52 protein-coding genes (2 of these 52 running past the window's edge) are annotated in these 57,447 nt (G+C 61.4%); 28 read left to right on the top strand and 24 right to left on the bottom strand.

What is annotated here, in order from left to right:
* On the top strand, positions 1-552 hold the 3' end of the coding sequence (locus tag KHP07_RS10170) for a hypothetical protein (RefSeq protein ID WP_214497146.1). Its footprint begins 5,109 nt before the window's first position; the window shows 552 of its 5,661 coding nt (coding positions 5,110-5,661); its start codon lies beyond the left edge, outside the window; its stop codon occupies positions 550-552.
* Between the two features lie 45 nt (positions 553-597).
* Here KHP07_RS10170 and KHP07_RS10165 read toward each other — a convergent pair whose 3' ends face one another.
* The 5 genes from KHP07_RS10165 to KHP07_RS10145 form a co-directional block, all read right to left on the bottom strand.
* Positions 598-1,134: a DUF3299 domain-containing protein gene (locus KHP07_RS10165; RefSeq protein WP_078050776.1), complete on the bottom strand. Its 537-nt coding sequence runs from the start codon at positions 1,132-1,134 to the stop codon at positions 598-600.
* Positions 1,135-1,212: 78 nt separating this feature from the next.
* A complete protein-coding gene (locus tag KHP07_RS10160) occupies positions 1,213-1,458 on the bottom strand; it encodes a GlsB/YeaQ/YmgE family stress response membrane protein (protein ID WP_015886585.1) in 246 nt (81 codons plus the stop codon).
* A gap of 106 nt (positions 1,459-1,564) precedes the next feature.
* On the bottom strand, positions 1,565-2,650 hold the full coding sequence (locus KHP07_RS10155) for a 5-(carboxyamino)imidazole ribonucleotide synthase (protein WP_078050777.1): 1,086 nt from the start codon (positions 2,648-2,650) through the stop codon (positions 1,565-1,567).
* Positions 2,651-2,661: 11 nt separating this feature from the next.
* Positions 2,662-3,153: a 5-(carboxyamino)imidazole ribonucleotide mutase gene (gene purE, locus KHP07_RS10150; RefSeq protein WP_003176980.1), complete on the bottom strand. Its 492-nt coding sequence runs from the start codon at positions 3,151-3,153 to the stop codon at positions 2,662-2,664.
* 256 nt (positions 3,154-3,409) lie between these two features.
* Entirely contained in the window at positions 3,410-4,321 is a 912-nt protein-coding gene (locus KHP07_RS10145; protein WP_078050778.1) for a LysR substrate-binding domain-containing protein, read from the bottom strand.
* A 182-nt stretch (positions 4,322-4,503) separates the two neighbouring features.
* On the opposite strand from KHP07_RS10145, the gene aspA reads away from it, so the two are divergent.
* From aspA to KHP07_RS10105, 8 genes are all read left to right on the top strand, one after another.
* The gene (aspA, locus tag KHP07_RS10140) at positions 4,504-5,928 is read left to right on the top strand and encodes an aspartate ammonia-lyase (protein ID WP_017135792.1); all 1,425 of its coding nucleotides are present in this window, start codon (positions 4,504-4,506) and stop codon (positions 5,926-5,928) included.
* A gap of 392 nt (positions 5,929-6,320) precedes the next feature.
* The gene (locus KHP07_RS10135) at positions 6,321-7,772 is read left to right on the top strand and encodes an alanine/glycine:cation symporter family protein (RefSeq protein ID WP_078050779.1); all 1,452 of its coding nucleotides are present in this window, start codon (positions 6,321-6,323) and stop codon (positions 7,770-7,772) included.
* 83 nt (positions 7,773-7,855) lie between these two features.
* On the top strand, positions 7,856-8,833 hold the full coding sequence (locus tag KHP07_RS10130; RefSeq protein WP_214497145.1) for an asparaginase: 978 nt from the start codon (positions 7,856-7,858) through the stop codon (positions 8,831-8,833).
* 106 nt (positions 8,834-8,939) lie between these two features.
* On the top strand, positions 8,940-13,538 hold the full coding sequence (locus KHP07_RS10125) for a coiled-coil domain-containing protein (RefSeq protein ID WP_214497144.1): 4,599 nt from the start codon (positions 8,940-8,942) through the stop codon (positions 13,536-13,538).
* A 129-nt stretch (positions 13,539-13,667) separates the two neighbouring features.
* A complete protein-coding gene (locus tag KHP07_RS10120) occupies positions 13,668-13,850 on the top strand; it encodes a hypothetical protein (RefSeq protein ID WP_214497143.1) in 183 nt (60 codons plus the stop codon).
* Between the two features lie 72 nt (positions 13,851-13,922).
* The gene (locus KHP07_RS10115) at positions 13,923-14,915 is read left to right on the top strand and encodes an AraC family transcriptional regulator (RefSeq protein ID WP_078050783.1); all 993 of its coding nucleotides are present in this window, start codon (positions 13,923-13,925) and stop codon (positions 14,913-14,915) included.
* Positions 14,916-15,104: 189 nt separating this feature from the next.
* Positions 15,105-16,145: a histone deacetylase family protein gene (locus KHP07_RS10110; protein WP_214497142.1), complete on the top strand. Its 1,041-nt coding sequence runs from the start codon at positions 15,105-15,107 to the stop codon at positions 16,143-16,145.
* A complete protein-coding gene (locus tag KHP07_RS10105) occupies positions 16,142-17,233 on the top strand; it encodes a polyamine ABC transporter substrate-binding protein (protein ID WP_214497141.1) in 1,092 nt (363 codons plus the stop codon). Before KHP07_RS10110 ends, KHP07_RS10105 begins: the two co-directional genes overlap by 4 nt.
* A 9-nt stretch (positions 17,234-17,242) precedes the next feature.
* Here the strand turns inward: KHP07_RS10105 and KHP07_RS10100 are convergent, their stop codons facing one another.
* Together KHP07_RS10100 and pdxR are read right to left on the bottom strand one after the other, a co-directional pair.
* Complete coding sequence (locus KHP07_RS10100) at positions 17,243-19,519, bottom strand: hypothetical protein (RefSeq protein ID WP_214497140.1); 2,277 nt, start codon at positions 19,517-19,519, stop codon at positions 17,243-17,245.
* Between the two features lie 59 nt (positions 19,520-19,578).
* Positions 19,579-21,126 (bottom strand): MocR-like pyridoxine biosynthesis transcription factor PdxR, encoded by a 1,548-nt coding sequence (gene pdxR, locus KHP07_RS10095; protein WP_100491863.1) that lies wholly within the window; start codon positions 21,124-21,126, stop codon positions 19,579-19,581.
* A gap of 87 nt (positions 21,127-21,213) precedes the next feature.
* Between pdxR and KHP07_RS10090 the strand changes: the two genes are divergently transcribed.
* Genes KHP07_RS10090 through KHP07_RS10080 form a run of 3 tightly spaced genes read left to right on the top strand, consistent with a single transcriptional unit; the run spans position 21,214 to position 22,977 of the window.
* Positions 21,214-21,852 (top strand): FMN-binding negative transcriptional regulator, encoded by a 639-nt coding sequence (locus KHP07_RS10090; protein WP_100491862.1) that lies wholly within the window; start codon positions 21,214-21,216, stop codon positions 21,850-21,852.
* Positions 21,849-22,295 (top strand): GNAT family N-acetyltransferase, encoded by a 447-nt coding sequence (locus KHP07_RS10085; protein ID WP_078050789.1) that lies wholly within the window; start codon positions 21,849-21,851, stop codon positions 22,293-22,295. The genes KHP07_RS10090 and KHP07_RS10085 overlap by 4 nt, the downstream gene beginning before the upstream one ends.
* A 10-nt stretch (positions 22,296-22,305) precedes the next feature.
* A complete protein-coding gene (locus tag KHP07_RS10080) occupies positions 22,306-22,977 on the top strand; it encodes a GNAT family N-acetyltransferase (RefSeq protein WP_214497139.1) in 672 nt (223 codons plus the stop codon).
* 212 nt (positions 22,978-23,189) lie between these two features.
* Here KHP07_RS10080 and KHP07_RS10075 read toward each other — a convergent pair whose 3' ends face one another.
* The gene (locus tag KHP07_RS10075; RefSeq protein WP_371857045.1) at positions 23,190-23,447 is read right to left on the bottom strand and encodes a helix-turn-helix domain-containing protein; all 258 of its coding nucleotides are present in this window, start codon (positions 23,445-23,447) and stop codon (positions 23,190-23,192) included.
* A gap of 8 nt (positions 23,448-23,455) precedes the next feature.
* A complete protein-coding gene (locus KHP07_RS10070) occupies positions 23,456-24,730 on the bottom strand; it encodes a type II toxin-antitoxin system HipA family toxin (RefSeq protein ID WP_099493337.1) in 1,275 nt (424 codons plus the stop codon).
* Positions 24,731-25,081: 351 nt separating this feature from the next.
* Between KHP07_RS10070 and KHP07_RS10065 the strand changes: the two genes are divergently transcribed.
* Positions 25,082-26,356 (top strand): autotransporter outer membrane beta-barrel domain-containing protein, encoded by a 1,275-nt coding sequence (locus tag KHP07_RS10065; protein WP_214497138.1) that lies wholly within the window; start codon positions 25,082-25,084, stop codon positions 26,354-26,356.
* 89 nt (positions 26,357-26,445) lie between these two features.
* Here the strand turns inward: KHP07_RS10065 and oadA are convergent, their stop codons facing one another.
* On the bottom strand, positions 26,446-28,254 hold the full coding sequence (oadA, locus tag KHP07_RS10060; protein ID WP_078050793.1) for a sodium-extruding oxaloacetate decarboxylase subunit alpha: 1,809 nt from the start codon (positions 28,252-28,254) through the stop codon (positions 26,446-26,448).
* Positions 28,255-28,265: 11 nt separating this feature from the next.
* A complete protein-coding gene (locus KHP07_RS10055; RefSeq protein ID WP_003195732.1) occupies positions 28,266-29,681 on the bottom strand; it encodes an acetyl-CoA carboxylase biotin carboxylase subunit in 1,416 nt (471 codons plus the stop codon).
* A 196-nt stretch (positions 29,682-29,877) separates the two neighbouring features.
* On the opposite strand from KHP07_RS10055, the gene KHP07_RS10050 reads away from it, so the two are divergent.
* Positions 29,878-30,852: a LysR family transcriptional regulator gene (locus KHP07_RS10050; RefSeq protein ID WP_099493256.1), complete on the top strand. Its 975-nt coding sequence runs from the start codon at positions 29,878-29,880 to the stop codon at positions 30,850-30,852.
* On the opposite strand, the gene KHP07_RS29540 is transcribed toward KHP07_RS10050, so the two are convergent.
* From KHP07_RS29540 to KHP07_RS10040, 3 genes are all read right to left on the bottom strand, one after another.
* On the bottom strand, positions 30,782-30,979 hold the full coding sequence (locus tag KHP07_RS29540) for a PA3496 family putative envelope integrity protein (protein WP_078050795.1): 198 nt from the start codon (positions 30,977-30,979) through the stop codon (positions 30,782-30,784). The two genes, KHP07_RS10050 and KHP07_RS29540, sit on opposite strands and share 71 nt — an antisense overlap.
* Positions 30,980-31,126: 147 nt before the next feature.
* A complete protein-coding gene (hexR, locus tag KHP07_RS10045; protein ID WP_003177007.1) occupies positions 31,127-31,993 on the bottom strand; it encodes a transcriptional regulator HexR in 867 nt (288 codons plus the stop codon).
* A 158-nt stretch (positions 31,994-32,151) separates the two neighbouring features.
* On the bottom strand, positions 32,152-35,028 hold the full coding sequence (locus KHP07_RS10040) for an EAL domain-containing protein (RefSeq protein ID WP_099493257.1): 2,877 nt from the start codon (positions 35,026-35,028) through the stop codon (positions 32,152-32,154).
* A 247-nt stretch (positions 35,029-35,275) separates the two neighbouring features.
* On the opposite strand from KHP07_RS10040, the gene uvrD reads away from it, so the two are divergent.
* From uvrD to KHP07_RS10025, 3 genes are all read left to right on the top strand, one after another.
* A complete protein-coding gene (uvrD, locus tag KHP07_RS10035) occupies positions 35,276-37,459 on the top strand; it encodes a DNA helicase II (protein WP_214497137.1) in 2,184 nt (727 codons plus the stop codon).
* A gap of 260 nt (positions 37,460-37,719) precedes the next feature.
* Positions 37,720-38,580, top strand: coding sequence for a Tim44 domain-containing protein (locus KHP07_RS10030; protein WP_214497136.1), 861 nt, complete (start codon positions 37,720-37,722; stop codon positions 38,578-38,580).
* 135 nt (positions 38,581-38,715) lie between these two features.
* A complete protein-coding gene (locus KHP07_RS10025; protein ID WP_010207624.1) occupies positions 38,716-39,123 on the top strand; it encodes an SMI1/KNR4 family protein in 408 nt (135 codons plus the stop codon).
* Positions 39,124-39,320: 197 nt separating this feature from the next.
* Here the strand turns inward: KHP07_RS10025 and KHP07_RS10020 are convergent, their stop codons facing one another.
* Positions 39,321-41,084 (bottom strand): cation:proton antiporter, encoded by a 1,764-nt coding sequence (locus tag KHP07_RS10020; protein ID WP_078050798.1) that lies wholly within the window; start codon positions 41,082-41,084, stop codon positions 39,321-39,323.
* Between the two features lie 291 nt (positions 41,085-41,375).
* On the opposite strand from KHP07_RS10020, the gene KHP07_RS10015 reads away from it, so the two are divergent.
* Positions 41,376-41,861: an acyl-CoA thioesterase gene (locus KHP07_RS10015; protein ID WP_034110411.1), complete on the top strand. Its 486-nt coding sequence runs from the start codon at positions 41,376-41,378 to the stop codon at positions 41,859-41,861.
* Between the two features lie 36 nt (positions 41,862-41,897).
* On the opposite strand, the gene KHP07_RS10010 is transcribed toward KHP07_RS10015, so the two are convergent.
* Together KHP07_RS10010 and pdxY are read right to left on the bottom strand one after the other, a co-directional pair.
* Entirely contained in the window at positions 41,898-42,926 is a 1,029-nt protein-coding gene (locus KHP07_RS10010) for a hypothetical protein (protein WP_078050799.1), read from the bottom strand.
* A gap of 81 nt (positions 42,927-43,007) precedes the next feature.
* Complete coding sequence (pdxY, locus tag KHP07_RS10005; protein ID WP_034110415.1) at positions 43,008-43,880, bottom strand: pyridoxal kinase PdxY; 873 nt, start codon at positions 43,878-43,880, stop codon at positions 43,008-43,010.
* A 117-nt stretch (positions 43,881-43,997) separates the two neighbouring features.
* Between pdxY and KHP07_RS10000 the strand changes: the two genes are divergently transcribed.
* Positions 43,998-44,393 carry a DUF3301 domain-containing protein gene (locus KHP07_RS10000; RefSeq protein ID WP_015886608.1) on the top strand — a complete coding sequence of 132 codons (396 nt, stop codon included), beginning with the start codon at positions 43,998-44,000 and terminating at the stop codon, positions 44,391-44,393.
* On the opposite strand, the gene KHP07_RS09995 is transcribed toward KHP07_RS10000, so the two are convergent.
* From KHP07_RS09995 to dksA, 4 genes are read right to left on the bottom strand one after another with little or no spacing between them, the layout of a single operon-like run.
* Positions 44,387-45,349: a CobW family GTP-binding protein gene (locus KHP07_RS09995; RefSeq protein WP_214497135.1), complete on the bottom strand. Its 963-nt coding sequence runs from the start codon at positions 45,347-45,349 to the stop codon at positions 44,387-44,389. The two genes, KHP07_RS10000 and KHP07_RS09995, sit on opposite strands and share 7 nt — an antisense overlap.
* Before the next feature lie 44 nt (positions 45,350-45,393).
* A complete protein-coding gene (locus tag KHP07_RS09990; protein ID WP_214497134.1) occupies positions 45,394-46,038 on the bottom strand; it encodes a DUF1826 domain-containing protein in 645 nt (214 codons plus the stop codon).
* Positions 46,038-47,246, bottom strand: a complete 1,209-nt coding sequence (gene zigA, locus KHP07_RS09985) for a zinc metallochaperone GTPase ZigA (protein WP_078050803.1) — start codon at positions 47,244-47,246, stop codon at positions 46,038-46,040. Before zigA ends, KHP07_RS09990 begins: the two co-directional genes overlap by 1 nt.
* 27 nt (positions 47,247-47,273) lie before the next feature.
* A complete protein-coding gene (dksA, locus tag KHP07_RS09980) occupies positions 47,274-47,678 on the bottom strand; it encodes an RNA polymerase-binding protein DksA (RefSeq protein ID WP_078050804.1) in 405 nt (134 codons plus the stop codon).
* Positions 47,679-47,805: 127 nt separating this feature from the next.
* Between dksA and KHP07_RS09975 the strand changes: the two genes are divergently transcribed.
* Positions 47,806-48,174 carry a glutamine synthetase gene (locus KHP07_RS09975; protein WP_078050805.1) on the top strand — a complete coding sequence of 123 codons (369 nt, stop codon included), beginning with the start codon at positions 47,806-47,808 and terminating at the stop codon, positions 48,172-48,174.
* Here KHP07_RS09975 and KHP07_RS09970 read toward each other — a convergent pair.
* Positions 48,171-49,373 carry an N-acetylmuramoyl-L-alanine amidase gene (locus KHP07_RS09970; protein WP_078050806.1) on the bottom strand — a complete coding sequence of 401 codons (1,203 nt, stop codon included), beginning with the start codon at positions 49,371-49,373 and terminating at the stop codon, positions 48,171-48,173. The genes KHP07_RS09975 and KHP07_RS09970 overlap by 4 nt on opposite strands.
* 128 nt (positions 49,374-49,501) lie before the next feature.
* Between KHP07_RS09970 and folE2 the strand changes: the two genes are divergently transcribed.
* The 7 genes from folE2 to KHP07_RS09935 are packed head-to-tail and all read left to right on the top strand — an operon-like array spanning position 49,502 to position 55,127.
* Positions 49,502-50,398 (top strand): GTP cyclohydrolase FolE2, encoded by an 897-nt coding sequence (folE2, locus tag KHP07_RS09965; protein WP_099493263.1) that lies wholly within the window; start codon positions 49,502-49,504, stop codon positions 50,396-50,398.
* Complete coding sequence (locus tag KHP07_RS09960) at positions 50,395-51,063, top strand: metal ABC transporter ATP-binding protein (protein WP_078050808.1); 669 nt, start codon at positions 50,395-50,397, stop codon at positions 51,061-51,063. The genes folE2 and KHP07_RS09960 overlap by 4 nt, the downstream gene beginning before the upstream one ends.
* Positions 51,063-51,929, top strand: coding sequence for a metal ABC transporter permease (locus tag KHP07_RS09955; protein WP_078050809.1), 867 nt, complete (start codon positions 51,063-51,065; stop codon positions 51,927-51,929). Before KHP07_RS09960 ends, KHP07_RS09955 begins: the two co-directional genes overlap by 1 nt.
* Positions 51,930-51,940: 11 nt before the next feature.
* Positions 51,941-52,819, top strand: a complete 879-nt coding sequence (locus KHP07_RS09950; protein WP_078050810.1) for a metal ABC transporter substrate-binding protein — start codon at positions 51,941-51,943, stop codon at positions 52,817-52,819.
* Entirely contained in the window at positions 52,816-53,229 is a 414-nt protein-coding gene (gene hisI / locus KHP07_RS09945; RefSeq protein ID WP_214497133.1) for a phosphoribosyl-AMP cyclohydrolase, read from the top strand. The genes KHP07_RS09950 and hisI overlap by 4 nt, the downstream gene beginning before the upstream one ends.
* Positions 53,226-53,786, top strand: coding sequence for a gamma carbonic anhydrase family protein (locus KHP07_RS09940; RefSeq protein WP_005792581.1), 561 nt, complete (start codon positions 53,226-53,228; stop codon positions 53,784-53,786). The genes hisI and KHP07_RS09940 overlap by 4 nt, the downstream gene beginning before the upstream one ends.
* 3 nt (positions 53,787-53,789) lie before the next feature.
* Entirely contained in the window at positions 53,790-55,127 is a 1,338-nt protein-coding gene (locus tag KHP07_RS09935) for a dihydroorotase (protein ID WP_214497132.1), read from the top strand.
* Here KHP07_RS09935 and KHP07_RS09930 read toward each other — a convergent pair.
* Positions 55,124-55,645, bottom strand: coding sequence for a DUF3617 domain-containing protein (locus tag KHP07_RS09930; protein WP_078050813.1), 522 nt, complete (start codon positions 55,643-55,645; stop codon positions 55,124-55,126). The two genes, KHP07_RS09935 and KHP07_RS09930, sit on opposite strands and share 4 nt — an antisense overlap.
* 130 nt (positions 55,646-55,775) lie before the next feature.
* Between KHP07_RS09930 and cls the strand changes: the two genes are divergently transcribed.
* On the top strand, positions 55,776-57,215 hold the full coding sequence (gene cls / locus KHP07_RS09925) for a cardiolipin synthase (protein WP_214497131.1): 1,440 nt from the start codon (positions 55,776-55,778) through the stop codon (positions 57,213-57,215).
* Between the two features lie 58 nt (positions 57,216-57,273).
* On the opposite strand, the gene cfaB is transcribed toward cls, so the two are convergent.
* Positions 57,274-57,447, bottom strand: partial view of a C17 cyclopropane fatty acid synthase CfaB gene (cfaB, locus tag KHP07_RS09920; RefSeq protein ID WP_078050815.1) — the 3' portion only. Its footprint extends 1,011 nt past the window's final position; 174 of the gene's 1,185 nt are visible here — the last part of the coding sequence; its start codon lies off the right edge, out of view — the gene reads right to left on this strand; the stop codon is at positions 57,274-57,276.

Below are 57,447 nucleotides of genomic sequence, written 5' to 3'. Positions count from 1 at the left end.
AGGTCCGGCGCGACCAAGCTGAATCAGGGAGCCGATGACCTTCAGGCAGCCTGCATTGACATCACCGATGAGGCAACCAAACAAGGTCTGCTGGCGCAAGTGGCCCACTTCAGGGAGCACGCAGCCCGTTTCAATCTTATGGCGAAACTCTTGCGCGTGGATCTGATTTCCAAGCAAGCCCCCAATGCCAATGCTCTCGAGTTTTTGCACGGCCAGCGGGGTGTTCTGGATATCCGCAAAACTCAGAACCGAGCTGCAGGTACCCGCGAAATCCAAACGCCTGGCAGCCAAAAAGTGACAAAAGTCCCAAACTTCCTGGACGAGTTCGAGATTAAGGTCAAAGGCAAACCGTGGGCCTATGCTCACATGCACTTTGAACAGGCCGCGCACACCGTCCCCGCCAAATGCCAGCTTAGAACACCGGCACAGCAATCGCAGGGGGCGGGCGCTCAAGCCCTTGCTGCTCGCGAAAGCTCGCGCTTGGACCTTTACCGCGCAGAAATGGATTGGCCACAGGCCAGGAGGATATTTTACCCAGCGTTGCCAGAATGAATCGACGCGCTCGTCATCCGCATCGGTACGTGGGGCGACAACCGGTTAAAGATCCGACTCTTTGACCACCCGCACTTTCCCGGCATCCAGGGCATAGGCAGCATCGGCCAAGTCGTTGTTGACCTTCTCGACCTTGAGGGTGCCGGTGACCCACAGCGGCGTGTAGATATCATCCAGCTTCAGCCCCTTGGGATAACGCACCAGCACCAACTGGTTAGGCGGCGGTGGCGGCACGTGGATGCAGGCGCCTGGGTACGGCACCAGGAAAAACAGCGTGCTGCGCCCCTTGGCGTCGGTTTCCAGTGGCACGGGATAACCGCCGATACGGATGTTCTTGCCATTCATGGCGGCCACGGTCTTGGTGGAATACATCACCGCCGGCAAGCCTTTGCTCTGTTTCAAGCCACCTTTGTCGGTGAACGTGCCTTGGGCTTCGGGAGAGTTGTGGTCGATCTCGGGCATGGCTTCGAGGGCTTTTTGATCCGACAGCGGCATCAGGTCGAGCCAGTCGGTTTCCGGCAGTTCGCCGGCGTGGACAAGGCCAGAGCCCAGTAGCAGGAGGGTAAACAGAAGACGGCGCATGGAGAGGCTCGACAAGGTTAACAGTGTCGGCATTCTAGCCCTCTGCGCCTGCGCAGCGCAGAGGGCCGTGACGCTAAATCATTTTTTTCGCAGCAGACCGTAGATCACCAGCAGCACGATGGCGCCGATCAGCGCGCCAAGGAAGCCGGCGCCCTGGCCTGCCTGGTAGATGCCCAGGGCCTGACCACCGTAGGTGGCGACCAGGGAACCTGCGATACCCAGCAGGATGGTCATGATCCAGCCCATGCTGTCGTCGCCAGGCTTGAGGAAACGCGCGAGCAGACCGACGATCAAGCCGATGAAGATGGTTCCGATGATACCCATGGCATTTCCCTCTGATTGAATGTGAGTCATGGCAAAGCCTAGTCAGGCTTTGCCATCCTGCAATCAGAGAGACGGCGGCAACCAATGGTTCCCGCCGATCCTTGGGTTATTGCTCGGCGATCAGCGCCTCGACCTTGAGGATCTGCGCCTCGAGGGTCGCACGGTCATTGCAACGCAGGTTGGCGTGGCCGACCTTGCGCCCGGCCTTGAAGGCCTTGCCGTAGTGATGCAGATGGCAGTCGTCGATGGCGATGACTTTTTCCACCGGCGGAACCACACCGATGAAATTGAGCATGGCGCTCTCACCGACCTTGGCGGTGGAACCCAGCGGCAAGCCCGCGACCGCCCGCAGGTGGTTCTCGAACTGACTGCACTCGGCGCCTTCGGTGGTCCAGTGCCCGGAATTGTGCACACGTGGGGCGATTTCATTGGCCTTGAGGCCACCGTCGACTTCAAAGAACTCGAACGCCATCACGCCGACGTAATCCAGTTGCTTGAGCACACGGCTGGAATAGTCTTCGGCCAGGGCTTGCAGCGGGTGATCGGTGCTGGCCACGGACAGCTTGAGGATCCCGCTGTCGTGGGTGTTGTGCACCAACGGGTAGAAGCGGGTTTCGCCATCGCGGGCACGCACGGCGATCAGCGAGACTTCGCCGGTGAACGGTACGAAGCCTTCGAGCAGGCAGGCTACGCTGCCCAGTTCGGCGAAGGTGCCGACCACGTCGGCAGCCGTGCGCAGGACTTTCTGGCCCTTGCCGTCGTAACCCAGGGTGCGGGTTTTCAGCACGGCTGGCAGGCCGATGCTGGCGACTGCAGCGTCCAGGTCTGCCTGGGACTGGATATCGGCGAAGGCCGGGGTCGGGATGCCCAGGTCCTTGAACATGCTCTTCTCGAACCAGCGGTCGCGGGCGATGCGCAGGGCTTCGGCGCTCGGGTATACCGGCACGAACTGCGACAGGAAGGCGACGGTTTCAGCCGGGACACTTTCGAACTCGAAGGTCACCAGATCGACTTCGTCGGCCAGTTGGCGCAGGTGGTCCGGGTCGCTGTAGTCAGCGCGCAGGTGTTCACCCAGGGCAGCCGCACAGGCGTCCGGCGCCGGGTCCAGGAAAGCGAAGTTCATCCCCAGCGGGGTTCCCGCCAGGGCCAGCATGCGGCCCAGTTGGCCGCCACCGATTACACCGATTTTCATCGTCAACAACCTCAGGCGATGCGTGGGTCTGGATTGTCCAGCACGCTGTCTGTCTGCTCAGCACGGAATTTTTTCAGCACCGCATGGAACTGCGGGTGCTTGGCGCCCAGGATGCTGGCGGACAGCAACGCAGCGTTGATCGCGCCCGCTTTGCCGATCGCCAGGGTGGCCACCGGGATACCGGCCGGCATCTGCACGATGGACAACAGCGAGTCCACGCCCGAGAGCATCGCCGACTGCACCGGCACACCGAGCACGGGCAGGTGGGTCTTGGCCGCGCACATGCCTGGCAGGTGCGCTGCACCGCCGGCACCGGCGATGATCACCTCGATGCCACGGGATTCTGCTTCATCGGCATACTGGAACAGCAAATCCGGAGTGCGGTGGGCGGAGACCACTTTCACTTCGTAGGGAATGCCGAGTTTTTCCAGCATATCGGCGGTGTGGCTAAGGGTGGACCAATCGGACTTGGAGCCCATGATCACGCCAACCAATGCACTCATCGTCGTGCCTCTTCTCTCTGGGCGCCCGCAGGCGCGTCAAAAAACAACAAGCCACGCGGGAAATCCGGCGTGGCTTGGTGTACGAATTAAGGCCGGTTGGACCGGCCGAAGGCCGCGCAGTATACCGTAATAATGCAGATAAACAGCCCCTTGAATGACCATCTGTCCAGTGACGCAAAGCGGCGGTTTTATTGACTTTCAGGTCAGTGAAAGCCCCCCCCATTCCTTGTAGGAGCCGGCTTGCCGGCTCCTACAGTCAGGCGCGTTCGGCAGCGGCCCCACCTTCCAACTTGCGCCACAACAACCGCACATTCGCCTTGCGCACCAACGCACAGCGGTACAGGCGAATCTCCAGCGGCACATGCCACTGCGGCCCGCCACACACCACCAACTCGCCGCGGGCCAATTCCGCCCGCACGCTCAGTTGCGGCACCCAAGCAATGCCCAGGCCTTCCAAGGCCATACTCTTGAGGCTGTCGGCCATGGCGGTTTCGTACACGGTGGTGAAGCGCAACGCACGCTGGCGCAGCAGCAAATGCACCGAACGCCCCAGAAACGCACCGGCGCTGTAGGCCAGCAACGGCACGCTGCCTTCGCCTTCCAGGTCGAACAGCGGCTTGCCGTCAGCATCAGCCGCGCACACCGGGAGCATTTCGGTGTTGCCCAGGTGCAGCGATGGGAAGATTTCCGCGTCCATCTGCATCGCGGCGTCCGGGTCGTAGAACGCCAGCATGAGGTCGCACCCCCCTTCGCGCAGCGCGTGCACCGCGTCGCCGACGTTGGTCGCTACCAGCCGCGTGGCAATGTTCAAGCCTTCGTTGCGCAATTGCGCGATCCAACGCGGGAAGAAGCCCAGGGCCAGGGAGTGGGCCGCCGCCACTTGCATGACCTCGCCCTGCCCGCCTTCCAGGTGATGCAAATGGCGCAGCACTTCACCGAGCTGTTCGACCACCGTACGCGCAGTCACCAGGAACAACTGCCCCGCTGCCGTCAGCTCAACCGGTGTGCGCGAACGGTTGACCAGGGTCAGGCCCAACGCGGCTTCCAGGCTGCGGATACGGCGGCTGAACGCCGGCTGGGTGACAAAGCGCCGCTCTGCCGCCTGGGAAAAGCTGCGGGTTGCCGCCAGGGCGCTGAAGTCTTCCAGCCATTTGCTTTCAAGGTTCATTGCTGCCTCCCGTGGGTACGCACCATTTTGGCACACACGCCCGCCATGATAACCGGGTCACACCGACATTATGCCGTTTGTGCATAGGCCAGTGTTTAACAGCATTGGCCCAAAAAGTTCTACAAGCCTAGCATTCGCAGCGTTCCGGCCAGTTCCGGGTCCATATCGAGATGATTTCCGTCATGTCCTCCGCTGCATCTTTCCGCACAGAAAAAGACCTGCTTGGCGTACTCGAAGTACCCGCCCAAGCGTATTACGGCATCCAGACCCTGCGAGCGGTGAATAACTTCCGCCTCTCGGGCGTACCGATTTCGCATTACCCGAAATTGGTGGTCGGCCTGGCAATGGTCAAGCAAGCGGCGGCTGACGCCAACCGCGAGCTGGGCCAGCTCAGCGAAGCCAAGCACGCTGCCATCAGCGAAGCCTGTGCCCGTCTGATCCGCGGCGATTTCCACGAAGAGTTCGTGGTGGACATGATTCAAGGCGGCGCTGGCACTTCAACCAACATGAATGCCAACGAAGTCATCGCCAACATCGCGTTGGAGGCCATGGGCCACAACAAGGGCGAATACCAGTACCTGCACCCCAACAACGACGTGAACATGGCGCAGTCGACCAACGACGCCTACCCAACCGCGATCCGCCTGGGTCTGCTGCTGGGCCATGACGCGCTGCTGGCCAGCCTCGACAGCCTGATCCAGGCGTTCGCCGCCAAGGGCGTCGAGTTCGGCCACGTGCTGAAAATGGGCCGCACCCAACTGCAAGACGCTGTGCCGATGACCCTCGGCCAGGAATTCCGCGCCTTCGCCACCACCCTCGGTGAAGACCTGGCCCGCCTGAAAACCCTGGCGCCAGAGCTGCTGACCGAAGTGAACCTGGGCGGCACCGCCATCGGTACCGGCATCAACGCCGATCCGCGTTACCAGGCCCTCGCCGTACAGCGCTTGGCCCTGATCAGCGGCCAGCCACTCGTCCCTGCGGCCGACCTGATCGAAGCCACTTCCGACATGGGCGCCTTCGTCCTGTTCTCCGGCATGCTCAAGCGCACCGCCGTGAAGCTGTCGAAGATCTGCAACGACCTGCGCCTGCTGTCCAGCGGCCCGCGTACCGGCATCAACGAGATCAACCTGCCGGCCCGCCAGCCAGGCAGCTCGATCATGCCCGGCAAGGTCAACCCGGTGATCCCGGAAGCCGTGAACCAAGTGGCGTTCCAGGTCATCGGTAACGACCTGGCCCTGACCATGGCAGCCGAAGGCGGCCAACTGCAGTTGAACGTGATGGAGCCACTGATCGCTTTCAAGATCTTCGACTCGATCCGCTTGCTGCAACGCGCCATGGACATGCTGCGCGAGCACTGCATCGTCGGCATCACCGCCAACGAAGCGCGCTGCCGCGAACTGGTGGAACACTCCATCGGCCTGGTCACCGCGCTGAACCCCTACATCGGCTATGAAAACGCCACCCGCATCGCGCGTATCGCCCTCGAAAGCGGCCGCGGCGTGCTGGAACTGGTGCGCGAAGAAGGCTTGCTCGACGACGCCATGCTCGACGACATCCTGCGCCCCGAGAACATGATTGCCCCACGCTTGGTCCCGTTGAAGGCCTAAGCGTTTGTTGCACCGCTCACCAGGCTGAGGGACTAGACACCTCTCACCTTTTGAGGGCCTGAAGGCTCGTTCTTCAGGCCCTTTTTTTTGCCTCAAGGTTGTGAAATGACGCCCATAAAAAATCCAATATCGCCCCGCAAACCCTCCTTGCCCGACGCCAGCGTGCTGAAACCTTTAATCGGCCTGTGCAGACGGATCACGCGCTCCTAGGTATAGTGCCGCCCCTCTTCGCGTCAGAGATCGTCGGTAACGAGATCCTGGACAGCGCGAAACCGCATGAATAACAACACCCGCAAAAGGATTGGGGTCGAAGCGTCGTGCACTGCCTGGTGCCATACGACGTGTCGGACCGTCCTGCGTTTGCCATTAGAAAAATCAGCGAGGAACACTCCATGCTCGAAGTCATCAACGACTTCCTCTCAGGGAAAGTACTGATCGTGCTCATTGTCGGGCTCGGCGGTTATTTCACGATTCGCTCGCGTTTCGTTCAGTTGCGCCACTTTTTCCACATGTTCTCGGTGTTCAAAGACAGCCTGAAGAGCAGTTCCGGCCAACTCAGTTCGTTCCAGGCGCTGATGCTCAGCCTGGCCGGCCGCGTCGGTGCCGGCAACATCGCCGGTGTCGGTATCGCCGTGACCCTGGGCGGCCCCGGTGCCGTGTTCTGGATGTGGGTCACTGCGCTGGTGGGCATGTCCTCAAGCTTTATCGAATGCTCCCTCGGCCAGCTGTACAAGCGCACCGACGCGGAAGGCACTTACCGTGGCGGCCCGGCCTACTACATCCAGCACGGCCTGCAGAAGCGCTGGCTGGGTATGGTCATGGCGTTCCTGCTGCTGGTGACCTTCGGCTTCGCCTTCAACGGCCTGCAAGCCCACGCTGTGACGCACTCGCTGAACAACGCCTTCGGCCTGGACACCACCTACACCGGCCTGGCCCTGGCGGTACTGCTGGGCCTGGTATTCATCGGCGGGATCAAGCGCATCGCCTCGATCGCCGACTTGCTGGTACCGGTCAAGACCCTGGTCTACATCGCCGTGACCCTGTACGTGATCGTGCTGCAATTCGACCACGTACCGGCCATGCTCGCGACCATCGTCAAGAGCGCTTTTGGCCTCGACCAAGCCTTCGGCGGCCTGGTAGGCAGCGCAATCATCATGGGTGTGAAGCGCGGCGTGTTCGCCAACGAAGCGGGTTTGGGCAGTGCGCCTAACGTGGCGGCGGTGGCTTCGGTAGAACACCCGATCGCCCAGGGCGTGGTGCAGGCGTTCAGCGTGTTCCTCGACACCTTCGTGATCTGCACCTGCACCGCGTTGCTGATCCTGCTATCCGGCTTCTACACCCCAGGCTTCGAAGGCGACGGCATCGCCCTGACCCAGAACTCCCTGGCGGCGGTGGTCGGCGACTGGGGCCGCATGTTCATCTCGGTGGCCCTGGCGTTGTTCGTGTTCACCTCGATCATGTACAACTACTACCTGGGCGAGAGCAACCTGCGCTTCCTGGTGGGCAACAACCGCAAAGTGCTGATGGGCTACCGCGCACTGGTGCTGGTGCTGATTTTCTGGGGTTCCATCGAGAACCTGAGCACCGTGTTCGCCTTCGCCGACATCACCATGACCATGCTGGCGTTCGTCAACCTGTTCGCCCTGGCGTTCCTGTTCAAGATCGCCATGCGCATCCTGAACGACTACGACAACCAGCGCGCAGCGGGTATCAAGACCCCGGTATTCGACTCCAGTCAGTTCCCTGACCTGGACCTGGATCGCAAGGCCTGGCCGGCGAACCCGGTGAAGCCTGAGCCAACGGCTCAAGCATCGGCAGAACTGAACGCCCAAGCGCAACGCTAAGCCCAGTCAGCCTAGAGAGATGACACGCCGCCCGGCCTTGGGCATGCTCTGGGCCCGGCGGCGTTTTTCGTTCAGGAGATTTTATGCAACCAGCTAACAACGTGATGGTGCTCTACACCGGCGGCACCATCGGCATGCAGGCCAGCGCCAATGGCCTGGCACCCGCATCCGGTTTCGAAGCGCGCATGCGCGAGCAACTGGCCAGCCAGCCTGTGCCCGCCTGGCGCTTTCGCGAAATGTCGCCGCTGATCGACAGCGCCAACATGACTCCCGCCTACTGGCAGCAGCTGCGCACTGCCGTGGTCGAGGCCATTGATGAGGGCTGCGACGCCGTACTCGTTCTGCACGGTACCGACACCCTGGCGTACAGCGCCGCCGCCATGAGCTTTCAATTGCTGGGCCTGCCGGCGCCGGTGGTGTTCACCGGCTCCATGCTGCCTGCCGGCGTACCCGATAGCGATGCCTGGGAAAACGTCAGTGGCGCGCTGGCAGCCTTGGGGGAAGGCTTGGCGCCAGGCGTGCACCTGTTCTTCCACGGCGTGCTGATGGCGCCGACCCGCTGCGCGAAGATCCGCAGCTTCGGCCGCAATCCGTTCGCCGCCTTGCAGCGTCAGGGCGATGTGGCGCGTGCCGAATCCCTGCCGGCCGCGCTGGATTACCGCCAACCCAAGGCCCTGGCGACAGTCGGCGTATTGCCCTTGGTACCGGGTATCGGCGCGGCACAGTTGGACAGCCTGATCGGCAGCGGCATTCAGGCGCTGGTGCTGGAATGCTACGGCAGCGGCACCGGCCCCAGCGACAACCCCGAATTCCTCGCCAGCCTGCGCAAAGCACGGGATCACGGCATTGTGGTCGTCGCCATCACTCAATGCCATGAGGGCGGGGTGGAGCTGGATGTCTATGAAGCCGGCAGCCGCCTGCGCGAAGCAGGTGTGGTGTCGGGCGGCGGGATGACCCGGGAAACCGCGTTCGGCAAACTCCAGGCCTTGATCGGTGCGGGTCTGCCCTTCGAGCGTATCGGGCCATTGCTCGAGGCCAACTTGTGCGGCGAGCTGGATTGAACGCCGAGACATAAGCACCGCCTGCCTGGCTGAGCGCTTTCTAGCATGGACCCCCCCGAGGCTTTGCCTCGGGGCGTTTCCATCCTAATGCTCGCCAGGACTCTGTATGACCACCCCCCCTACAATCCCAACACCGCAAAACGGCTACAGCCCCAACCCTACTGTCGCCCTGCTCACGCAACTGGCCATCGGCCCTGACTTTCGCGAAGTCGCCACCGTGTTGTTGCGCCAGCAGCTGCGCGAACGCTACCCCAACCTGGATATCGACCCCGACACCGCTATGGTGGTCTACCCGGTCTGGCAGGTTGTCGAGGACCAGGTGCTCGCCGCCGAGCCCCGCTACCACTCCCTGACCGGCATCCTGGCCCGGCAGGCCATCACGAAAGAACCCTGCCTGTTTATTGAAGGCGAGCATTTCCTGACCCAACAGCCGCTCACCGTGTCCCCCGCCCACTTGCCCGTGCGTATCGGCGACATCGCGTACATGCTCAATCTCCTGGCGCCGGTGATGCTGCGGGGTTACCAGGCACAACAGCTGGTGTTCTGGAACCAGTCCAGTGCCGCAGGTAACGGTCCCCACTGGCACAAGCTGTCGAGCGTGTTGCGCGAATTCTGGAATGTGCAGCAGGTGCCCGGCTGGAGCGCAGAGGATTGCCGCCTGGCGCGCCAGCTGTTCCACGCCCCGGACCCGGCCAGTCGCCCCGGCCTGCGCGCCTGCGTGGTCGACATCGACTGGGTGCAGGACGACGGCAGCCTCAGCCATTACGACGGGGACCTGGTCGCCGTATTGATTGGCAAGGAGGCCGGACGCGATGTCATCCTGACCCATTCGCTGCCACCGATGTACGATAAATACGCCTCCCTCGAGCAGTTGGGCCAGGCCTTGCCAGCGAAGCTGGGCAGCCCGATGCACGGCAAGAAAATCCAATGGCGGTTGCTGGAGCCTGAGGGCAATTTCTTCGACCAGTTGGCCTGTGCCCTGATTGCCCTGCAGATCAAGGCCATCGGCAGTATCGACTTTTCCAACGGCGTGACCGTCAGCAATGACCATGCCGCCCTGGCCGCCCCACCCAGCGACGGCCAGGAGACAGACGCCAACCTCGAATGGTTCGAGCAGCAACTCCCTGATTGGCTAAGCCAGGCCTCCACCTCGGACCTGAATGCTTACTCACGCCACTTGAAGGACCTGGCGGCCCTGCACAACCAGAATGCCGGTAAGTTGTACCAAGACGGTATCGCGCCCATTCGCCAGTACGCCCTCGACGCCTTGAAAGCTGAAATGCTCAAGGCCCATCCCGACGCCGCCAACCTGATGCTGGACAAGCTGGAGATCGTGGTCCAGAGCCTGGTGGTCTGGGGTACCTTCACCGTCCCGGGCCAAGTCGAAACCAGCGTCTTCGACCTCGCTGACCTGGCCCTTCAGAACCTGATCGCGCTGCCTCTGGGCACCAAGACCCTGCGCGAAAAGAACGGTCGCGCGCTGCCCGCCTGGTTGACTGTCACCTACCTCGAAAGCCTGATCACGCGCGTCAATATCGGCAGCACCTACCCGGCGCTGATCAAGCGCACCTTGCTGGACGACGCTGAGGAGTCGACGCGCCGCCAGCAGCTCTACACTGCCCACCTTCGGGTTCAGTTGCCGTTGCTGGCCCTGCAATGCAAGATCCGCCGCGAGGCCGGGATTGACGAGCGCGGTTATCGCTACCTATCGGCGCTGATGGAAACCGACAGCAGCAAGCGCCAAGTGGAAGGCCAACCGATTGTCCTGCGCCAACTGGCATTCGTTCCCAAGCGCCGCACCGAGGCGACCCAGGACCCGGTAGACAATATGTTCGTCATCGGCCCCCAGGATCGGCACGCCGGACCGTGCCTGCTCTATCGCCCGCTGCTCGACCAGCCATTGACCCAATACCCCACGCCCACCAACCTGCTCTACGCCATCGCACAATCCGCCAGCCTGCGCGACTCGGTGCTGGCCTGGCTTCCCGACACCGTGCGCAACGACTACAACCAGTACGTGTTCCCCGGCGCACTGCCCTCGCCCTGGACGGTTGCCGAGTTCCTGGTCGACCCGGACAAACTGTGGGTCATGAGCGGCCCTATCGCGTTGGGCGAGCAGGTGGTGAATGACGACATTTTTGCCACGCTGTTCAAGGCCAACGCTACGGCGCTGGTGACGTTGGCGGATCGACAATCGGTCTCGAATGCCGAAGCCCGCTGGGCCACGTTCAAGCACGCTGGCTGGCTCATCCTCAACGCAGCGCTGCCCTTTCTCGGTCGTGGCCTCTCCACTGCCGCCTGGATATGGCAAGTCATGGATCAATTGCAGCAGGTGGTCGAATCAGTCGAGCATCCCGAGCAACAGTCTCCCGGCACCGCAATCGCCGACCTGCTGCTCAACCTGGGTATGGCGGTCGCACTTCACGCAGTGACCCGCAGCGCGGCGCAGCGCCAGGCTCTACAAGGCGCCCGTCTCAAGCCCCAGCTTCCCTCCGTTAAGCCCTCCGCGCCTGTCGCCCTGACGGTCGAGAAACTCACCGACCTCACCACCGACGAATTGCCGGCAAGCGCCGCCAGCCCTTTGTACGCCAGTGGCGCGATCAATCGCACAGCACCCCGCCTGGGCACGGTGCTCGACCGGTTCAAAGTGGCCAAGCCCGCCGACCTGGGCGACGCCATCAGCACCGAGGGCCTGCACCTGCATCTTTACCCGCAGGGCGAGCACTACTACGCACCGGTCGGGCCACGCTGGTTCAAGGTGCGGGTAGATGAAGACGGTACTGTGATGATTGTCGACCCCACTCTGCCTGATCGTATTGGCCCCCTGCTGATCAGCAACCGTCGCGGCGAGTGGTTTGTCGATACCCGCCTGCGTCTGCGCGGTGGCGGGCCGAAACACCTGATCCGCAGGGCCGAAGGCCTGGCCAAGAAACGCGCGGAACAATTACGCAAGCAGTTGAGCGAATTCGAAGAAGCCAAAAAAACCGGCCAGACCAGCCTGCGCCTTGCCCGAGAGGCCATGGATACCGGCCCTTCCAGCTCGCTGGATGCTAACCGGACGGCCTACCTGCAGGCGTTGGAGGCACATCGCGACCAATACGAGACCGCGTTGCAACAGCTCAAGGAATTGAACGTGCATGCGCCACTGCCGGACTACCCGCAAAAGGCCCTCAGTTACCTCAAGGCTCAAGTCGAACTGACCAGTGCGGGGATCCGCGAAGCCTTGACCCGGTTCACGCCGAAACTGCGCACGGTGCTGGTGCAAATCGAACAACAGGCCGCCTCTGCCCATGAGCGCAACATCGAAGACGCCCGGCAGATGAGCGCGTTAAACCGCGACATGATCCAACGCCTGGAATATATGCACACCCGCTTCGGTGAGCTGCACAAATTGTCCAAGGACGGCACACGCCTGATCAGCACGACCAAAGGCTCGCTGCCAGCCTATCAACGCGACGATCTCAAGGCCCTGCAAGTAACCCTGGCGCGCAACCTCTGTCTGACGGAAACCACCCAGACCACGGAACCCGCAGCCTGGGCCGGCATCGATCAACTGGTCGACACCGCCGACGTGTCCATCCAGTGCCTGCGCGATACCCTGAATGAAAGCGGTGGACTGCGCCTCGACGAACGCATCGATACCCTGAGTAGCCTGATCGAACAGTTCCAGATTCTCGATGAGCGCCTGCAGGACTTCCCCGATGACTTCTCCGAGCATGTCATCACCGACCAAATCCAGGCCTTGCGCCGCCACCTTGCCGAGTTCGGCACACGGGCCTTGAGCAACCTTGGGTTGCTCAGCGCGGAGCGGGATAGGGTGCGCTCGCGTCCCTCTCCGCCACCCACGCCGCCCAAGCCGCAAAAAAAATTCATCAGGACCCGCTACAACGGCATGCTCATTGGCGAGCCGCGCCTATCTGCCACAGGCGACGACACCGGGCTGGTGGATATCCGCTCGCCCTTGACCCACAAGATCGTCGCCACTTATCACGAAAAATCACCGGGAATCTGGGTGGAAAGGCTGCGAACGCCGACGTCCACGCCCACACCGACGCCAGTGGATATGCAGGCCAGCGTCAATCAGGGCCAGGTGCTGCTCGATGGGTTGCCCACCTTTCTCGAACGCATGACCAAACTGGCCAGCCAGGTGGAGCGAACCCCGATCGGCATCGAATACTTGTTTCACCAGCACATTGCCCAGCTGGAAGTGATTGGCGCAAAGATCGAGGAGGGCCTCACTCAGAGCAACGAAACCGAAAGCCATCCTTTTTCGGCCAGCAAGGTCAATAAAGCCCTCGGTGACGCCGTGACAGACCTTTACCAGCGTAGCAACAACCAAGTGTTGCTCATGCTCAAACAACGCCCACCCACCGTACAGGCGCTCGATTGGCTGAAAAAACACAACGCGGTCAAGATTAAGAAAACCGTCTCACGGCGCCGCCTCAAAAGCGCCATGCCGGCGTACCTCGATGAATACACCATCAGCCAGAGCGAGACGCATGAGGTGCTCTGGTACGCCCACTTTCACTACAGCGCCACTTGGACCCACCCCCGGGCCTACCAGTATGGTCGCCTCAAAACCGTGGCGGAGCATGCCCTGGGCGCCGCAGCTGATACGCCCAAAGGCTTGAGCGACACGCAGAAAATCGCCTACTACCGCAGCGAGGTCAGCCAGGAGTCGGCTCGGCTACTGTTTTTCACCTGAGCACCTGCCGGCGGTTGAGCGGACCGCCGGCCCGCTATCTATCTACCGTCCCCGCCAACACCACGCTGACTACCTTGACGCTTTCGATGCCTGCTCTTCAAAGGCCAGACACTTGCCAAGGAATTGCCAATGTCAAACAACGTGCCCACTGATTCTCGTCCCACCAGCGCGTCTGAACTGCTCACTCAGCTCACCACCGGGCCCACCCTGCAGGAAGTCGCGGCCAGCACGCTGCGCAAGGCGCTCAGGGAGCAATACCCCACACTGGAGATCGACCCGGACCTGGCGACGGTCGTCACCTTCGCCGGTTGATTTTGCAGCAGTCGGTACCCTGTGAACGGCATGCAACTTGCTCGTCCAGTCCCACACTCTGGCGACGTGCTTATGCTGCATTCACACCTGACCACCCTCAATGCCGTGTCACTGGTGCTGGCGACCTTCCAGGACCAGGGCCTGGCGAACGATGTCTTGTTGGCCGGCAGCGGCATTGGCCTGGCCGATCTACGCCACGCCGACACGCGCATCACCACCTGCCAGGAAATGCGCGTATGCGCCAACGCCGTGGCCTTGCGCGAGGATATCGGCCTGGACCTGGGCCAGCGCATGCACGTGTCTTGCTACGGATTGCTCGGTTATGCGCTGCTCACCAGTGCCACCTTAGGTGACGCTTTGCGCCTGGCGTTGCGCTACCCGGCGCTGTTGGGAACACTTTTTGAGCTCAAGCTGGTGGAGGACGGCCAGCAGGTCTGGCTGACTGCCGGCGACTATCGGGAAAACCCGGCGCTGGCGGCGTTCAATGTGGAGTTTTGCCTGGTGTCGATGAAAGTCATCTGCGATGACCTGCTCGGCCGCGCCTTGCCTTTGCGTGAGGCACGCTTTGACTACGCGGCGCCGGATTATCACGCCCGCTATGCCGAGCGTTTTGACTGCCCGGTGCAATTCGAGGCCGTCTTCAACGGGTTTGCCTTCGACCTGGAGTGGCTGCAGCAGCCGCTCCTCCTGGCCGACCCCATCACCCACCGCGCCATGGCCGAACGCTGCCGCAAACAGAACTCCGAGTTCACCGGGCGCCAAGCCTGGCTCAGCCGCGTACGCCAGTTGTTGGCCGAACAACTGCACGCCGCGCCAGGCCTCGACGGCCTGGCCGCACAGATGAACTGCTCGCCCCGCACCCTACGTCGGCACCTGCAGGCACTGGGTTGCAGCTACCAGCAAATGCTCGACGAGCTACGCTTCGAGCAGGCCAAGCAGTGGCTGGCGGAAGACCAGTTGCCGATTTATCGCATCGCCGAACGGCTGGGATTCAGCGAAACCGCGAGTTTTCGCCACGCGTTCGTGCGCTGGAGCGGGGTGGCGCCGAAGCGGTTTCGCGCCTGAGTACCTTGGTGATAAAGCGCCGTTGGAACAGGGCTGCACCACGCTGATGCCTTCGCGCGCCTTGAGGGGGCGAATTGCGGTCACAGCCTTTGGCCATATCTATCCCCTTTTGGCCGCTCCCGCCGTTCTCTTGAAGGGCGCACCCCGCAACACTGCAAGGCACAACAAAGAGCCTGCGGGGAACCACACATGCTGACGATCTACTCGGACGATCACCACCTGCACCACGGACGCTGCGAATTGATGGACGGGCAACTGATGCCCTGCTTCGAAATGCCGTCCCGTGCCGACCATGTGTTGCAACGGGTCAGGGACCGTGAGCTGGGCCCGGTAGAGGCGCCACAGGATTTCGGCCTGGCGCCGCTGCAACGCATTCACAGCCGCGACTACCTCGACTTTTTCAAAGGCGCCTGGGACCGCTGGACCGAATTCGGCCAGGACGGCGACCTGTTGCCCTACACGTGGCCGGCCCGCACCCTGCGCCGGGTGTTGCCGACCAGCTTGCATGGGCAATTGGGCTACTACAGTTTCGACGGCGGCGCGCCGATCACCGCTGGCACCTGGCAAGCGGCATACAGTGCGGCGCAAGTGGCGCTCACCGCGCAACAGGCGATCCAGCAAGGCGCCCACAGCGCATTTGCCCTGTGCCGCCCACCGGGGCATCACGCTGCCGGCGACTTGATGGGCGGTTATTGCTACCTCAACAACGCCGCCATCGCCACCCAGGCCTTTCTCGACCAAGGCCATGAAAAGGTCGCGATCATCGACGTGGACTACCACCACGGCAACGGCACGCAATCGATCTTCTATGACCGCAGCGATGTGCTGTTCACCTCGATTCATGGCCACCCGGAGGCCGAGTTTCCGTTCTTCCTCGGTTACGCCGATGAGCTGGGCGAAGGCGCCGGCGAAGGTTTCAACTTCAACTACCCACTGCCAGCCGGCTCGGGCTGGGCGCAATGGAGCGCAGCACTCGAAGCGGCGTGCGCGCAAACCGAACGTTACGGCGCCGACGTCATTGTGATCTCCCTTGGCGTGGACACCTTCAAGGACGACCCGATCTCCCAATTCAAGCTCGACAGCCCGGATTACCTGGCCATGGGCCGACGTATCGCGCGCCTCGGCAAGCCGACCCTGTTCGTGATGGAAGGCGGCTACGCAGTGGAAGAAATCGGCATCAACGCCGTCAACGTTCTCGAAGGTTTCGAATTAGAAGGAGCCACCCGATGAAGATGCTCACCTCCCTCGCCTTGTGCGCCGCTATGTTGAGCAGCGCGGTACAGGCCGACGAGAAAACCCTCAAGGTCTACAACTGGTTCGACTACATCACCCCCAAGGCGCTGGAAGATTTCAAGGCGCAGAACCCGAGCATCAAGTTGGTCTACGACATCTTCGACACCAACGAAGCCCTGGAAGCCAAGCTGCTCACCGGCAACTCTGGCTATGACGTGGTGGTGCCGTCCAACGTGTTCCTGGCCAAGCAGATCGAAGCCGGGGTATTCCAGCCCCTGGACCGCAGCCAGTTGCCCAACTGGAACCACCTCGACCCCAAGCTGATGAAGCTGATCGAAGCCAACGACCCCGGCAATAAATTCGCGGTGCCCTACATGTACGGCACCATCTTGATCGGCTTCAACCCGGACAAGGTCAAGGCAGTGCTGGGGCCCAACGCACCGGTAGACAGCTGGGACCTGATCTTCAAGGAAGAGAACATCAGCAAGCTCAAGCAGTGCGGCGTGGCGTTGCTCGATTCGCCGTCGGAAATCCTGCCCCTGGCGTTGCAGCACCTGGGCCTGGACCCCAACAGCAGCAACCCCAAGGATTACGTCAAGGCCGAAGCGCTGTTGATGAAAATCCGCCCGTACATCACCTACTTCCACTCGTCCAAGTACATGGCCGATATCGCCAATGGCGACATCTGCGTGGCCGTCGGTTACTCGGGCAGCTTTTCCCAGGCGGCCAACCGTGCCAAGGAAGCCAAGAACGGTGTGACGGTGGACATGCGCCTGCCCAAAGAAGGCGCGCCAATCTGGTTTGACATGCTCGCCATCCCCAAGGGCGCACAGAACCCGCAGGACGCCTACACCTTCATCAACTACCTGCTGCAACCGCAGGTGATTGCACCGATAAGCGACTTTGTCGGCTACCCCAACCCGAACAAGGATGCCACCCTGCAAGTCGACCCAGCGATTCGTAACAACCCCAACCTGTACCCGACCGACGCGGCGATGGCCACGCTGTACACCCTGAAGCCGCTGGGCCGCGATGCAGAACGTGCCAGGACGCGGGCGTGGACCAAGATCAAGTCGGGGACCTGAACCGGCCCATCACCGGGGCGCGCTCAGAAAGGGCTGGCGCGCCGCAGCATTGCTGATCGGGCCGCGATGTACCTTGATGCCTGCCTGGCGTTCATACTCACGGCCCAGTCGGCGCTGGGCCACGGTTTTCAGATGCGCGGCGCTGGGGTAGTCGTCGCCGGTGTCCAAGGCCGGGTAGTGAAAGTGGGCATACCACAGCGGTGTTTCGCCGTTGCTCAAGTCCAGCACCTCAAACTCCTGGAGGTAGTCACACGCTCCGTCAATGGTCTCTTCCACACGACCATTGAGGCGGCGGATACGGATGAGGTTCTGCCCCAGCAGGTAGGTCAAATCGCCCATGTTCGGTGTGCACGTGAGACGGATCATCTCGATGCGCAATGCCTGGCCCCTGACGCGCAGTTGGCTCGCCTCTTCGCGCAATTGGCGCACCAATGCAATGGACGCTTCGGTATGACGAGTTTGGGTGTAGCGCTCAAGCGTCGCCGCTGCCTCCTCGAATTGCTGCGCACTTCGCTCCAGGCTCTCTTCGACGAGCACAGGCAGCATGCCCGTGGCTTGGGCGTCCCGGTTCGCGTGTGCCAGGATCGCCGGCTGTGTCGCGGCAAGCGCAGTACCGGTGTTCATTGCTTTGCGCGCCGTGACGCTCAGGCCCTCAAGATCGCGCCGCAGCCTGGGGCGGCGCTCGGTCTCCCATTGACCGTGCGCATCACGGGTGAGGTACGGCCCTCGGTTGACCGGCCGTTGCGGGTCATCCACCACCTGATATTCCACCACGTCGACGTTGAGCAACGGACCGAGGCGGATATTCGACAGGACGTTGAAGTGGTTTTCGTCCTTGTTGTAGATCAGCCCGCCGTCCACACGATGCAGTCCTGCTTCGACCTGGGCAGAAGATACTGGCCGACGCAGTGCCCGCAGGCGCTGGAGCTGTAGCCGCGAAAGTTGCTGGCGCGCACCTGCCCAGGCAGTATCCAGGCGCTTGATTCGAGGGTGTGCGGCGAGCGATGGGCTGGTATGACGGGCACCGGGGTAAATCAGCAGCAATGCCAGGTTGCGCAGTAGGTTGACGTCCCTGCGCCACGATTCGGGATTGTCCAGCTCCGCCGCCTGCAATAAATTGCCGCCCACTTGCTTGAGTCGAGCCAAGGTGTGCAAAGGTTCCTCGAACAACGCGGCGTCCGCGCGCTGCACCACAAAATCCTGGTACAGCCGGGCAAAGGGATCAGCCAACGGTGATCCCGCGGCCACCGGTGTATCCACTTGCTGCAACAGGGGCATGGTCCAAGGCCGCAGCAGCACCCAGGGGCCGCCCTCCGTAGGCCCGATCACAAAGCCCTGCCCATCCGACAACGGCCTGAACAGCATCGGCTCTCCCTGCTCCAGGCGTTGGCTGGCATAGGTGCGCACGGCTGCGCGAACCCTGCGATAGCCGCGTTCAGTCATACCCTCGCGGCCTTGCAGGCTGTACTCAAGCGCAACACGCCGCAATTGCAGCGCCAACAACCGTGCAAATAGCGGGCTGGGCCCATCGCCTGGCACTTGATCGACCAGACGTTGCCCCCGATATTTCCTGCAAGCCCTGGCCATCGCCAACACCCATTTGCTATAGGCCAACCGCCCAGACGGTGGCGCATTGCGTAACCAGGCGGGCAATTGGTGCGCCAACTCGTCGCGCAGCGCGTCTTGCTCGGTGTCCTGCCGGAATAAATCACCGAGCCGCGTAGCCCAGGCTAACTGCCGATCGAGTGGCTCAATCGTCGCAACGCTTTGCAGGTCGATCAGGTGGATACGCTGCACGGCGACGTCCAATGCGCTCAATACCCAGCCTTCGAAGGCGTCATGTTCGAGCCGCTCGGCATTCGCCAAAGGCAAGGTTTCAAGCATTTCGAGGCCCCGGGGCAAGGAGTAAACCCACACCCGGTCGGCGCCACGGGTCAACGCCAGGGCCAGACTACCGTGATGCCAAATCACATACGCCAGCGGGGTGCCGCGCTCTGCGCCATCGGGCTGGGTCAGTACCGCGTCAATCAGGCCATCGGCGTCCTTCTCATCGGCCACGGCCTGCGTCAGATACTGTGTAATGCGCAACCACGGGCTGATCTCATCGGCATCCGGCTCGCAGAAGAAATCAACCAAGGCATCGCAGTAGTAATCGATGACGTGCTCGGGCTGTTGATCGAGTTGGGCTTGGGTCACGCCGAGCGATTGCAGCGTGGGCCGCAAAGCGATCTGTTGACTGACGCTCAGCAGCAACGGGTCATGGGATGAAACGGTATCGACAGGCACGGTGCATCACCTCTGCAAAAGATCAAAGGTAATGAGCCTGCCCGGCACTCAAACGGTAGTTAGTTAACGCTGGCGCCCCAGGCCTGTCGCAACCGCGCCAGCGCCTGGGCGATGTCGGCTTCTGGCACGGCGGCGAAGCCCATGACCAGGCCGGCACGCTGATCCGCCGGCGGGGTCGATTGCGCCAGCCAGTAGCTGCTCAGGCCGTTGATTTCGATACCCACGGCATGGGCCTGCGCGAGCAATTGCTGCTCGCGCGCCAGGCTATCGACACGTACGGTCATGTGCAGACCTGCTGCGACGCTCGGTAGCTCGCCAACCCCTTCAATCCCACCGGGCCATCCGGCCAGCAAGGCATTGCGTCGACTCAAGGCCGCGCGCCGCATGCGCCGGATATGCCGCTGGAAATGCCCGGCGGCCATGAACTCGGCCATCACCGCCTGGGTGCTGACTTCGGAATGACGCATGTCGACGGCCCGACGCCGGGCGAAGGCATCCACCAAGCCCGGCGGCAGCACCAGGTAACCCAGGCGCAACGCGGGAAAGGCCACCTTGCCGAAGGTGCCGACGTACAACACACGCCCGTTGCGATCCAACGCCGCGAGCGGCGACAACGGCGCGCCGCTGTAGCGGTACTCGCCGTCGTAATCATCTTCAATGATCCATCCGCCCTTGCGCTCCGCCCAGGCAAGCAATTCCAGGCGCCGCGCCAGGCTCATCACCACGCCCAAGGGGTACTGATGGGACGGTGTCACATAGGCGACACGGCAATCGTCGAGGCGGTTCAATGCTTGGCAATCGATACCCTCGCCGTCCACCGGGACACCGTGCAACCGTCCACCCGCCAAGGCAAACGCATGACCCGCCGCGCGATAGCCAGGGTTTTCCACCGCGACCCCATCGCCCGGCTCCACCAGCAACTGTGCACAAAGGCTAATGGCCTGTTGCGCGCCACTGGTGATCACTATTTGCTCAGCCGCGCATTGCATGCCCCGCGAGCTGCGCAGGTAGGCGGCAATCAAACCGCGCAGGCGGCCGTCACCCGCCGGGTCGCCATAGCACAGCAGCTCCAGGTCCGGCTTGCGCCAGAACGCCCCGTTCAGCTTGGCCCACACCTCAAACGGGAACAGGTCGAAAGCCGGTACGCCCACGCGAAATGCCCGAGGCGGCCCCGAAGGAGGCAGGGCCAGATGATTGTTTTTTACCCTCGCCAAGCCCGCGCTGTGGATAACTTCGTTGTCGAGGTCCTCCGGTAAATTTACCAATTTTGTGGATAAGGCTGGGGATAAGCCTGTTGAAAACCCTGTGGATACTTTTGTGGATAGTTTTTTTGCGGTGGGCAATTGGGCGACGTAAGTGCCATCACCCACCCGGCTTTCGATAAACCCCTCCGCATACAGCTGATCGTAGGCACGCACCACACTGTTGCGGGAGATCGACAACGCCGCCGCCAAGTCACGGGTGGCCGGCAACCGTGTGCCACTGACCAGCCGCCCGTCCAGCACCCGCTGGCGCAAGGCATCGTACAGTTGACGAGTCAGGCCCTGACGGCGATCAAGCTCAATGCCAGCAGGGTTGAATGACAGTGGCGGCGAAGTGGGCGACATATTGGACCTATGAAATGGGGGCCAGATGGCTCTTTCAACGAACCATTAGCCTGCCTAGGATGCAGGCATTCGCCAAGGAATATTTCCATGTACACACCCCGCGCCTTTGCCCTAGAAGATTTGCCCGAACTGCAGCAACTGATCCAGCACACGCGCCTGGCGCAGTTGGTGACCGTTGGCGAGCAAGGCCTGCAAGCCAGCCATCTGCCGTTGCTGCTCAATCCCGATGAAGGCCCGAACGGCACGCTCTATGGGCACCTCGCCAAGGCCAACCCGCAGTGGCGCGACCTGCAAAATGGCAGCGAAGCCCTGGTGATCTTCGCTGGCGCCGAGGCCTACATCAGCCCGGCCTTTTACCCGGCCAAGGCCGAGCACGGCAAAGTGGTACCCACCTGGAATTACATCGCCGTGCATGCCTACGGCAAGGCTGACGTGTTCAGCGACGCCGAACGCTTGCTTGGCGTGGTCACCGCGCTGACCGATCGTCACGAAGGCGGCCGCGCCCAACCATGGAAGGTCAGTGATGCCCCGGCCGACTACATTGACGGCATGCTCAAGGCCATCGTCGGCTTTGCCTTGCCGATCGAGCGCCTGGTCGGCAAACGCAAACTCAGCCAGAACCGCAGCGCGGCGGACATCGCCGGCGTTCGCGATGGCCTCGCCGCCAGCGTCGACGTCCGCGACCAGACCCTCGCCCGCTTTATTCCCCAAGGAGCTTCAGAATGAGCCAGATCGACATCCGCCCGGTCACTGCCGCCGACCACGCCGCCTGGCTCCCGCTGTGGCAAGCGTATTTGACGTTCTACAACACCGAGCTGCCGGACGCCGTCAGCCAGAACACCTGGCAACGCCTGATCGACGCCAAAGAGCCAACCCACTCGGCCCTGGCCTGGCAGGATGGCAAGGCTGTGGGCATGGTCAACTTCATTTATCACCGCTCCAACTGGAGCATCGAGAACTCCTGCTACTTGCAGGACCTACTGGTGGTTCCGACCCAACGCGGCACCGGCGTCGGCCGCAAGCTGATCGAATTTGTCTACGCTACCGCCAAGGCCGACGGCTGCTGCAAGGTCCACTGGCTGACCCACGAAACCAATGCCACGGCGATCCAACTCTACGAACGCATCGCCGAACGCCCCGGTTTCATCCAATTTCGCAAAGGTCTTTAAGGAGCGCAGCATGACTACTTCTCTCGCCGACTGGAAAGGCGTCCCGGCCCCCACGGTGCAACTGCTCGAAGGGCGTTTTATCCGCCTGGAAAAACTCGACCCGGCCCGCCATGGCGACGACCTGTTCAAAGCCCTGCAAGGCCCCGGTGCCGATCCGAAGCTGTGGGACTACCTGCCTTATGGTCCCTTCCCTGAGCGCAGCGTCTTCAACGATTGGCTGAACAACCACGCAGCCCACAGCGATCCCTACTTTTTCAGCGTGATCGACCGCGCGACCGGCCAGGTACAGGGCATCCTCAGCCTGATGTCGATCGTCTCGGATCACGGCCGAATCGAAATCGGCCACGTCACCTTCGGCGCCCCCATGCAGCGCTCACCGAAAAGCACCGAGGCCGTCTACCTGCTCGCCAAGCACGCGTTCGAACAGGGCTACCGCCGCCTGGAATGGAAGTGCAACAACGCCAACGACCGCTCCAAATACGCGGCCGAGCGATTGGGTTTCAGTTTTGAAGGCGTGTTCCGCCAACACACCGTGGTCAAGGGCAAGAACCGCGACACCGCGTGGTACTCGATCATCGACTCGGAATGGCCGAAGGTAGGCGCCGGGTTTGAGGAATGGTTGTCAGAGGGCAACCAACGAGGTGACGGTCAGGTGAAATCACTGGCGCAGTGCCGGGGCTGAGCCGGCAAGCCAGCCCTGATCAATGGGGGAGCCGGGCTTGCCCGCGATAGCGAATTTATCTGCATCGCCGGCAAGCCAGCTCCCACATTTGGATCGCGGTGCAACAGGTAGATAGCTGTGAGCAAGCTCCCTCGCCACAGGTCCAGCGCCGTACCCAGAGTTGAGTAAATACCTACGGCCATCGCGGGCAAGCCCGGCGCCTGCATGGATCCTCAGCGGCGGACCTTGACCACGCCCATCTTCAGTCCAAACGGCCTGAACACGGCATTCAGTGACTTAAGCGTCTGATTCCCTTCGCCATGTTCAATATGCACCAACGTGCGCACAGAGATTTTGCACATCTTGGCGAACTGGGCTTGGTGCAGGCCAGTGACTTCGGTGCGTAGACGGCGCACAGCGTCGCCTATTTCGAGAGAACCGTCTGACAAGCCCTGCTCGATGCTTTCAATCACTTGCGCGCGCTGACTCATCGAGAGGCTCATTGGAGGCCCCAACTTCTCAGACGCTGATCAAGGTTTCGTAAGGCAATACTCGGATGATTCAAGGTGACCTTCGGTAAACCACTGTCGACCAATATATCCGGCAGCGCCCTGAGACGCTGAGCATCTGTGCGTAAGCGCTCAAAGGCATCCGTGGGGTTAATAACCGGTGCGAGCGCATTACATACACCGCGCCAATCAATATCACCCGCGACTTCCAGGGGCCGCGGCCACTTAGTCGTGCGAGTAACACCTTCAGGGTCCATGACCATCGGTGCGAGGTCGTAGATGGGGGCCAGACGCAAGCTATCGGGGCCACGAATAATCGATGTGTTCCGCCCATGGTTGTCGGAATTCCCCAACACTTTATTGAGCAAGTCGCGACGAAGATAATCCGCGACCAAGTCGGTCAATTGTTCACCTTGACCTGCCTGCTGCCACAAACCTGCCAGTTGCAACAACACATCCAGATGGCTCATCGCGCTGCCCGGTTTTGTTACACCTGCCAGAGAATAAATGGACTCCACCGCAAAGCGCTCCACTCCTTGATCACTGACATGACGATCAAAACGGTGCATCCAAAGACTTGGCTTTGTCGCCATCTCCAACGCCAGGCCCTCGACTGCAACGGTCTCGATCCCTAATGACTGCAGCGCTTTGTAGTAGTGAAATTCGCTTCTCAGAATGTCTTGATCAATCTGCAGGCCTTGATTACGAGCAAACTTTATAAACCAGTGCTGGCTGGCTTGATCATCACCCAACACCGCATCTGGATAAAGCAAGCCTTCGTGGCTTTGCGTCAACAACAGCTTTGGGGCCTCTCCACCTGCGCCGGTCGCTCCCCCAATAGCAGCCCCCTGCTCGTAGGCGTACTCCAGAAATCGGTTATCGCGATCAATCACCTCCTGTCGTTCAAAGCCCATAGGTGGACGGTCGTTGAGGGCCTGAAGTGACTCCTTGATTCGCATGTGTCCGATAGGGGCAGGAGTGCTTCGCGCTAACAAAAACAAATCCGAACTGACGTTATCAGTGCTCAGCATCTCAAAGCGGCTAGCCAGGAACCGCTTCGCTGCACCCGCAGGTGCGATGTCATGAAGAAAGGCCGGGGCGTTCCGGGGAGCCTCCTGCGCCCAGTTCAAGGGCACCCTTACACTCACGGCCTTGGCAAACACAGTGTCAATATGGTCCAAATGATCAACCAGGTAATCAGACTCGTAGCCGAAACGGCAGGGGCTTGCGAAACCTTTATCCGGCTCTGAAAACTCAAGCGTCATTGCGTCCTGCCAACGATCGGCATTGAATATCTGCAGAGTAAGCCTGTACGCATCGTCAATACGCAATTTAATGCACCTTCAGATAATATATAAGCGCCACAAACGCAATATAGTGCATAAATTGCGTTGTGACCGCCAAAAAATTGCAATTTAATGCAGTTTCATTACAACTCTCGAACCAAAACCGCATCAAAATGCGTATCCATGCTTTCAGCCAATGCCTATTGATCCGGAGTTTTTAATCGCACCGCACTAAAGACAACTCCCGCAAACCAAGGGTCGCTGGCCTGACAGTTATCATCCCGCCATCTCGCTAAATTCCTGGCCTCATTCATCAGAGGCCGGGAATTCATGTCCTTTTCAGTCAAGAAACTCACACGCGCTATCACGCTCGCACTAGGCGTCGTCAGTGCGCAACTGTCCCATGCCGTCATGCCCTTTCAGTTCCCACTGGATCTGCCCTACGACTACTGGTTTTACGCACCCGCCACTGAAACCTCTTCTCTGGACAACCACCTCACGCGTCGCGCAACCACTGACAACGGTCGCCAGGTTGCCAGGATGCTCGAGCCCGCACTGAAGCGCTTGTTGGAATCCGGCCAGTTGAGCTCCCAGCAGATCAAGGCGTTGGAGAAGCTTGACGCTGCGCTTGCCAAACGACCTGGCGAGTTCGGCATGGCCCTGGAACAGTTGGCCGGCAGCCAGAACGCCAACCTCGCGGCGGCTACCCAAGCCACCACCGAGCAGATCAGCGGCCAGTTGCTATCGGTGCTGCGCACACGGCCCACGGACGAGGATGGCCACTTCTGGGTGCAGGGCCTGTCCGACGAAGGCAGCCTGGACAAACAGGGTGGCAGTGCCGGCCTGAACTACGGCACCCAGGGCTTGATGCTGGGGGCCGATTGGGCGCTCGACCATGCCTGGCGTGTCGGCGTCATGGGCGCTAAATCCACCAGCGACTGGGATGCCCAACGCTTTTCCGCCGACTTGGATAGCTGGCACCTGGGCGGTTACGCCGTTCGCCAGGATGGCCCGTTGTCCATGCGCCTGGGGGCGATCTATAGCAGCCACGCCGGGCAGAACACCCGCGCTGTTCAGCTTGTGGACTACAAGGAATCGCTCAAAGGCAGCTATGACGCGCAGAGCCAAAATGTGTTTTCCGAATGGGGCTACCAACTGGGCAACGGGGACATCAGCGTCGAACCCTTCGCCGGCCTCGGTTACCAGCGCTACTACCGCGAACGTTTCAAGGAACAGGGTGGCCTGACCGCACTGAACGTTGGCCCACAAACCCAGCAAAACCTGAACAGCACCCTCGGCCTGCGCCTGGCCACGGTGTACCGTTTCGATAACCGGATGAGCCTCACGCCTTACGTGAGCACTCACTGGAAACACCTCTATGGCAACGTCGACAGCCAGGTCAGCCAGTCCTTTCGCACTGCGGCGGGCTTCGGTACAGACTTCACCATCAACGGCACCGCCCTGGACCGCAACAGCCTCAACTTGCAGGCGGGGTTGGATCTGGCATTGTCGAACGAACACACGGTCGGCCTGGCCTACACCGGTGAAAGCGGCACACACAGCCGCAACCATGGGCTGATGGGGCGATGGCGCGTGATGTTCTGAACCCGACCTCGGCGGCCGATAAACCCCAGGCGAAAAAAAAGGGGGGCACCTGCCCCCCCGAGGATTAAGCGGTAGTGTCGAAGGCTTGATCAGCCTTCGATTTCAATCAGGATTTCGCCAGGGTTGACCCGGTCGCCCTTGGCCACGTGAACGGCGGTCACCTTGCCGGCAATCGCTGCCTGCACTTCGGTTTCCATCTTCATGGCTTCGGTAATCAATACAGCCTGGCCGGCCTTGACCACATCGCCTTCCTTGACCAGCACATCAACGATATTGCCCGGCATCGCGGTGCTCACATGGCCCGGCTCGGTGGCGTGCTTGCGCTTGCTGCCGCCGCTGCTGACAAATTCGTTGAGCGGTTCGAACACCACTTCTTCCGGCATGCCATCGATAGACAGGTAGAAGTGGCGTTTGCCTTCGGCCTTCACGCCCACACCGGTGATGTCCACGCGGTAGCTTTCACCGTGCACGTCGATGACGAACTCGGTCGGCACGCCTTCGCCACCGGCACGCGCCACACCGCCCGCTTCCGGAATCGGCAGCAGCACTTCCGGCGCCAGGGTGCCGGCGTCGCGTTCTTCGAGGAACTTGCGCCCGATGTCCGGGAACATGGCGTAGGTCAGCACGTCTTCTTCGGACTTGGCCAACGCGCCGATTTCTCCGCGCAGCTTGGTCATTTCCGGCTTGAGCAGGTCGGCCGGACGTACGTCGATCACCTCTTCGCTGCCGATGGCCTGGCGACGCAGTTTCTCGTTCACGGTGCCCGGCGCCTTGCCGTAGCCGCCTTGCAGGTAGAGCTTCACTTCGTTGGTGATGGTCTTGTAGCGCTCGCCGGCCAGTACGTTGAAAAACGCCTGGGTGCCAACGATCTGCGACGTTGGGGTCACCAGCGGCGGGAAACCCAGGTCTTCACGCACACGCGGAATCTCGGCCAGCACTTCACCCATGCGGTTGAGGGCGCCCTGCTCTTTCAGTTGGTTGGCCAGGTTGGAAATCATCCCGCCCGGCACCTGATTGACTTGCACACGGGTGTCGACGGCGGTGAATTCGCTTTCGAACTGGTGGTACTTCTTGCGCACGGCGTAGAAGTACAGGCCGATCTCTTGCAGCAGTTCCAGGCTCAGGCCGGTATCGAATTCGCTGCCTTTGAGGGCGGCGACCATCGACTCGGTACCTGGATGGCTGGTGCCCCAGGCGAAGCTGGAGATAGCCGTGTCGATATGGTCGGCACCGTTTTCGATGGCCTTGAGTTGGCACATCGCGGCCAGGCCGGCCGTGTCGTGGGAGTGGATAAAGATCGGCAGGGTCTGCTCGGCTTTCAGTGCCTTGACCAGTTCACCGGTGGCGTACGGGGTCAGCAGGCCAGCCATGTCCTTGATCGCGATCGAGTCGCACCCCATGGCTTCCAGTTGCTTGGCCTGGGCCACGAAGGCCTCGACGGTGTGCACCGGGCTGGTGGTGTAGGCGATGGTGCCTTGGGCATGTTTGCCGGCGGCTTTCACCGCTTCGATGGCTACGCGCAGGTTACGCACGTCGTTCATGGCGTCGAAGATGCGGAATACGTCGATACCATTCACGGCCGCCTTGGCCACGAACGCCTTGACCACGTCGTCGCTGTAGTGGCGGTAGCCCAGCAGGTTCTGGCCACGCAGCAGCATCTGCAAGCGCGTGTTGGGCAACGCGGCACGCAGTTTGCGCAGGCGCTCCCACGGGTCTTCTTTCAGGAAGCGGACGCAGGCGTCAAAGGTCGCGCCGCCCCAGACTTCCAGGGACCAGTAGCCGACTTTGTCGAGCTTGTCGCAGATCGGCAGCATGTCCTCGGTGCGCATGCGGGTCGCGAGCAGCGATTGGTGGGCGTCGCGCAGGATGGTGTCGGTTACGAAAATCTTCTTAGTCATTGTTGTATTCCTCACAGGCCTGCGTGGGCGGCGATGGCGGCAGCGATGGCCAGGGCCAGCTCTTCGGGTTTGCGCTTGATCGAGTAGTTGGTCAGCTCAGGGTGGCTTTCCACGAAACTGGTGTTGAACTGGCCGCTGCGGAATTCCGGATTGCGCAGGATTTCCTGGTAGTAGGCGGCGGTGGTCTTCACGCCTTGCAGGCGCATGTCGTCCAGGGCACGCAGGCCACGGTCCATGGCTTCTTCCCAGGTCAACGCCCACACCACCAGCTTCAGGCACATGGAGTCGTAGAACGGCGGGATGGTGTAGCCGGTGTAGATCGCCGTGTCGGTGCGCACGCCGGGGCCGCCAGGTGCGTAGTAACGGGTGATCTTGCCGAAGCTGGGCAGGAAGTTGTTCTTCGGGTCTTCGGCGTTGATACGGAACTGCAACGCGAAACCACGGTGCTGGATGTCTTCCTGTTTCACCGACAGCGGCAGGCCGGAGGCGATGCGGATCTGCTCGCGGACGATGTCGATCCCGGTGATTTCTTCGGTGATGGTGTGTTCCACCTGCACCCGGGTGTTCATCTCCATGAAGTACACCTCGCCCTCGGCGAGCAGGAACTCCACGGTGCCGGCGTTCTCGTAGCCCACGGCCTTGGCGGCACGCACCGACAGGTCGCCGATGTAGGCACGCTGCTCAGGGGTCAATTGCGGGCTTGGGGCGATTTCGATGAGCTTTTGGTTGCGGCGCTGGATCGAGCAATCGCGCTCGAACAGGTGCACCACATTGCCAAAGCTGTCACCGAGGATCTGCGCTTCGATGTGCTTGGGATTGACGATGCATTTTTCCAGGAACACTTCCGCCGAACCAAAAGCCTTGGTGGCCTCGGAAATCACACGGGGGAAGGCTTGTTCGAGTTCTTCACGGCTGTTGCAGCGACGGATACCGCGACCACCGCCACCGGAAGTGGCCTTGAGCATCACCGGGTAACCAATGCGGTCGCCTTCGGTGAGGGCTTCGTGGATATCCGCGACGTTGCCTTCGGTGCCCGGCGTGACCGGCACACCGGCCTTGATCATGCTGCGGCGCGCTTCGGTCTTGTCGCCCATGCGGCGAATCACTTCGGCCGACGGACCAATGAATTTGATACCACGTTCGGCACAGATGTCCGCCAACTCGGCGTTTTCCGACAGGAAACCGTAGCCGGGGTGCAGCGCATCACAACCGGTTTCCACCGCCAGGTTCACCAGCTTGCGCGGGTTCAGGTAGCCGGCCAGGGGCTCGGCACCAATGCTGTGGGCTTCGTCGGCACGTTTGACGTGCAACGCGTGGCGGTCGGCGTCGGAGTAGACCGCGACCGAGCGAATGCCCATCTCGGCGCAGGCACGCACGATTCGTACGGCAATTTCACCACGGTTGGCGATCAGGATCTTTTTTATCACTTGGAAATTCCCTTGAGCCGATTGCTGCGTTCTTCGACCCACTAGACCTGGGTCGGCGCGTGACCAAATGTTTCATGACAGTCGCGAGACACACACTAAGCCTGCAGAGGGATTAACAAAAATCAATAATTATTGGGTCGTGCATAAGTAAAGACTTATAGTTGGCTCGACAGCCGCTGGCAAAAGGATTGAAATAATGCGTAAGTCATTGATGCGTATGACATTGCGTCAACTGCAGATCTTCAATGAAGTGTGTGACTTGCGCTCGTACAGCCGCGCTGCCGAGGAAATGTCCCTCACACAACCTGCCGTGAGCCTACAAATTCGCCAGCTGGAAGAGCTGATTGGCCAGCCGCTGTTCGATTACGTCGGCAAAAAGCTCTACATGACCGAGGCCGCCGAAGCCTTGCAGCGCGCCAGTCGCGATATTTTCGGGCGCCTGGAAAACCTCGACATGCAGCTCTCGGACATGCAGGGCTCGTTGCAAGGCCAGCTGAAACTGGCGATTGAATCCAGCGCCAAATACTTCGTGCCGCACCTGTTTGCAGCCTTCAAGCGCCAGCATCCGGAGGTGCAGTTGCACCTCACCGTGGTGAACCGCGCCCAGGTGATCCGACGGCTGTCGGACAACCGTGACGACCTGGTGATCATGTCCATGGTGCCCCAGGACATGGGCCTGGAATTCCTGCCGTTCCTCAACAACCCGATTGTCGCCGTGGCGCCACCCGATCACCCGCTGAGCTTGCAAGGCCCGCTGCGCCTGCAGGACCTGGAACCCTACACGCTGCTGCTGCGCGAACCGGGCTCTGGCACGCGACTGGCTTGTGAGGAGTATTTCAAGGAGAAACGCGTGCACTTCACCCAGACGGTGGAAGTGGCCTCGGCCGAGGCGCAGCGTGAATGTGTATGCGCGGGGTTGGGCGTGGCCCTGCTGACGCGTCACGCGGTCAACATGGAGCTGGCCACCGGCGGGCTCAAGGAGCTGCCGGTGGAAGAGCTGCCGCTGTACCGCAGTTGGTGCCTGGTGCAGGCCAAGGCCAAGCGCCTGTCACCGGTGGCCCATGCGTTCCTGGGCTTTATCCGCAGCGAGCGGGTGCAGATCAGCGCGCTGGCTGAGCGCTTCGCTGGGCAGCCGCGGGTGCCTGCCAGTGGAGTTCCGGGTAATCCGTGATGCTTTGGAGCAACTGGCGCTCCTCGCAACGGTCTTCGATTGCGCGACGGAACGCCATGCGGCGCTGGTCTTCCTGCTGACGACGGGTTTTGACGGAGCTGCTGCTTTCTTCGTAGTGCCGGGCCATTTGGAGTCTCCCAATGCGAGTACGGGGAGTTCAGGATGGCCCTGGGCGATGACGCAGCGATGACAGCCTGATGAAGATTCTGGGTTCGCAGGCGATCCAAATGTGGGAGGGGGCTTGCCCCTCCCACATTTTGCTCTGTGTACCGCTTTAGTCATCCAGGGCTTTGACGGACTTGGGTGACAGGCGAAGGCTGCGCAGACTGCGCTTCACGCTCTTGAGGTGGTTGACCAGGCTCGGCCCGCGCGCCATGGCCACGCCCATCGCCAACACGTCGATCACCACCAGGTGGGCAATGCGTGAGGTCAGCGGCGTGTAGATCTCGGTGTCTTCGTGCACATCGATGGCCAGGTTGACCGTGGACAGTTCCGCCAACGGCGTCTGGCTCGGGCACAAGGTGATCAGCGAAGCGCCGCTTTCACGCACCAGATTGGCGGTGATCAGCAGGTCTTTGGAGCGCCCCGACTGGGAAATGCAGATGGCGACGTCGGTGGGCTTCAAGGTGACCGCCGACATGGCCTGCATGTGCGGATCACTGTAGGCCGCTGCGGTGAGCAGCAAGCGGAAGAATTTGTGCTGGGCATCGGCAGCCACCGCGCCGGAGGCACCAAAGCCATAGAACTCGACGCGTTGGGCCTGGGACATGGCCGTCACGGCCTTTTGCAATTCCACCGGGTCGAGCTTCTCGCGCACTTCCATCAGGGTGTGCAGGGTGGTGTCAAAGATCTTCAGGCTGTAGTCAGCGACGGAGTCGTCTTCATGGATCGCGAATTGCCCAAAGCTCGCACCGGCCGCCAGGCTTTGGGCCAGCTTGAGTTTCAAGTCCTGGAACCCGGAGCAACCGATGGCGCGGCAGAAGCGCACGATGGTCGGCTCGCTGATGCCCACGCTGTGGGCCAGGTCGGCCATGGAACTGTGCATCACAGCCGCAGGGTCAAGCAGCACGTGATCGGCAACCTTGAGTTCCGATTTGCGTAACAGGTGGCGCGACTGAGCGATATGTTGCAACAGGTTCAAAGGGCAGGACTCTTGTTATGGGCAGGGCCAAGGATGTAGCAAGCTTGTAGTTATACTACAAGAATTGCCGTTTTGCCCGTCCGACGCATCACTAAATCGCCCTGCCCGCCTTTGAATCTAAGGGCGGCGCAGTTGTAGCCACAGGGGCGGCCTTGGTGTCACGCAGGAAAATCTGCATTTTCCCGTAACAAATCCGCCAGCCCTTCAGCCTGCATCGGTCGGCTGATCAAATAGCCCTGCACTTCGTCACAACGCTCCCCGCGCAGGAAATCCAACTGCTGCTGGTCTTCCACGCCTTCGGCCACCACCTTGAGCGCCAACCCGTGGGCCATGGCGATGATCGCGCGGGTGATGGCAGCGTCTTCACGCCCCTGGCCCAGCCCACGGATGAAGGTCTGGTCGATCTTCACGTAATCCACAGGAATGCGCTTGAGGTAGCTGAGGGACGAATAACCGGTGCCAAAATCATCGATCGCCAGCTTCACCCCCAGGTCGCGCAGTTGCTGGAAGGTGGCGATGATATGTTCGACGCTGTCGAGCAATTGGCTTTCAGTCAGCTCCAATTCGAGGTATTGAGGGTCCAGGCCGGTTTCTTCGAGCACCTGGCGCACCAGGCTGACCAGCTTGCCCTGGCGCAGTTGATGCACCGAAAGGTTCACCGAGACCCGGATCGGCGCCAGCCCTTGACGCTGCCATTCACACGCCTGCCAGCAGGCTTGGCGCAGCACGAACTCGCCCAGCGGCACGATCAGGCCGGTCTCTTCGGCCAGGCCGATAAAGTCTCCCGGCGGCACCATGCCCCACTGCGGATGCTCCCAGCGGATCAACGCCTCGGCCGCATTCAGCTTGCCGGTGGCCAGGCACAGCTTGGGTTGATAGAACACTGAAAGCTGGCGTTCTTCGATGGCCTTGCGCAGGTGGTTTTCCAGCTGCAAGCGCTCCAAGGTGCTGGCTTGCAGGCTGTCGGTGTAGAACTGGAAGTTGTTACCGCCCAGGTGTTTGGCGTGCTGCATGGCCATGTTCGATTGGCTGACCAGCGCGGAAATTTCCCGCGCATTGTCCGGCAACAGGCTGACGCCCATCGAAGCACTGACCACCAGTTCATGCCCTTCCACCGTCACCGGCACCCGCAGCTTGGCCAACAGCCGCGTAGCGACGCGCGCCAGGCTCGACAGGTTGCCGTAGGCGTCGAACAACACGGCAAACTCATCCCCGGACAGGCGGGCAATGGTGTCGGCCTCGGGCAAGGCGTTGATCAAGCGGCGCGCCATTTTCTGCAGCAACTGGTCGGCGACTTCATGGCCAAGGCTGTCATTGAGCAGCTTGAAACGGTCCAGGTTGATGTGCAGCAACGCCAAACTGCGCCCGCCCTGGCGCACACGCTGGTGGGCCTCGCGCAGCCGTTCGCGGAACAGCGAGCGGTTGGCCAGGCCGGTCAATTCATCGTAATGAGTGAGGTAGCGCATGCGCTCTTCGGACTCACGCCGCGCCGAGAGATCGGCGAAGAAGCCCACGATATGGCTGACGTTTCCACGGATATCGCGCACTACATTCAATTGCAGCCACTGCGGGTACAGCTCGCCGTTCTTGCGCGTTTCCACCAGCTCACCCTGCCAAGTGCCGTGGCTGAGCAACGCCTGGCGGATCACCGGGAAGTGGCGACGTGCATCGCGGCTGCTGGGCAGTTCGACCACATTGCGACCGATCATGTCGTCGGTTTCAAAGCCTGTGACGCGGCTGAACGCCTGGTTGACCGCAATCAGCTTGTAGTCCGGATCAAGGATCACAATCCCTTCGCTGGCGGCCTCGAATACCGTCGATGCCAAACGCTGCTGTTCTTCCAGGGCTTTGCCGGCAGTGATATCGCGGCGTGTACCGAGCATGCGCGTCACCCGCCCACTGGGCGCGCGCTCTACGGCGCGGCCACGGTCTTCGATCCACACCCAGTGCCCATCGCCGTGGCGCACGCGGTATTCCACCAAGTAGTCCTCGCTGCGACCCTTAAGGTGTTCCACCAAGGCACGCTTGAGCAGCGGCAGGTCTTCGGGATGCAGGCGCGGCTTGAGGTGGCTGAGCATCGCCGTGACGTATTCCGGCTCCAGGCCGAACAGTTCCTTGAGCTGGGTGTGGTGGACTTCGTCGGTTTGCAGGTTCCAGTCCCACAGGCCCAACTCACTGGCTTGCAGGGCCATGGCCAGGCGCGCTTCGCTTTTATTCAGGGCCAGGCTGGCGGCATCCAGCTCCTGGCTGCGTTGGGCCACGCGGTCTTGCAGGCCGATCTGGGCTTCGCGCAGTTCTTGCTCGACCTGACGACGTTGTTCGACTTCGCGCACCAACTCCTGATTGAGTTGCTCGCTGCGCTGCTGCGCCTGTTGCAGGTGCTCGATCAGCGCCTGGTTCTGGAAGCGCCTCAGCAGCCCGCGCTGGATCAGGCGATTGACCTGCCACGCCACCAGGCTCAAGGACGCCAGCAGGATCAGGCCGAGTACGCCCCAGCCACGTTGCTGTGGGTCGCCGCTCCAGAACAGGTAAATGATGGCGGGCACCAGGCATGGCAAGGCGAACGACAAAAACGCTGGCAGGCTCACGGCGTACGCCACGCTGGCCGACAGAGTCGCCGCGCCGATCAGGCCGAACACCCAGGCCTGCTGCATAAAACTGTCCACGGGCACCAGGGCGATGGCGGCGGTGGCCAGGGTGAGGCCGCTGACCGCCGAGCCGAGCATAAACATGCGTCGCCAAACGGGCTGGGCCTGGCGGCTGGGCATGGCGGAGTCAAACGCCGCCACCTGGATCACGCGCATTGCCACCAAGGCCAGCAGCCAGACCAACCAAATGCTGTCCAGCAGGTATTGCTTGGGGTTCCAGAGCAGCCAGGCGCAGACCAGGCCATTGACCAACATCAACAGGGTCGGCAACAGCGAACCTTGATACAAAAGGCGCGTGCGCTCGACCGCCATCTCCGTGGCGTAGTGTTTGCGAAGAACCTGCGCGGGCGCCGCCGAGGGGCCGAGCAGATCGGTGCTGAGGGTCATAGGCAGTGTTCTTATAATGGTGAGCCCGAAACGTCGACGGAGCATACACAAGCAAGCGCCTGGGCCAAACTGCTCTGCGTCATAAAAACTGCACGCTCATGCGTCGCAATCTCCGGGGCCAGACGGCTTGAGCGAGACGCCGCGCGGGCTGTGGCCATTGACCGACCGGTCATCACCCTGAAGGTTTTCCGTCGACCACCCGGCATTGGTATTTGCCCCACTCACCCGGGCACCCTAGAATGCGCCGATGCGCGATGATCTCTCCCTTTTGCTGAACTCCCTCAACGATGCCCAACGCCAGGCCGTAGCGGCCCCCGTTGGCCGTCAGTTGGTCCTGGCCGGTGCTGGCTCCGGTAAAACCCGAGTGCTGGTGCACCGTATCGCCTGGTTGATCCAGGTCGAAAACGCGTCCCCGCATTCCATCCTGTCGGTGACCTTCACCAACAAGGCCGCTGCCGAGATGCGCCACCGCATCGAGCAGTTGATGGGCATTAGCCCGGCCGGCATGTGGGTAGGCACCTTCCACGGCCTGGCGCACCGCCTGTTGCGGGCGCACTGGCAGGAAGCAGGCCTGAGCCAGACCTTCCAGATTCTCGACAGCGACGACCAGCAACGCCTGGTCAAGCGGGTGATCCGCGAGCTGGGTCTCGACGAACAACGCTGGCCGGCGCGCCAGGCGCAATGGTTCATCAATGGCCAGAAAGACGAAGGCCTGCGCCCGCAACATATCCAGGCCAGCGGCGATTTGTTCCTGGCCACCATGCGCAGCATTTATGAAGCCTACGAGGCGGCCTGCGTGCGCGCCGGGGTCATCGACTTCTCCGAACTGCTGCTGCGCGCCCTCGACCTGTGGCGTGACAACCCTGGCTTGCTGGCCCATTACCAGAAGCGCTTCCGGCATATCCTGGTGGACGAGTTCCAAGACACCAACGCCGTGCAATACGCCTGGTTGCGCCTGCTGGCCAAAGGCGGCGACAGCCTGATGGTGGTGGGCGACGACGACCAGTCGATCTACGGCTGGCGTGGCGCGAAAATCGAGAACATCTACCAGTATTCCGAAGACTTCCCGGACGCGGTCACCATCCGCCTGGAGCAGAACTACCGCTCGACCGCCGGGATTCTCAAGGCCGCCAACGCCCTGATCGCCAATAACACCGGGCGCCTGGGCAAAGAGCTGTGGACCGACGGCGGCGAAGGCGAAGCGATCAACCTGTACGCAGCGTTCAACGAGCACGATGAAGCGCGCTACGTGGTGGAAACCATCGAAAGCGCACTGAAAACCGGCCTGGCGCGCAGCGACATCGCTATTTTGTACCGCTCCAACGCCCAATCGCGGGTATTGGAAGAAGCTTTGCTGCGCGAACGTATCCCGTACCGCATCTATGGCGGCCAGCGCTTCTTCGAGCGCGCCGAGATCAAGAACGCCATGGCCTACCTGCGCTTGCTGGAAGGCCGTGGCAATGATGCTGCGCTGGAGCGGGTGATCAACATCCCGGCCCGTGGCATCGGCGAAAAGACAGTCGAAGCCATTCGTGACCACGCGCGCCATGCCGATGTGTCGATGTGGGAAGCCATGCGCTTGCTGATCGCCAATAAAGGCCTGACCGGCCGGGCTGCCGGGGCGCTGGGCGTGTTTGTCGAGCTGATCGAGAACCTCGCCGCCAAGTGCGCGGAAATGCCCCTGCACTTGATGACCCAGACGGTGATCGAACAGTCAGGGCTGATCGCCTACCACGAAGCGGAAAAAGGCGAGAAAGGCCAGGCCCGGGTAGAAAACCTTGAGGAACTGGTCAGCGCAGCGCGCGCGTTCGAAAACACCGAAGAAGATGAAGAGCTGACCCCGCTCGCCGCTTTCCTCGGCCATGCGTCGTTGGAAGCCGGCGACACCCAGGCCGATGAGCATGAAGACAGCATCCAGTTGATGACCTTGCACAGCGCCAAGGGCCTGGAGTTTCCCTACGTGTTCCTGGTGGGCATGGAAGAAGGCCTGTTCCCGCACAAGATGAGCCTGGAAGAGCCTGGCCGTCTTGAGGAAGAGCGCCGCCTGGCCTACGTGGGCATCACCCGCGCCATGCAGAACCTGGTGATGACCTACGCCGAGACCCGACGCCTGTACGGCAGCGAGACCTACAACAAGGTGTCTCGCTTCGTACGTGAGGTGCCGAAGGGGTTGATTCAGGAAGTGCGCCTGTCCAACAGCGTCAGCCGCCCGTTCGGCGGGGGCCAGCAACAGAACTCCAGCAATATGTTTGCCGGTTCCGAGATTCCGGAAACCCAGTTCAGTCTTGGCCAGCAGGTCAGGCATTCGGTGTTCGGCGAAGGTGTGATCCTCAACTTCGAAGGTGCCGGTGCCCAGGCGCGGGTGCAGGTGAATTTCGCCGAAGGCAGCAAGTGGCTGATGATGGGCTACGCGAAGCTCGAAGCCATCTGAAACACTGCACCCTTATTGTAGGAGCCGGCTCGCCGGCGATAGCGGCTTTAAGATTGCTATCGCCCGCTAGCCGGGCTCCTACAGGTGAAGAATCGCGCCCCTCCCTTGTTTTTCACCCGCTCGGGCCAATATCTGTAATTAGTCCTACAGACCCTTCGGAATCGGTCTTACGCAAAAGCCCGAAACATTATGCCGCTAGCCACTGTCACTACACCTGTGCAACATGGCGCGCGTGCAATCCACAAATGGGAATTCCCTTTATGAAACGTTTTCTTAGCATCGCCATGGCGTTGTGCATCGGCCTGACGATGAGCATCGACGCCAACGCCAAACGCTTTGGTGGCGGCAAAAGCATGGGCTCGGCACCGACTCACCAGACCAGCCAAATGGCCCCATCCGCCGGTGCCGGCGGTGCTGCGGCCACCGCAGGTGCTGCAGGCGCTGCTGCCAAGGCTGGCGGTGCTTCGCGCTGGTTGGGCCCTCTGGCCGGTATCGCCGCTGGTGGCCTGCTCGCTTCCATGTTCATGGGCGGCGGCTTCGAGGGCATGCAGATCTTCGACATCCTGATCATGGCGGTCATCGCCTTCCTGGTCTTCCGCTTTATCGCCGCCCGTCGCCGCAAGCAGCAGGAGCACCTGGCTCCAGCCGGCGCGCCGATGCAGCGTGAAGTGTTCGAGCAGAAGCCAGCCATGGGTTCGATCTTCGGTGGTTCGCCAGCGCCTGCTGCGGCCCGCCCGGTGATCAACGCACCGGCCTGGTTCAACGAAGAGCGTTTCGTCGAAGCGGCCCGCAGCCACTTCCAGTCCCTGCAGCAGCACTGGGACGCCAACGAAATGGACAAGATCGCCGAGTTCGTGACCCCGCAACTGCTGGAGTTCCTCAAGCGCGAACGCGCCGATCTGGGCGACGCTTTCCAGTCGACCTACATTGACGACCTGCGCGTACAGTTGGACGGTGTGGATGATCGCACCGACAAGACTATCGCCACCCTGACCTTCAGCGGTGTGTCGAAGACGTCGCGCTTCGACCAGGGCGAAGTGTTCAGCGAGAGCTGGAACATGGAGCGCGCCCAAGGCGACAACCAGCCTTGGCTGGTCGCCGGTATCCGCCAGAACGGCTGATCCCTGCACGCCTTGCAAGCAGATACAAAAAACCCCGGACCTGTCCGGGGTTTTCTATTTCACGGTTGCACTTATAGCGAGCTACTGTATAAAACGCCCCTATAAACCGCGCCATCTAGCACGAGGATCCCGGCCGTGGAAGAAATCATCGAACAATTGCGTGAAGCCAATGAACCGGTCCCGGTTCCTCTGGAGCTGCCTGACGAAGACTTGCTGGTGGAGATCGAGGAACAATTGTTCATCGACATCCCGTTTGTCTTCCGTGAATTCCTGCTGACCGTCAGCGACGTGGTGTACGGCAGCCTGGAGCCGGTGACCGTCACCGACCCGCAGTCCCACACCTACCTGCCGGACGTGGCCGCCAACGCCTGGGACGCCGGTGTTGATCGCAGCCTGATCCCGATCTGCCAGGATGGCGACGACTACTACTGCGTTGAGGAAGACGGCACTGTGGTGCTGTGGTCCGGCGAAGAAGAAATCGTCACCGAAGAAACCTGGGAATCGGTGTGGCACTGGGCGCGGGACGTCTGGCTGGAAAGCTGAGCCCTGCACCAAGGGTGACCGGCTTGCTGTGGTGATCGGGCTTAGCGTGGTGAGCGGGCTTGCCCCGCGCTGGGCTGCGTAGCGGCCCCATGCCTCACATCGCAAAACCTGAAAAAACGCGTCGCCTGGACTGGGGCTGCTACGCAGCCCAGCGCGAGCTAGCTCGCTCACCACAAAAAGCTAAGTGGCCCGCTCACTCAGTGTTCGGGCGTATCCTTGTGGTTATCCAGCGTCTCCAGCAAGGCGACCTGCATCCGCGTATGCACGCGGATGAACCACCGCCACAGCACCGCCGCCACCGCTGCCGTGACCACGGCGATCAGCACCAGCAACTTGTTGGTCGGCAGAATACTGGCCGACAAGGCTGCCAACAGCAGGAAGATCACCAGCAGCGAAAGGATCGGGATCAGTTCCGCGATCACCCTTCGCACACGCTGGGTATGCCGCCCGGCCATCTCCGGCTTCACGCTCATCTCCGCCAGCAACATCGACAGCGCCTTGAGCTTGCGGTACGCCGCGATCAGGAATGGCAGCGACAACAGCAACGCCCCACCCCAGATCAACGCCTTCTGCCAGCTTGGGTCACTGATCCAGCCTTCCAGATAGCCGCCGATGCGCACCGCAAAAAAGCTGCCGGCAAAGAAGATCGCCACCACCAGCGCCAGGTTCACCCCCACCTGCAGGATGATCTTGCGGATCATCGACGCCAGCATCGCACCCTCGCCCTGAGGTTGAATGCTGCGCAGCCATTCACCGTACATGCCGAACACTCGGCTCATGCGCTTGGGCATGACCGCCGCGATCTTCAATGACAACGGGTCGGCGCCGCGAATCAGGTACGGCGTGAGCAATGTGGTAATCGCCGAGACCGCCACTGCAACGGGGTAGAGGAAATCACTGGTGACCTGCAACGTCATCCCTAACGCCGCGATGATGAAGGAAAACTCACCAATTTGTGACAGCCCCATGCCCACGCGCAGTGAGGTACGGCCATCATTGCCGGCGATAAACGCGCCCAGGCCACAGGACAGCATCTTGCCCAGTACCACAGCCACGGTGATTACCGCGATCGGCCAGGCATATTGCAGCAGGATCTGTGGGTCGATCATCAAGCCAATCGCCACAAAGAAGATGGCGCTGAACATGTCGCGAACGGGCTCGATCAGGCGCTCGATCTTAATTAACTGACGGGATTCAGCCATGATCGCGCCAATCAGGAACGCGCCCAGCACCATGCTGTATTCCAGCTTGACCACCAGCAGGCAGAAACCGAAACACAGGCCCAGTACGGTAATCAGCAACATCTCGTTGCTTTCGAATTTGGCCACGTAGGCCAGCAAGCGCGGCACCAGCAAAATGCCAATGACCAGCGCTACGATCATGAACAGCGAGAGCTTGCCGACCGTGGAGAACACCTCGCCGGAGCTGACCGTACCGCTGACGGCAATGCTCGACAGCAAGGCGATGATGCCGATGCCGAGGATGTCCTCGACGATCAGCACGCCAAAAATCAATTGGGCGAAGCGCTGGTTCTTCATCTTCAAGTCGTTGAGTGCCTTGACGATGATGGTGGTGGAGGAAATCGCCAGGATCGCGCCGAGGAACAGCGAGTCCATGGTGTTCCAGTCAAACCAGCGGCCGATCTCGTAGCCGATCCAGATCATCAGGATGATTTCCAGGAAGGCTGCGATAAACGCGGTGGCGCCGACCTTGAACAGCTTGCGCAGGCTGAACTCCAGGCCCAGGCAGAACATCAGGAAGATCACGCCCAGTTCGGCGAGGGTCTTGATGGTGTCTTCGTCGTGGATCAGGCCGAAGGGTGGGGTGTGAGGGCCGATGATGAAGCCGGCGACGATGTAACCCAGCACCACCGGCTGCTTGAGGCGGTGAAACAGGATGGTGACAACCCCGGCCACCAACATGATCACGGCCAGGTCCTGGATAAAGCTGATGGCGTGCATGGCGAGGGGCTCCTTGAGGGTACTGGCGCTTTTCCCACTTCCGCGCGCGCCTTTGATCAGTCGCAAAGAGCGGAAGGAAAAGTCTGCCTTGATCGTAAGAAATGCCCTGAGACGGGCTTTTGAAGGTTAACACCGCGACTTCCGGCAGAAAGCCGGTGCAATATATGGAAACAGATCGGTGCACGCGTGACGGCAAGCCGCCTACCGGCGTCCCGTTATGGATGGCGCTGCAAAGATTCCAGCACCCGCAGAGGTGCCCCCCAACCAATGCCTACAACCCGTGAGTGTGCTATGGAACCCGGAAACGCCCAGCTGTCGATGACGGTATTGATGACCCCTGATATGGCCAACTTCTCAGGCAATGTCCACGGCGGCACCCTGCTCAAGTACCTCGACGAAGTGGCCTACGCCTGCGCGAGCCGTTATGCCGGTCGCTATGTCGTGACGCTGTCGGTGGACCAGGTGATTTTTCGCGAACCCATCCATGTCGGCGAGCTGGTGACGTTCCTTGCATCGGTCAACTACACCGGCAACACCTCCATGGAGGTGGGCATCAAGGTGGTGACCGAGAATATCCGCGAGCGCTCGGTGCGCCATACCAACAGCTGCTTCTTCACCATGGTGGCCGTGGACGACCAGCGCAAACCGGCCGCCGTGCCACCGCTGCAACCGCACAACAGCGAAGACAAGCGCCGGTTCGTGCAGGCCCAGCAGCGCCGGCAGATCCGCCAGGAACTGGAAAAGCGCTACCAGGAAATCAAGGCAGACGCGCCGTAAGCCATTTTTTCCGTTTAGGAGCGGACAAGCCCGCTCCTACAACTGCCAGCACCCATCGTAGTGGGCACACACATCAAAGCGCTGATCCAACTGGCTCATGCGCTCCATGTGATGGTTCACGATGTCCACCATCACGGCTTTGCTGGTGTTCTTGTAGTACTGCGCCATCAACTTGTCGTTGGCCTTGACGCGCTCGACCACGGCGGCGTCCGTCGGGTTCTGCCATTGTTCCAGAATCGCATCTTCGGTCCCGCTCAGGCGCATGCGGTAAACCCGCTCATAAAGCTCCAGCGTACGGGCCTTGCGGCCAGCCATTTCCTGATTCACCAGTGCGTAGTTCTGACGGAACTGAACCCAATAGGCCTCAGGTGGGGTGAAGGTGCCTAATTTCGCCTTGCGCTCGGCGATCGCTTCTTCGGTGGCTTGCGGGCGTTGCGCGGTGTCGGGCTCCATCAACGTGATGAGCTGCATATGGGTTTCAACGATCGCGTTGATCAACGCGGTACGGTGAGGCGTCGCCGGGATCACCTTACCAAATATCGGGCTCTTGCCCGCGCACGACGGCATGCCGTTCTCGAATATCGGCTGGGGAATGCGCACATCCTTGCCCCCAGCACGCGTCAGGCGCTGCAACGAGGTCGTGCACATGCCCCGCTCCATATCGAAGGTCACTTCATACTCTTCCCCGGCCTTTGGCGTGATGCTCATGGATTTGCCGCAGACATAGCTTCCGCCATTGGTGTTGATCATCAGCATGGTTTCTTTGCCGGGTGCCAGCTTGAACTCCAGCAAGCCCCTGGCCTTGGCCGGCGGGGGCACGGACATGCCGACACGTCGGCGGGTATCGACCAGGAAAATATTGTTGAGCATGCCAGTGGTCTGGCCCATGCAGTGCTCAGCGTCGTAGACGTCGATGGTGGTATTGGACGTATTAGAGATGAAGCGCAGCTTGGCGGCATCAGGCTCGGTGGCGTCAGGGTAAGTGCCGTTCACACTGCAACCGGCCAGCAACGACGTCAGCACCAGGGCGGTCAGCGCCCGCGGCGAAGGGAATACGAGGGACATGGATCTTCCTTGAAAGCACAGGGGACTAGGAGGCGCCCGATACTACCGGACGCCCTTGCCCTGGCTCAATGAAGAATATTCCTACAACTCAATGGGTGTGGCTTCGAAACGCACGCGAGGATGGGCAATGCGATCCTGGGCGCGTACCAGCTCAAGCTCGTAACTGGCGCAGGCCTGGGTTTCCAGCAGCACTTCATGGACCGCGGCGGCGGTGAATTCAAAGGCGGCCAGCAGGCTGTCGCCCAACAGCACCCGCGCCAGGAACAGGCCCGAGGTCAAATCGCCGACGCCCACTGGCTGACGTGGAAACGCCAGCAGCGGCCGACGCAAGTGCCAGCTGCCTTCGGCGGTCACCAGCAGCATCTCGAAACCGTCCGGCAGCTTGCCAGGGTAATCCAGATGTTTAACCAATACCGCTTTCGGTCCGCGTGCCAGCAGCGCCTTGGCCATGGCCAGGCAATCGAACAGCGATTGCGGCTTGCGCCCGGCGAAGCTGTCCAGCTCAAGCTGGTTGGGGCACAGGAAGTCGGCCATGGCCGCGGCTTCGTCCAGCAGGAAATCGCTGACTTCCTGGGGCACGATGCAGCCCTTTTCCGGATGGCCCATCACCGGGTCGCACAGATACAGGGCCTTGGGGTTGATGGCCTTGATGCGCGCCACACCGGTCAGGATCGCACGGCCCTGATCCGCACTGCCCAGGTAACCGGACAGAATCGCATCGCAGTTGCCCAACTCACCGATGGCGGCAATGCCTTCCACCAGCGCCGGAATCTGCTGCGGCGCCAACACTTCGCCCGCCCACTGGCCATACTGGGTGTGGTTGGAGAACTGCACCGTGTTCAGCGGCCAGACGTTCACCCCGACCCGCTGCATGGGGAACACGGCGGCGCTGTTTCCGGCGTGGCCAAAGACCACATGAGACTGGATCGCAAGCAGATGAGGTGTGCGTTTCATGCAGGGGATTTCCGTAAAGCCATTGAAATTCTGGCCGCGCAGTATGCGACTAAACGCAGCCTGTACGACAGGCCGGCGACACAGTTAAGCTGCTCTCACTTTGTTGGAGTCTTTCGCATGCTGACCCTGGGAAACATCTTCGTGTTGATGCTGCTGGCGACCGGTGCCGCCTGGGTGTGGCACAACCACGGCCTGCGCGAACGCGCGTTGGAGCGGGTCAAGCAGCATTGCGCCAAACTCGACATCGAACTGCTCGACGGTGCCGTGGCGCTCAAGCGCATCGGTTTTGTGAAGGATGCCAACGGTCGGCGGCGCCTGGCACGCATCTACAACTTTGAATTCACCGTGACCGGCGAAACCCGCCACCCGGGGACTATCACCCAATTCGGCGCCCACAGTGCGCAGATCGAACTGGCGCCCTATCCGTTCGAGATCAAGACACCGCTGCCCAGCGCCGAGGTGATCGAACTGAGCCAGTGGCGCCAGGACCACGGCACCAAGAACCGTCAGTAACGGCAGGCCGCCAAGGCGGCCTGCAACGCGGCTACGTCCTGGGGTTCGCTGAAAATCAATTCGATACGTGAGTCACGCCGCCATTCGCTGGTTTGCCAGGCGAGCGGGCTGTTGTCCACAGCATTGGTTGAAACCCAGCCTTCGGCGCCGTGGATAACCAACTTGGCGCGGCGCCACTCAAGGCTTGCGAGCCACCGATGCAGGCGTTGGGCATCGAATTGCTGGCTCGGGTGCCAGCGCCAGCCAATGCTCCAGCCGCCCTCTTGGGCTTGGCTCAGGCAGATCGGTTGCGCAGGGTCACTCCAGATTGCCGGTATTTGCGCCAACCCCTTGGGCACTTCGAAGTTATCCACAGCCGCTGCGGCCTGCGCATTCAGGCCCGGTAACTGCGCCAGCGGCAAATGCGCCTGGCGGGTCCAGTACAACGGGCAGTCAGGTAACTGCTGTTCAATTGCCTGGCGCTGCGCAGCGTCCAGCGCTTCATCCTTGTTCAATACCAGTAGCCCGGCACTCGCCAGGGCTTCCTGCTGCGCTGGCGGCAAGGGCTTGCCCGCCGCCAGCGCCTGGGCATCCAGCACCAGCACACAGGGCTGCAGCGCCAGCACGTCCTGCCACGGCGCCTCCCGCAGTTGTTTGAGCAATTGTGCCGGATGGCCCAGGCCCGAGGGTTCGATAAACAGCCGATCCGGCTTGGCCCTACGCAACAACCGACCCAGTCCTACCTGAAATGGAGCGCCATTCACGCAGCACAGGCAGCCGCCTGCGACCTCGCCCAGGGCTATGCCGTCGCTGTCCTGAGTGAGCAAGGCAGCGTCCAGGCCGATCTGCCCGAACTCGTTGATCAGCACGGCCCAGCGCTCGTTGGTCGGGCGCTGGGCGAGCAGGTGCTTGATAAGGCTGGTCTTGCCGGCCCCCAAGGGCCCGGCAATCACGTGGGTGGGAATGTTCTGCAGCATGAGAGGCATCGTTCGGACCGTGTAGAGCGTTTGATCCTACGCGGTTATGCGAGCCAATCCAGTGTCAGGATCAATCGACGCTCGTCAGCCTTGAGTGCGGGTGAACGGTGAATCAGGCCGTGACCTTCGTTGCCATGCCATTTGGTGCCCTTGAGCAGGGCGACTTCGCCACAGTGGAGCTGTTCGATCCTGTCGCTGGGTTCGGCGTCCGGCTGGCTCAGTCTACGACGGTCCATCACGCCCTCACGCAACCACTGGCTGCCGACCCCGGCATAGGTGGTGATCAGCCGCACCGGTACATGGTCGACATGAAAACGCGGGCACATCGCTTTATCCAACAGCCGCAAGCGCACGCCGATACGCTTGGCGCCCAGCAAACAGGCGAACGCGCTGACCAGCCAAGACACATCGGCGATAAAGCCTTCGTAGCCTTCCAGGTCGCGGCAACTGGACGCCAGCCCCTGCACGTTGGGCACGGCGTCTTCGTCGCTGAGTTCTACCACCATGGAATCCGCCAACGGCTCGTTGAGCGCCACCAGCAAGGCGCCGAACTCGGCGATATGCAGGGGCAACTGGCGCTGCCACACCGCCAGGTTGACGCCCTCTTCAAGGATGTCGGACAGCGCCAGCGGGGTTTCACCAGAGGTCTGGCGAATCACGGGACGCAGGGGAATAACCGGGGCCAGCATCAGGCGGCTGCCTCCTCATACCAGGGGCCAAAGGGATCGGCCAGCAAGCGCCAACCTTCGACGCCCTGGGCCATTTCTTCATCGTTGAGCAAGCAGGCGTCCAACTCCGCGCGCAGTTGGGTGAAGTCGATGTTCTGACCGATAAACACCAGTTCCTGGCGGCAGTCACCGGTGCTCAGTTGCCAGTTGCCCATGATCGCCGCGACACTTTCTTCGTCCTGAGGCCACTGGCTTTTCGGCACAAAGCGCCACCAGCGACCGGCAAACCCATGGCGCATCAAGCCGCCTGCCTGGGACCAACTGCCCGCATCCTGGTGCTTGCTGGCCAGCCAGAAAAAGCCTTTGGAGCGCAGCAGTTTGCCGTTGACCCACGGGCGGTCGATAAAGTCGAAAAAACGCTGCGGATGAAAGGGACGGCGCGCACGGTAAGCGGTGGAGGCAATACCGTATTCCTCGGTTTCCGGTACATGTTCACCACGCAATTCCTGCAACCAGCCCGGCGCTTGCGCGGCGCGTTCGAAGTCGAAACGGCCAGTGTTGAGAATCTTGTCCAGCGGCACTTCACCCATGACCATCGGGATGATTTCCGCCTGGGCGTTGAGGCGCTCAAGGATCGCCATCAACTCTTCGCGCTCGCGGCTGCTGATCAGGTCGATCTTGCTGATAAGGATCACGTCGGCAAATTCGATCTGCTCGATCAGCAGGTCGGTGATGGAGCGCTCGTCTTCTTCACCGAGGGTTTCCCCGCGCGAGGCCAGGCTTTCGGCGGCCTGGTAATCGAGCAGGAAGTTCATGCCGTCGACCACCGTGACCATGGTGTCCAGGCGTGCGATATCGGCCAGGCTTTGCTCGTTTTCATCGCGAAAGGTGAAGGTTTCGGCCACCGGCAAGGGCTCGGAGATGCCGGTGGACTCGATCAGCAGGTAATCGAACCGACCTTCCTTGGCGAGTTTTCCGACTTCTTCCAGCAAGTCTTCACGCAAAGTGCAGCAGATGCAGCCGTTGCTCATCTCCACCAGCTTTTCTTCGGCGCGGTTGAGGGTGACGTCACGCTGGACTTCGCTGCCGTCGATGTTGATTTCGCTCATGTCGTTGACGATCACCGCCACCCGCAGGTTTTCGCGGTTGCGCAGGACGTAATTGAGCAGCGTGCTTTTACCGGCGCCGAGAAAGCCGGACAACACGGTCACGGGGAGACGATTGGGCATCAGGTATTCCTCATCAGGGTTGGCCGGTCAAATCGCCCGTTTATGGCGTTCGCGCAGCTCTTCACGTTCTTTGGCTTCGATACACAGCGTGGCGGTGGGACGTAGCAGCAGGCGTTGCAGGCCGATGGGCTCACCGGTCTCGCGGCACCAGCCGTATTCCCCACGGACCAACAACTCGAGAGCGTCGTCGATCTTGTCCAACAGCTTTTTTTCCCGTTCGAGCAGGCGCAGTTGCCATTGCCGCTGTTCTTCGGCGCTGCCCACATCGGCCGGGTCGCTGTTGGTTTCCTGTTCACGCAGCGCCATGAACTCGGCGTCTATACGGACTTGCAGCTCATTGCGCTGGATCAGCAGCAACTCGCGGAAGAAGCCTTGCTGGGCTTCGTTCATGTAGTCGGCGGGTGGCTGGGCCAGCAGGTCTTGTTCGGTCATGGGGAGCAGTTCACGGGTCAGGCTGTGTTTCAATGTTATAGTATAACAATGCAAATAAGCCAATCCCCTCTTGCTCACCTCGACGAAGGGCGCAATGCTTGACCACTTCCCTGCTGTGAGAAACCCGATGAAATACCTGGTGTGCGCCCTGTTGTTGGCAACGGCCGGAACGGCTTGCGCCCAGGCACCCAACCTGTTGGCCAACTGCACGCGCAGCGCCAATCTGCTGGCCTGCGTCGATCCCCTGGGCAATGCCTACAGCGTCGCGACGGTCGGCAGCACCACGTATTTGCGCGGGTACGAGGTGATCGGCAAACGCTACTGGGCACAGACCAACAGCCGCTACGGGCAACTGACGTTCTTTACCGGGTTGGCGTCGGACGGTGAGGCGTGGGTGGGCTATACGCGGCGTGTGGGCTGGACCACCCTCAACCGGTTTTCCAGTTCGGGTGGCGCCAGCGCCAAATTCACCTGCAGCCGTATAACGGGTTGTTAGACCTGACTGTCCTTCTGTTCCTGCACCCACGCCATGTAGCTGTTCATGGGTGGGTTCTTCTGGAAGTACTTTTTCAGGCCTTCGAACAGGCCGTCGGCAACCGCCTGTTGATGCCGCGCGGTAACCAGGCGCGCACTGTCACGCGCATTGGAGATAAACCCGGTCTCCACCAGGATCGACGGCACGTCCGGTGACTTGAGCACCGCGAATCCCGCCTGCTCCACGCGCTTCTGATGCAGGCTGGTAATGCCTTCCAGGCTGCCCAGGATCGAATTGCCCAGTTGCAGGCTGGAGGCAATCGTGGCGTTCATCGACATATCCAGAATCACCCCGGCCAGCATCGGGTCCTTGTCCTTCAGATTGAGCAGGCTGGTGGCGCCGAGCAGGTCGGCGCCGTTTTCCCGCTGCGCCATGAAGCGTGCGGTGGCTGAAGTCGCGCCGCCTTCGGACAAGGCATACACCGAAGCGCCCGACGCAGTGACCCTCGGCGCCGCATCCGCATGCACGGAGATAAACATGTCGGCATTGTGCTTGTGGGCGATCTCCACCCGTTTACGCAGCGGCACGAAGAAGTCGTCGTTGCGCACCAACTTCACGTCAAAACCCTTCTCGCGTTTCAAGCGTTTGGCCAACAGTTGGGCGATGGACAACACCACGTCTTTTTCGCGCTGGCCCTTGGAGCCTACAGCGCCGGGGTCCTTGCCGCCGTGGCCGGGATCGACCACCACAATGATGTCGCGCTTGGGGTGCGCCTTATCCACCAGGGGCTTGGGTTCTGCCGCAATTCGATGAGGCGCCTGCGTCGCGCTGGTCAGGTCCAGCACCAGGCGATGGCCCTGACCCTCCTGGGGCGGCAACAGAAAGCTGTTGAGCTGCATCGGCGCGGCGAGGTCGAGCACGATGCGCGTGTCGCCTTTGCCGAAATGCCCCGAGCGAATCGACGTGATCCCGCTGTTCGTCAGCGCCAGTTGAGAGAAATCACCACTGAGCCCGGCGCCGCTCAAGTCAATGATCAAGCGTTCCGGCGCGCTCAGGGTAAAGGTCTTGTACTGCACCGGGCCGCTGAGGTCGAACACCAGCCGCAGCTTGTCGTCCGAGCGCCACAGGCGGGCGTTGCGTATCTGCGTGGCGTGGGCCGCAAACGGCAAGGTGAAAAGAGGGCTGGCCAGAAGCAGGTTCAGGAGCTGACGTCTGTGCATGACAAATACCGCAAATAAAGGAGCGTCCCTGCTCGACATGACTGAAAAAAGGCTGGAGCAGAAAAATCATCGTCGACTTAATAGTTATAATATAACATGTCTTTTTATTTCCAACGATGGACCTGCTCATGAATGCGCTGACTCTGCCGGATATCGCCGCGCAGGCTTCACGCCAAGCCTTGCCGCTCGACTGGGTGGGCATGTGCGGCATCGCCCTGCCGATTCTGATCGACGGGCAGCAATTGACCGCCACCGCCGATGCCGGTGTGAGCCTGGACGACGGCGCCGCCCGTGGCATTCATATGTCACGCCTATACCTGGCGCTGGAGATGCTGGACCAGCAGCCCCTTACGCCTGCACTTCTGCGTAATGTACTGCAGCGTTTTCTCGACAGTCATGAAGGTTTATCTAATAACGCCTACCTGCGGATACACACCGATTTACTGCTCAAACGCCCGGCACTGGTCAGCCCGCTGGCTGGTTGGAAGGGTTACCCGGTGAGCATCGAAGCGCGCCTGGAAAACCAGATGTTCCACGTGGAACTAAAAATTGACGTTACTTATTCCTCGACTTGCCCTTGCTCCGCTGCCCTCGCCAGGCAATTGATTCAGCAGCAATTTCTCGAGGACTTCGCCAACACACCGTTGCAGCATGAAGACGTATTGACCTGGCTTGGCAGCGCCAATGGCATTGTTGCTACGCCCCACAGTCAGCGCAGCAGCGCGCAACTGCTGATCACATTGGACGGCGACCAACCCAGCCTGCCCATCACCGACCTGATCAATGACGTCGAAGCCGCCCTCGGCACCGCCGTACAAACAGCCGTGAAACGTGCGGACGAACAAGCCTTCGCCCTGGCCAACGGGCAGAACCTGATGTTCTGCGAAGACGCCGCCCGCCGCCTGAACCTCGCCTTGAAATGCTCGGATGCCGTCAAAGCCTTCCACCTGAAAGTGATCCACGCCGAAAGCCTGCACGCGCACGATGCCGTGGCTGAAAGCCGCTGGACGAGAAACCCTGCATGATCACCTGCACCGCATTGCGTTGGGGCGCACCAGGCCAACCGCTGACGCCGGCCTTAGATCTCACACTGGAAAGAGGCAGCCTCACCGGCATCATTGGCGCCAACGGCACCGGTAAAAGCAGCCTGCTCAAAGTCATCGCCGGTCTGCAAAAGCCCTTGGCGGGCAACGTCACGGTGGACGTTCCACGCCGTGGCGGCCTGTCGTTCCTGCCGCAGCAACAGCATCTGGACCGCCAGTTCCCGATCAGCCTGCAGGAACTGGTTGCCGCCGGTTTCTGGGGCACCCAACTCTCCTCGCAGCAACGCAGCCAGCGCCTTGCAGCGGTTTTGGAGGACTGGAGCCTCAGCGGCCTGGAGCACCGCCCGTTGATGGCCTTGTCCGGTGGCGAGTTGCAACGCGCCCTGCTCGCCCGCATGAGCCTGGCCGAAGCGCCGGTGCTGTTGCTCGACGAGCCTCACGCTGCCCTCGATGAAGAAGGCCAGGCGCTGTGCTGGAAACACATCCATGCCTGGCACGACGCAGGCCGCACGCTGATCGTCGTCTGCCATGACCTCGCGTCCGTGCGCCATCACACCCAGCAAGTGGTGCAGATCAAACACACCGGCTGCCTCTTCGGCCCGAGCAAAGAGCTCATTCGCCCACAGCACCAGATGCAGGTGGCCTGATGCACTTCACCTCCCACCTGTGGATGCCCTTCTTCGACTTCATCTTCATGCGTCGCGCATTAATCGGCGGCCTGGTGCTCGCCTGCAGCACCGCGCCGCTGGGGGTGTTCTTGATCCTGCGGCGTATGAGCCTGATCGGTGACGCGGTGGCCCATGGCATCCTGCCTGGCGCGGCCCTCGGCTTCTGGTTCGCCGGCCTCAGCCTGCCCGCCCTGACCATCGGCGGCCTTGGTGCCGGCCTGAGCATGGCCGGCCTGTCCGCCTGGATCACCCGTCGTACCGGCCTACGCGAAGATGCCAGTCTCGCGGCCATCTACCCCATCTCCCTCGCCGCCGGCGTGCTGATCCTCGGCCTCGCCGGCAAACGCCTGGACCTGCTCCACCTGCTGTTCGGCTCCGCCCTGGCCGTGGATGAAACCACCCTCACCGGCATGCTCTGGGTCTCCAGCTTCAGCCTGATCGCCATGGCCGCAATCTACAAACCGCTACTGCTGGACACCCTCGACCCTCTGTTCCTGCAGACCGTCAGCCGACTTGGCCCGTTGGCCCACGGTTTGTTCCTGACCCTGGTGGTGCTGAACCTGGTGATCGGCTTTCAGGCAATCGGTGCATTGATGGTGGTGGGATTGATGATGCTGCCCGCCATCGCTTCACGTTTCTGGAGCCGGCGCCTGCCGGTGCTGATCGCGGTATCGGCGGTGCTGGGATGCCTGTCGGTATGGCTGGGCCTGTTGCTGTCGTTCTACTACTCGCTGCCCAGCGGACCGGCCATCGTGCTGGTGGCGGGCGCCGGGTACCTGCTGTCCGTGGTCTTCGGTCCGGTGCACGGCTTGCTGCGCCGCCCGCCCTTGCTGTCATCCCAATGAGGTGTTTCCCGATGCGCGCTCTACTCGTGCTATTCAGTCTCGTCCTGTCGTTATCGACGGCTCAGGCCGCAGACAAACTCCAGGTGGTTACCAGCTTCAGCATCCTGGATGACATCACCCACCAGATCGGTGGCGATCACATCCAGATCAGCAACATGGTCGGCCCCGACGCCGATGCCCATACCTACGAGCCAACACCCGACGATGCCAAGGCGCTGCTCAAAGCCAAGGTCATCATCAAGAATGGCCTGGGCTTCGAGCCGTGGCTGGACCGCCTGGTGACCAGCACCGAAACTAAGGCCACCGTGGTCACCGCGAGCAAAGGCGTGATCTCCCACACCATGGAAGAGGACGGCGAAACCATCCCCGACCCGCACGCCTGGCATAACCTGGCCAACGCCGAAATCTACGTGAACAACATCACCAAGGCGCTGGTGGCCGCCGACCCGGCCAACAAGGCCGACTACCTGCGCAACAGTCAGGCCTACCTGAAAGAAATCTACCGGCTGCTGGCCGAAGCCAAGACCAAGTTCGGCGCTCTACCCGCCGGCAACCGCCGCATCGTCACCTCCCACGACGCCTTCGGTTACCTGGGTCAGGCCTACGGCATCGAGTTCCTTGCGCCACAGGGCCTGTCCACCGAACGCGAACCGTCCGCCGCCGAAGTCGCCGCGCTGATCACCCAGATCCGCAAAGACAAAGTCAAAGCCGTGTTCATGGAAAACATCAAGGACTCGCGCCTGCTCCAGCAGATCGCTGACGAAAGCGGCGCGCAGATCGGCGGCACGCTGTATTCCGATGCCCTCGCGGCACAAGGCCCGGCCAGCACCTTCACCGGGCTGTTCGAATACAACCTCAACACGCTGTGCGCGGCCCTGAGCAAGCCATGAGCGTAAGCATGCTCGACCTGGAAGGGGCTGCCGCCGGCAGCCGCTTTCCACTTCAACCTTTCTTCGATGCGCTGCCATGGAACAGCGATGGCCTGATCGCCGCCATCGCCCAGCAACACCGCAGCGGCGAAGTCCTGATGCTGGCCTGGATGAACCGCCAGGCCCTCAAGGAAACCCTGGCCACCGGGCAAGTCTGCTACTGGTCGCGCTCGCGCCAGCAATTATGGCGCAAGGGTGAAAGCTCGGGCCACTGGCAGCAACTGATCGAGGCACGCCTCGATTGCGACGGCGACGCCGTATTGCTGATCGTCGACCAGCAAGGCCCGGCTTGCCACACCGGTCGGCCCACCTGTTTCTACAACGCTATTGATGGCGACTACATTCACATCCTCACGGAGCCCCGCGCATGATCCGCAAGAACCCTTCCGGCGACCTGCCAGTGATTGCCGAATCGGCCTACGTCGACAAGACCGCGATCATCTGCGGCAAAGTGATCATCGGCGAAAACGTCTTCGTCGGCCCCTACGCCGTGATCCGTGCCGACGAAGTCGACGCCAGCGGCGCCATGGACCCGATCACCATCGGCGCCAATTCCAATATCCAGGACGGCGTGGTCATCCACTCCAAGTCTGGTGCGGCGGTGACTATCGGCGAATTCACCTCCATTGCGCACCGCTCCATCGTGCACGGCCCCTGCACGGTCGGTGACCGCGTGTTCATCGGCTTCAACAGCGTGCTGTTCAATTGCGCCGTGGGCGACGGCTGTGTGGTGCGCCACAACTCGGTGGTCGACGGTCGCGACTTGCCTGCTGCCTTCTATGTGCCCTCCACCACCCGCATCGGGCCCAACACCGACCTGTCGCAATTCCCGCCGGTGAGTGTGAGCGCCTCGGAGTTTTCCGAAGACGTGGCACGTACCAATGTCGATCTGGTACGCGGCTACAAAGCCTTGCAAAACGAGTTCTGAACCATGAGCCGCCTGCTGATTCGCAATGCCCGCCTGGTGAACGAAGGCCAGGAGTTCGACGCTGATGTGCTGGTCGCCAACGGCCGGATCGAGAAGATCGCCAGCAGCATCGAAGGCTGCAACGCCCCCGTGGCCATCGACGCCCAGGGCCATTGGCTGCTGCCGGGCATGATCGATGACCAGGTGCACTTTCGCGACCCCGGCGCATCGGACAAAGGCAGCTTCTACAGTGAATCACGCGCGGCGGTGGCCGGCGGTATCACCAGTTTCATGGACATGCCCAATACCAGCCCCGCCACCCTGACCCTGGAGGCCCTGGCGGATAAAAAGCGCCGGGCGGCCCTGCACTCGGTAGCCAACTATGGCTTTCACTTTGGCGTGAGCAACGACAACCTCGACACGGTCGCAGCCCTCGATCCGCGCGCAGTGGCCGGGGTCAAAGTGTTCATGGGCGCATCCACCGGCAACATGTTGGTGGATGACCCACGGATCCTCGAGCGGCTATTTGCCGAAGTACCGACTATCCTGCTGGCCCACTGCGAACACACGCCGAGCATCCTGGCCAACGAACAGCGCCTGCGCGAGCGCTTCGGCGACATGATTCCACCCGTGGCCCACCCGCTGATCCGGGATGCCGAAGCGTGTTATCGCTCGTCGTCCTTCGCCGTGGAATTGGCGCAGCGCTTCGGCACGCGCCTGCATGTGCTGCACCTGACCAGCGCTCGCGAATTGAGCCTATTCGAAGACAAGCCGCTGGCGGAAAAACGCATCACAGCGGAAGTTTGCGTGCATCACCTGCTATTTGATGACCGCGACTATCACCGCCTCGGTCACCAGATCAAATGCAACCCGGCGATCAAGACCCGCGCCGACCGCGACGCGCTACGCCAGGCCTTATTGAGTGACCGTCTGGATGTGATTGGCACTGACCATGCACCGCATACCTGGGCACAAAAACAGTTGAGCTATCGTGAAGCGCCGTCGGGTTTGCCCCTGGTGCAGCACGCGCTGCCGGCGTTGTTGGAGTTGGTGGCCGATGGGCTGCTGCCGCTGACCACCCTGGTGGCGAAAACCAGTCACCGCGTGGCCGACCTGTTCGCCATCCCGGATCGGGGTTATCTACGCGAGGGTTATTGGGCCGACCTGGTGGTGATCAAACCGGAGCCTGCCGGCAAACCGGTCAGCAGCCAACCGGTCCTGGCCCGTTGCGGCTGGACGCCTTTAGCCGAGCGCAGTTTGCGCCACAGCGTCAGCACCACGCTGGTCTCCGGCCACCTGGCTTGGCACAACGGCCAGGTGGTCGACAGCTGCCAGGGCTTGCCCCTGCATTTCTTGCGTTAAGCGCGCGGCTTGACCGTACCGCAATCGTTGCCCAGCCACTGGGCGTGACTGTCGAGGCTGCCCTTTTGCTGAATGCCGGTGGCATTAAAGGTGCCGTTGACGGTGGTGGTGAACTCTTTCTGGCTCTGGAACGTGGCGACGCCCGTGCCCTGGGCTTTCGGGCAACTGAAGCGGAATTTCCACTGGTTGCCGGTCTTGTCGGTCACTTCCTGCTTACAGCCCGACTGCGGGTCTGTCAGGGGGATCGAGTCGGAGGCGACCTGTGCCGGTGTCAGGCACACCTGCACGCCTTTACCGGCCATGGTAATGCCCTGCTTCTCCAGCATGGCGCGCTGTTCGGGGGTCATCTGTTGCTTGAGTTGACCAAGGATCAGCGACAGGTCCGGCAGGTCCTGGTTATCGACTTTCATATTGCTGGTGGTCAATTCCCACAAACCCGGCGCCAGCATCTGCGCCTGTGCGGCAATAGGCAGCGCCAAACCAGTAACCATGGCTAAACAGAGCAAGCGAGCATTCATCGGGTAACTCCTGGGCAATTGTTGGCGTTAGACGCCGCAAAGCGGCCAGTGTTGCACGGCAAATAAAATAGCGACATTCGCGACCGAACATGGTCTGTTAGGCACTGGATTGCCTGGAGTACCGTCGTCCATGGATTTTCTTGGCCCGCACCTGCTCGCCTACTTCATTGCCACGCTGCATTTTCTCGGGACCCTCGCCGCGATCCACGCGGTGCTGACCGTCAGGACCGCACAGGGCTCGATCGCCTGGGCCTTGTCGCTGATGTTCATGCCCTATCTCACGCTGATCCCCTACCTGATCTTTGGCCGCAGCACCTTTGACGCCTACATCCAGGCACGTCGCCAAGCCAACCAGGAAATGCACACCGCCATTGCCGCGCTGAACTGGCGCCCGTGGGTCGAAGAAGCCCTGGCCGCGCGCAACTCCAGCGCCTACGCCTCACTGCGCGCCATGCCCAAGCTGGGCCGCATGCCGTGCCTGGCCAATAATGAAGTGCACTTGTTGATCAATGGCGAAGCCACCTTCAGCGCGATCTTCGAGGCGATTCGCAACGCCAAGACCGCGGTGCTGTTCCAGTTTTTTATCATTCATGACGACGAACTCGGCCGCCAACTGCACGCCTTACTGAAGGAAAAAGCTGCGGAGGGCGTGGACATCCACGTGCTCTACGACCGTATCGGCAGCCACGCCCTGCCCCACCGGTATGTGCAATCGCTGCGCGACGCCGGTGTGAAAGTCAAAGCCTTCGCCACCCGCAGCGGCTGGCTCAATCGCTTCCAGGTCAACTTCCGCAACCACCGCAAGATCGTGGTGGTGGACGGCATCACCGGGTTTGTCGGCGGGCATAACGTCGGCGATGAATACCTGGGCAAGAAGCCGCCGCTGGCACCGTGGCGCGATACCCATGTGCAGGTCACAGGACCGGTGGTCGCGTGCTTGCAGGAGTCGTTCGCCGAAGACTGGTTCTGGGCCGCGCGCGAGTTGCCGCCGCTGATCCTGCCAGATGCCTACCCCGAGGACGGCGTGCTCTGCCAACTGCTCGCCAGCGGCCCGGCCGACCCGTATGAAACCTGCTCGCTGTTTTTCGTCGAGGCCATCCACGCGGCGACTGAACGCGTGTGGATCACCAGCCCGTATTTCGTCCCCGACGAAGCCGTGTTTGCCGCGCTGCGCCTGGCAGTGTTGCGTGGCGTGGACGTACGCCTGCTGCTGCCGTCGCGGCCCGACCACCGCATCGTCTACGCCGCCTCCAGCCTTTACGCGATCGAAGCCGTACGCGCCGGCGTGCGGGTGTTCCGCTATACGCCAGGGTTTCTGCATCAGAAGGTGGTGTTGGTAGACCGAGAAATCAGCGCCATTGGCAGTGCGAACATGGACAACCGATCATTCCGGCTGAATTTCGAAGTGATGTTACTGACAGTCGACGAAGCCTTCGCCAAGGAAGTCGAGCAGATGCTGCTCGACGATTTCGCCCTCGCCCACGAAGTCAGCCAGGAAGAAAGCCGCGAAACCCGCCGCCTTCAACAACTGGGCATGCGAGTCGCGCGGCTTATTTCACCGATTCTTTAACACGGCCCTTACCCACGGTAGGAGCCGGCAAACCGGCTCCTACCGTGGTTTCAAACCATCAGCGGTAGATATCTTCCCGCGTCCACGGCAGTTCATGGCTGCCATCTGCATGGGGCTTCACCGCCAGAATCTGGTGCAGGTTGATCCAGCCCCGCGCAAACGCATACGCGCAGCCGGCCAGGTACAGCCGCCAAATGCGCAACGCTTGCTCCGGCACCATCTTCGCCGCCGC

This window comes from Pseudomonas sp. VS40, assembly GCF_018587885.1.
Taxonomy (GTDB): Bacteria; Pseudomonadota; Gammaproteobacteria; order Pseudomonadales; family Pseudomonadaceae; genus Aquipseudomonas; species Aquipseudomonas pergaminensis.
This window is presented reverse-complemented; position numbering and strand designations above follow the sequence as displayed.

Bases quoted from the DNA above. Each gene is read 5' to 3' on its own strand.
- KHP07_RS10165 (WP_078050776.1), bottom strand. From the start codon at position 1,134: ATGCGCCGTCTTCTGTTTACCCTCCTGCTACTGGGCTCTGGCCTTGTC.
- KHP07_RS10160 (WP_015886585.1), bottom strand. From the start codon at position 1,458: ATGGGTATCATCGGAACCATCTTCATCGGCTTGATCGTCGGTCTGCTC.
- KHP07_RS10155 (WP_078050777.1), bottom strand. From the start codon at position 2,650: ATGAAAATCGGTGTAATCGGTGGCGGCCAACTGGGCCGCATGCTGGCC.
- purE (WP_003176980.1), bottom strand. From the start codon at position 3,153: ATGAGTGCATTGGTTGGCGTGATCATGGGCTCCAAGTCCGATTGGTCC.
- KHP07_RS10145 (WP_078050778.1), bottom strand. From the start codon at position 4,321: ATGAACCTTGAAAGCAAATGGCTGGAAGACTTCAGCGCCCTGGCGGCA.
- aspA (WP_017135792.1), top strand. From the start codon at position 4,504: ATGTCCTCCGCTGCATCTTTCCGCACAGAAAAAGACCTGCTTGGCGTA.
- KHP07_RS10135 (WP_078050779.1), top strand. From the start codon at position 6,321: ATGCTCGAAGTCATCAACGACTTCCTCTCAGGGAAAGTACTGATCGTG.
- KHP07_RS10130 (WP_214497145.1), top strand. From the start codon at position 7,856: ATGCAACCAGCTAACAACGTGATGGTGCTCTACACCGGCGGCACCATC.
- KHP07_RS10125 (WP_214497144.1), top strand. From the start codon at position 8,940: ATGACCACCCCCCCTACAATCCCAACACCGCAAAACGGCTACAGCCCC.
- KHP07_RS10120 (WP_214497143.1), top strand. From the start codon at position 13,668: ATGTCAAACAACGTGCCCACTGATTCTCGTCCCACCAGCGCGTCTGAA.
- KHP07_RS10115 (WP_078050783.1), top strand. From the start codon at position 13,923: ATGCTGCATTCACACCTGACCACCCTCAATGCCGTGTCACTGGTGCTG.
- KHP07_RS10110 (WP_214497142.1), top strand. From the start codon at position 15,105: ATGCTGACGATCTACTCGGACGATCACCACCTGCACCACGGACGCTGC.
- KHP07_RS10105 (WP_214497141.1), top strand. From the start codon at position 16,142: ATGAAGATGCTCACCTCCCTCGCCTTGTGCGCCGCTATGTTGAGCAGC.
- pdxR (WP_100491863.1), bottom strand. From the start codon at position 21,126: ATGTCGCCCACTTCGCCGCCACTGTCATTCAACCCTGCTGGCATTGAG.
- KHP07_RS10090 (WP_100491862.1), top strand. From the start codon at position 21,214: ATGTACACACCCCGCGCCTTTGCCCTAGAAGATTTGCCCGAACTGCAG.
- KHP07_RS10085 (WP_078050789.1), top strand. From the start codon at position 21,849: ATGAGCCAGATCGACATCCGCCCGGTCACTGCCGCCGACCACGCCGCC.
- KHP07_RS10080 (WP_214497139.1), top strand. From the start codon at position 22,306: ATGACTACTTCTCTCGCCGACTGGAAAGGCGTCCCGGCCCCCACGGTG.
- KHP07_RS10075 (WP_371857045.1), bottom strand. From the start codon at position 23,447: ATGAGTCAGCGCGCGCAAGTGATTGAAAGCATCGAGCAGGGCTTGTCA.
- KHP07_RS10070 (WP_099493337.1), bottom strand. From the start codon at position 24,730: ATGACGCTTGAGTTTTCAGAGCCGGATAAAGGTTTCGCAAGCCCCTGC.
- KHP07_RS10065 (WP_214497138.1), top strand. From the start codon at position 25,082: ATGTCCTTTTCAGTCAAGAAACTCACACGCGCTATCACGCTCGCACTA.
- oadA (WP_078050793.1), bottom strand. From the start codon at position 28,254: ATGACTAAGAAGATTTTCGTAACCGACACCATCCTGCGCGACGCCCAC.
- KHP07_RS10050 (WP_099493256.1), top strand. From the start codon at position 29,878: ATGCGTAAGTCATTGATGCGTATGACATTGCGTCAACTGCAGATCTTC.
- KHP07_RS29540 (WP_078050795.1), bottom strand. From the start codon at position 30,979: ATGGCCCGGCACTACGAAGAAAGCAGCAGCTCCGTCAAAACCCGTCGT.
- KHP07_RS10040 (WP_099493257.1), bottom strand. From the start codon at position 35,028: ATGACCCTCAGCACCGATCTGCTCGGCCCCTCGGCGGCGCCCGCGCAG.
- uvrD (WP_214497137.1), top strand. From the start codon at position 35,276: ATGCGCGATGATCTCTCCCTTTTGCTGAACTCCCTCAACGATGCCCAA.
- KHP07_RS10030 (WP_214497136.1), top strand. From the start codon at position 37,720: ATGAAACGTTTTCTTAGCATCGCCATGGCGTTGTGCATCGGCCTGACG.
- KHP07_RS10020 (WP_078050798.1), bottom strand. From the start codon at position 41,084: ATGCACGCCATCAGCTTTATCCAGGACCTGGCCGTGATCATGTTGGTG.
- KHP07_RS10015 (WP_034110411.1), top strand. From the start codon at position 41,376: ATGGAACCCGGAAACGCCCAGCTGTCGATGACGGTATTGATGACCCCT.
- KHP07_RS10010 (WP_078050799.1), bottom strand. From the start codon at position 42,926: ATGTCCCTCGTATTCCCTTCGCCGCGGGCGCTGACCGCCCTGGTGCTG.
- pdxY (WP_034110415.1), bottom strand. From the start codon at position 43,880: ATGAAACGCACACCTCATCTGCTTGCGATCCAGTCTCATGTGGTCTTT.
- KHP07_RS10000 (WP_015886608.1), top strand. From the start codon at position 43,998: ATGCTGACCCTGGGAAACATCTTCGTGTTGATGCTGCTGGCGACCGGT.
- KHP07_RS09995 (WP_214497135.1), bottom strand. From the start codon at position 45,349: ATGCTGCAGAACATTCCCACCCACGTGATTGCCGGGCCCTTGGGGGCC.
- KHP07_RS09990 (WP_214497134.1), bottom strand. From the start codon at position 46,038: ATGCTGGCCCCGGTTATTCCCCTGCGTCCCGTGATTCGCCAGACCTCT.
- zigA (WP_078050803.1), bottom strand. From the start codon at position 47,246: ATGCCCAATCGTCTCCCCGTGACCGTGTTGTCCGGCTTTCTCGGCGCC.
- dksA (WP_078050804.1), bottom strand. From the start codon at position 47,678: ATGACCGAACAAGACCTGCTGGCCCAGCCACCCGCCGACTACATGAAC.
- KHP07_RS09975 (WP_078050805.1), top strand. From the start codon at position 47,806: ATGAAATACCTGGTGTGCGCCCTGTTGTTGGCAACGGCCGGAACGGCT.
- KHP07_RS09970 (WP_078050806.1), bottom strand. From the start codon at position 49,373: ATGCACAGACGTCAGCTCCTGAACCTGCTTCTGGCCAGCCCTCTTTTC.
- folE2 (WP_099493263.1), top strand. From the start codon at position 49,502: ATGAATGCGCTGACTCTGCCGGATATCGCCGCGCAGGCTTCACGCCAA.
- KHP07_RS09960 (WP_078050808.1), top strand. From the start codon at position 50,395: ATGATCACCTGCACCGCATTGCGTTGGGGCGCACCAGGCCAACCGCTG.
- KHP07_RS09955 (WP_078050809.1), top strand. From the start codon at position 51,063: ATGCACTTCACCTCCCACCTGTGGATGCCCTTCTTCGACTTCATCTTC.
- KHP07_RS09950 (WP_078050810.1), top strand. From the start codon at position 51,941: ATGCGCGCTCTACTCGTGCTATTCAGTCTCGTCCTGTCGTTATCGACG.
- hisI (WP_214497133.1), top strand. From the start codon at position 52,816: ATGAGCGTAAGCATGCTCGACCTGGAAGGGGCTGCCGCCGGCAGCCGC.
- KHP07_RS09940 (WP_005792581.1), top strand. From the start codon at position 53,226: ATGATCCGCAAGAACCCTTCCGGCGACCTGCCAGTGATTGCCGAATCG.
- KHP07_RS09935 (WP_214497132.1), top strand. From the start codon at position 53,790: ATGAGCCGCCTGCTGATTCGCAATGCCCGCCTGGTGAACGAAGGCCAG.
- KHP07_RS09930 (WP_078050813.1), bottom strand. From the start codon at position 55,645: ATGAATGCTCGCTTGCTCTGTTTAGCCATGGTTACTGGTTTGGCGCTG.
- cls (WP_214497131.1), top strand. From the start codon at position 55,776: ATGGATTTTCTTGGCCCGCACCTGCTCGCCTACTTCATTGCCACGCTG.